51 protein-coding genes, 1 tRNA gene and 1 pseudogene (1 of these 53 running past the window's edge) are annotated in these 57,209 nt (G+C 63.2%); 22 read left to right on the top strand and 31 right to left on the bottom strand.

Features of this window, described 5'->3' with window-relative positions; genetic code table 11:
• From B9A15_RS02825 to B9A15_RS02815, 3 genes are all read right to left on the bottom strand, one after another.
• On the bottom strand, window positions 1-10 hold the 5' end (the start) of the coding sequence (locus tag B9A15_RS02825; protein ID WP_084408524.1) for a TRAP transporter small permease subunit. 533 nt of this gene lie to the left of the window's left edge; 10 of the gene's 543 nt are visible here — the first part of the coding sequence; it begins with the start codon at window positions 8-10; its stop codon lies beyond the left edge, outside the window.
• Between the two features lie 3 nt (window positions 11-13).
• Complete coding sequence (locus B9A15_RS02820; RefSeq protein ID WP_084408523.1) at window positions 14-1,099, bottom strand: TRAP transporter substrate-binding protein; 1,086 nt, start codon at window positions 1,097-1,099, stop codon at window positions 14-16.
• A 204-nt stretch (window positions 1,100-1,303) separates the two neighbouring features.
• A complete protein-coding gene (locus B9A15_RS02815) occupies window positions 1,304-1,771 on the bottom strand; it encodes a RidA family protein (protein ID WP_084408522.1) in 468 nt (155 codons plus the stop codon).
• Window positions 1,772-1,913: 142 nt separating this feature from the next.
• Between B9A15_RS02815 and B9A15_RS02810 the strand changes: the two genes are divergently transcribed.
• Window positions 1,914-2,567, top strand: coding sequence for an aspartate/glutamate racemase family protein (locus B9A15_RS02810; RefSeq protein WP_084408521.1), 654 nt, complete (start codon window positions 1,914-1,916; stop codon window positions 2,565-2,567).
• Window positions 2,568-2,570: 3 nt separating this feature from the next.
• Here the strand turns inward: B9A15_RS02810 and B9A15_RS02805 are convergent, their stop codons facing one another.
• The 7 genes from B9A15_RS02805 to B9A15_RS02775 form a co-directional block, all read right to left on the bottom strand.
• The gene (locus B9A15_RS02805) at window positions 2,571-3,785 is read right to left on the bottom strand and encodes an amidase (RefSeq protein WP_084408520.1); all 1,215 of its coding nucleotides are present in this window, start codon (window positions 3,783-3,785) and stop codon (window positions 2,571-2,573) included.
• A gap of 125 nt (window positions 3,786-3,910) precedes the next feature.
• Entirely contained in the window at window positions 3,911-4,927 is a 1,017-nt protein-coding gene (locus B9A15_RS02800) for an ABC transporter ATP-binding protein (protein WP_084408519.1), read from the bottom strand.
• The gene (locus B9A15_RS02795) at window positions 4,924-6,024 is read right to left on the bottom strand and encodes an ABC transporter ATP-binding protein (protein ID WP_084408518.1); all 1,101 of its coding nucleotides are present in this window, start codon (window positions 6,022-6,024) and stop codon (window positions 4,924-4,926) included. The genes B9A15_RS02800 and B9A15_RS02795 overlap by 4 nt, the downstream gene beginning before the upstream one ends.
• Window positions 6,025-6,028: 4 nt before the next feature.
• Complete coding sequence (locus B9A15_RS02790) at window positions 6,029-6,940, bottom strand: ABC transporter permease (RefSeq protein ID WP_084408517.1); 912 nt, start codon at window positions 6,938-6,940, stop codon at window positions 6,029-6,031.
• An 8-nt stretch (window positions 6,941-6,948) separates the two neighbouring features.
• Complete coding sequence (locus tag B9A15_RS02785) at window positions 6,949-7,902, bottom strand: ABC transporter permease (protein WP_084408516.1); 954 nt, start codon at window positions 7,900-7,902, stop codon at window positions 6,949-6,951.
• A gap of 108 nt (window positions 7,903-8,010) precedes the next feature.
• Window positions 8,011-9,615 carry an ABC transporter substrate-binding protein gene (locus B9A15_RS02780; RefSeq protein ID WP_084408515.1) on the bottom strand — a complete coding sequence of 535 codons (1,605 nt, stop codon included), beginning with the start codon at window positions 9,613-9,615 and terminating at the stop codon, window positions 8,011-8,013.
• A gap of 429 nt (window positions 9,616-10,044) precedes the next feature.
• Complete coding sequence (locus B9A15_RS02775) at window positions 10,045-10,809, bottom strand: GntR family transcriptional regulator (protein ID WP_170923141.1); 765 nt, start codon at window positions 10,807-10,809, stop codon at window positions 10,045-10,047.
• Window positions 10,810-11,206: 397 nt separating this feature from the next.
• On the opposite strand from B9A15_RS02775, the gene B9A15_RS02770 reads away from it, so the two are divergent.
• The 5 genes from B9A15_RS02770 to B9A15_RS23595 all read left to right on the top strand — a co-directional run bounded on the left by B9A15_RS02770 (window position 11,207) and on the right by B9A15_RS23595 (window position 17,640).
• Complete coding sequence (locus B9A15_RS02770; protein WP_084408513.1) at window positions 11,207-11,443, top strand: hypothetical protein; 237 nt, start codon at window positions 11,207-11,209, stop codon at window positions 11,441-11,443.
• Entirely contained in the window at window positions 11,440-12,828 is a 1,389-nt protein-coding gene (locus B9A15_RS02765; protein WP_084408512.1) for an amidase, read from the top strand. Before B9A15_RS02770 ends, B9A15_RS02765 begins: the two co-directional genes overlap by 4 nt.
• Window positions 12,829-13,024: 196 nt before the next feature.
• Window positions 13,025-14,647: a dihydroxyacetone kinase subunit DhaK gene (locus tag B9A15_RS02760; RefSeq protein ID WP_084408511.1), complete on the top strand. Its 1,623-nt coding sequence runs from the start codon at window positions 13,025-13,027 to the stop codon at window positions 14,645-14,647.
• Window positions 14,648-14,910: 263 nt separating this feature from the next.
• On the top strand, window positions 14,911-17,238 hold the full coding sequence (locus tag B9A15_RS02755) for a Tex family protein (protein ID WP_084408815.1): 2,328 nt from the start codon (window positions 14,911-14,913) through the stop codon (window positions 17,236-17,238).
• 270 nt (window positions 17,239-17,508) lie between these two features.
• Window positions 17,509-17,640, top strand: a complete 132-nt coding sequence (locus B9A15_RS23595) for a hypothetical protein (protein ID WP_280173776.1) — start codon at window positions 17,509-17,511, stop codon at window positions 17,638-17,640.
• Between the two features lie 197 nt (window positions 17,641-17,837).
• Here B9A15_RS23595 and B9A15_RS02750 read toward each other — a convergent pair.
• Together B9A15_RS02750 and B9A15_RS02745 are read right to left on the bottom strand one after the other, a co-directional pair.
• Window positions 17,838-17,913 (bottom strand) — tRNA-Phe (locus B9A15_RS02750).
• 506 nt (window positions 17,914-18,419) lie between these two features.
• A complete protein-coding gene (locus B9A15_RS02745) occupies window positions 18,420-19,352 on the bottom strand; it encodes a hypothetical protein (RefSeq protein ID WP_084408510.1) in 933 nt (310 codons plus the stop codon).
• A gap of 346 nt (window positions 19,353-19,698) precedes the next feature.
• Between B9A15_RS02745 and rpsU the strand changes: the two genes are divergently transcribed.
• Window positions 19,699-19,920: a 30S ribosomal protein S21 gene (gene rpsU / locus B9A15_RS02740; RefSeq protein ID WP_084408509.1), complete on the top strand. Its 222-nt coding sequence runs from the start codon at window positions 19,699-19,701 to the stop codon at window positions 19,918-19,920.
• Window positions 19,921-20,239: 319 nt separating this feature from the next.
• The gene (locus B9A15_RS02735; protein ID WP_084408814.1) at window positions 20,240-21,028 is read left to right on the top strand and encodes a tetratricopeptide repeat protein; all 789 of its coding nucleotides are present in this window, start codon (window positions 20,240-20,242) and stop codon (window positions 21,026-21,028) included.
• Window positions 21,029-21,094: 66 nt separating this feature from the next.
• Here the strand turns inward: B9A15_RS02735 and pqqE are convergent, their stop codons facing one another.
• The 4 genes and pseudogenes from pqqE to pqqA form a co-directional block, all read right to left on the bottom strand.
• Entirely contained in the window at window positions 21,095-22,240 is a 1,146-nt protein-coding gene (gene pqqE / locus B9A15_RS02730) for a pyrroloquinoline quinone biosynthesis protein PqqE (protein WP_084408508.1), read from the bottom strand.
• Between the two features lie 102 nt (window positions 22,241-22,342).
• Window positions 22,343-23,388: pseudogene (pqqC, locus tag B9A15_RS02720) on the bottom strand (pyrroloquinoline-quinone synthase PqqC).
• Window positions 23,385-24,305 carry a pyrroloquinoline quinone biosynthesis protein PqqB gene (gene pqqB / locus B9A15_RS02715; protein WP_084408813.1) on the bottom strand — a complete coding sequence of 307 codons (921 nt, stop codon included), beginning with the start codon at window positions 24,303-24,305 and terminating at the stop codon, window positions 23,385-23,387. The pseudogene pqqC and the gene pqqB overlap by 4 nt, the downstream one beginning before the upstream one ends.
• A gap of 46 nt (window positions 24,306-24,351) precedes the next feature.
• Window positions 24,352-24,429, bottom strand: a complete 78-nt coding sequence (pqqA, locus tag B9A15_RS23730; protein WP_007067894.1) for a pyrroloquinoline quinone precursor peptide PqqA — start codon at window positions 24,427-24,429, stop codon at window positions 24,352-24,354.
• 309 nt (window positions 24,430-24,738) lie between these two features.
• Here pqqA and meaB point away from each other — a divergent pair, with 309 nt between their 5' ends.
• Window positions 24,739-25,737: a methylmalonyl Co-A mutase-associated GTPase MeaB gene (gene meaB, locus B9A15_RS02705; protein ID WP_084408505.1), complete on the top strand. Its 999-nt coding sequence runs from the start codon at window positions 24,739-24,741 to the stop codon at window positions 25,735-25,737.
• 499 nt (window positions 25,738-26,236) lie between these two features.
• Here meaB and xylB read toward each other — a convergent pair whose 3' ends face one another.
• Together xylB and B9A15_RS02695 are read right to left on the bottom strand one after the other, a co-directional pair.
• Window positions 26,237-27,679 carry a xylulokinase gene (gene xylB / locus B9A15_RS02700; RefSeq protein ID WP_084408812.1) on the bottom strand — a complete coding sequence of 481 codons (1,443 nt, stop codon included), beginning with the start codon at window positions 27,677-27,679 and terminating at the stop codon, window positions 26,237-26,239.
• 82 nt (window positions 27,680-27,761) lie between these two features.
• Window positions 27,762-28,799 (bottom strand): zinc ABC transporter substrate-binding protein, encoded by a 1,038-nt coding sequence (locus B9A15_RS02695; protein WP_084408504.1) that lies wholly within the window; start codon window positions 28,797-28,799, stop codon window positions 27,762-27,764.
• 81 nt (window positions 28,800-28,880) lie between these two features.
• On the opposite strand from B9A15_RS02695, the gene B9A15_RS02690 reads away from it, so the two are divergent.
• From B9A15_RS02690 to B9A15_RS02675, 4 genes are read left to right on the top strand one after another with little or no spacing between them, the layout of a single operon-like run.
• Window positions 28,881-29,789, top strand: a complete 909-nt coding sequence (locus B9A15_RS02690; protein WP_084408503.1) for an ATP-binding cassette domain-containing protein — start codon at window positions 28,881-28,883, stop codon at window positions 29,787-29,789.
• Complete coding sequence (locus B9A15_RS02685) at window positions 29,790-30,644, top strand: metal ABC transporter permease (RefSeq protein WP_084408502.1); 855 nt, start codon at window positions 29,790-29,792, stop codon at window positions 30,642-30,644.
• The gene (locus B9A15_RS02680) at window positions 30,631-31,062 is read left to right on the top strand and encodes a Fur family transcriptional regulator (protein ID WP_280173775.1); all 432 of its coding nucleotides are present in this window, start codon (window positions 30,631-30,633) and stop codon (window positions 31,060-31,062) included. The genes B9A15_RS02685 and B9A15_RS02680 overlap by 14 nt, the downstream gene beginning before the upstream one ends.
• A 57-nt stretch (window positions 31,063-31,119) precedes the next feature.
• On the top strand, window positions 31,120-31,737 hold the full coding sequence (locus B9A15_RS02675; RefSeq protein WP_139798167.1) for a hypothetical protein: 618 nt from the start codon (window positions 31,120-31,122) through the stop codon (window positions 31,735-31,737).
• 166 nt (window positions 31,738-31,903) lie between these two features.
• Here B9A15_RS02675 and B9A15_RS02670 read toward each other — a convergent pair whose 3' ends face one another.
• Window positions 31,904-33,124, bottom strand: coding sequence for an alanine racemase (locus B9A15_RS02670; RefSeq protein ID WP_084408500.1), 1,221 nt, complete (start codon window positions 33,122-33,124; stop codon window positions 31,904-31,906).
• Between the two features lie 156 nt (window positions 33,125-33,280).
• On the opposite strand from B9A15_RS02670, the gene B9A15_RS02665 reads away from it, so the two are divergent.
• Window positions 33,281-34,573, top strand: coding sequence for an amidase (locus B9A15_RS02665; RefSeq protein WP_084408499.1), 1,293 nt, complete (start codon window positions 33,281-33,283; stop codon window positions 34,571-34,573).
• 656 nt (window positions 34,574-35,229) lie between these two features.
• Here B9A15_RS02665 and B9A15_RS02660 read toward each other — a convergent pair.
• The 5 genes from B9A15_RS02660 to B9A15_RS02640 form a co-directional block, all read right to left on the bottom strand.
• Entirely contained in the window at window positions 35,230-36,420 is a 1,191-nt protein-coding gene (locus B9A15_RS02660) for an AI-2E family transporter (protein WP_084408498.1), read from the bottom strand.
• Between the two features lie 170 nt (window positions 36,421-36,590).
• Window positions 36,591-37,379 carry an amino acid ABC transporter ATP-binding protein gene (locus tag B9A15_RS02655; RefSeq protein WP_084408497.1) on the bottom strand — a complete coding sequence of 263 codons (789 nt, stop codon included), beginning with the start codon at window positions 37,377-37,379 and terminating at the stop codon, window positions 36,591-36,593.
• A 12-nt stretch (window positions 37,380-37,391) separates the two neighbouring features.
• Window positions 37,392-38,888: an amino acid ABC transporter permease gene (locus tag B9A15_RS02650; RefSeq protein ID WP_084408496.1), complete on the bottom strand. Its 1,497-nt coding sequence runs from the start codon at window positions 38,886-38,888 to the stop codon at window positions 37,392-37,394.
• 12 nt (window positions 38,889-38,900) lie between these two features.
• A complete protein-coding gene (locus tag B9A15_RS02645; RefSeq protein ID WP_084408495.1) occupies window positions 38,901-40,103 on the bottom strand; it encodes an amino acid ABC transporter permease in 1,203 nt (400 codons plus the stop codon).
• A gap of 125 nt (window positions 40,104-40,228) precedes the next feature.
• Window positions 40,229-41,248 carry an amino acid ABC transporter substrate-binding protein gene (locus B9A15_RS02640; protein WP_084408494.1) on the bottom strand — a complete coding sequence of 340 codons (1,020 nt, stop codon included), beginning with the start codon at window positions 41,246-41,248 and terminating at the stop codon, window positions 40,229-40,231.
• A 197-nt stretch (window positions 41,249-41,445) separates the two neighbouring features.
• Here B9A15_RS02640 and metC point away from each other — a divergent pair, with 197 nt between their 5' ends.
• Together metC and B9A15_RS02630 are read left to right on the top strand one after the other, a co-directional pair.
• Window positions 41,446-42,639 carry a cystathionine beta-lyase gene (metC, locus tag B9A15_RS02635; protein ID WP_425292943.1) on the top strand — a complete coding sequence of 398 codons (1,194 nt, stop codon included), beginning with the start codon at window positions 41,446-41,448 and terminating at the stop codon, window positions 42,637-42,639.
• A 324-nt stretch (window positions 42,640-42,963) separates the two neighbouring features.
• Window positions 42,964-44,592 carry a CHASE domain-containing protein gene (locus B9A15_RS02630; protein WP_170923140.1) on the top strand — a complete coding sequence of 543 codons (1,629 nt, stop codon included), beginning with the start codon at window positions 42,964-42,966 and terminating at the stop codon, window positions 44,590-44,592.
• A gap of 116 nt (window positions 44,593-44,708) precedes the next feature.
• On the opposite strand, the gene B9A15_RS02625 is transcribed toward B9A15_RS02630, so the two are convergent.
• The 7 genes from B9A15_RS02625 to B9A15_RS02595 form a co-directional block, all read right to left on the bottom strand.
• The gene (locus B9A15_RS02625) at window positions 44,709-44,918 is read right to left on the bottom strand and encodes a hypothetical protein (RefSeq protein WP_084408491.1); all 210 of its coding nucleotides are present in this window, start codon (window positions 44,916-44,918) and stop codon (window positions 44,709-44,711) included.
• Window positions 44,915-45,580 (bottom strand): acyl-homoserine-lactone synthase, encoded by a 666-nt coding sequence (locus B9A15_RS02620; protein WP_084408490.1) that lies wholly within the window; start codon window positions 45,578-45,580, stop codon window positions 44,915-44,917. Before B9A15_RS02620 ends, B9A15_RS02625 begins: the two co-directional genes overlap by 4 nt.
• Window positions 45,581-45,948: 368 nt before the next feature.
• Window positions 45,949-46,683, bottom strand: a complete 735-nt coding sequence (locus B9A15_RS02615; protein WP_084408489.1) for a LuxR family transcriptional regulator — start codon at window positions 46,681-46,683, stop codon at window positions 45,949-45,951.
• A gap of 210 nt (window positions 46,684-46,893) precedes the next feature.
• Entirely contained in the window at window positions 46,894-47,946 is a 1,053-nt protein-coding gene (locus B9A15_RS02610; protein WP_084408488.1) for an AbrB family transcriptional regulator, read from the bottom strand.
• Window positions 47,943-49,475, bottom strand: coding sequence for a tripartite tricarboxylate transporter permease (locus B9A15_RS02605; RefSeq protein WP_084408487.1), 1,533 nt, complete (start codon window positions 49,473-49,475; stop codon window positions 47,943-47,945). The genes B9A15_RS02610 and B9A15_RS02605 overlap by 4 nt, the downstream gene beginning before the upstream one ends.
• A gap of 14 nt (window positions 49,476-49,489) precedes the next feature.
• Entirely contained in the window at window positions 49,490-49,933 is a 444-nt protein-coding gene (locus B9A15_RS02600; RefSeq protein WP_084408810.1) for a tripartite tricarboxylate transporter TctB family protein, read from the bottom strand.
• Between the two features lie 180 nt (window positions 49,934-50,113).
• Entirely contained in the window at window positions 50,114-51,088 is a 975-nt protein-coding gene (locus B9A15_RS02595; protein ID WP_084408485.1) for a Bug family tripartite tricarboxylate transporter substrate binding protein, read from the bottom strand.
• Between the two features lie 320 nt (window positions 51,089-51,408).
• On the opposite strand from B9A15_RS02595, the gene B9A15_RS02590 reads away from it, so the two are divergent.
• The 6 genes from B9A15_RS02590 to B9A15_RS23110 all read left to right on the top strand — a co-directional run.
• On the top strand, window positions 51,409-52,080 hold the full coding sequence (locus tag B9A15_RS02590) for a response regulator transcription factor (protein WP_084408809.1): 672 nt from the start codon (window positions 51,409-51,411) through the stop codon (window positions 52,078-52,080).
• Entirely contained in the window at window positions 52,064-53,512 is a 1,449-nt protein-coding gene (locus B9A15_RS02585) for a sensor histidine kinase (RefSeq protein ID WP_084408483.1), read from the top strand. Before B9A15_RS02590 ends, B9A15_RS02585 begins: the two co-directional genes overlap by 17 nt.
• Window positions 53,512-54,609 carry an ABC transporter substrate-binding protein gene (locus B9A15_RS02580; RefSeq protein ID WP_084408482.1) on the top strand — a complete coding sequence of 366 codons (1,098 nt, stop codon included), beginning with the start codon at window positions 53,512-53,514 and terminating at the stop codon, window positions 54,607-54,609. Before B9A15_RS02585 ends, B9A15_RS02580 begins: the two co-directional genes overlap by 1 nt.
• On the top strand, window positions 54,606-55,385 hold the full coding sequence (locus tag B9A15_RS02575) for a cobalt-precorrin-6A reductase (protein WP_084408480.1): 780 nt from the start codon (window positions 54,606-54,608) through the stop codon (window positions 55,383-55,385). Before B9A15_RS02580 ends, B9A15_RS02575 begins: the two co-directional genes overlap by 4 nt.
• Window positions 55,386-55,550: 165 nt before the next feature.
• The gene (locus B9A15_RS02570) at window positions 55,551-57,014 is read left to right on the top strand and encodes an ATPase inhibitor subunit zeta (protein ID WP_084408478.1); all 1,464 of its coding nucleotides are present in this window, start codon (window positions 55,551-55,553) and stop codon (window positions 57,012-57,014) included.
• A partial coding sequence (locus tag B9A15_RS23110; protein WP_210190466.1) for a hypothetical protein occupies window positions 57,011-57,209 on the top strand: 199 nt, incomplete at its 3' end. The genes B9A15_RS02570 and B9A15_RS23110, both read left to right, overlap by 4 nt.

Below are 57,209 nucleotides of genomic sequence, written 5' to 3'. Positions count from 1 at the left end.
GATCCAACATGGGTTACGACTTGTAGAGAAGGGGAAGGAGAGGCTCGGCCGAATCGTCGGCCCAGTCGCCATACTGCTTCTTGAAGGCCATATAAGCGTCATGGACCTTCCGGGTGGTTGGATCGGCGGCCGCGCCCTCCTCGAGCGTTTCGGCGGTGATCGGGCGCAGCGCCTCGACGACTTCATCCGGCAGAGGCTGGGCGACGACGCCGAAATTGTCGACGAGATCGGTCATCGCCTCGGCATTGGTGGCGTCGCACCAGGAATTGCTTTCGACATTGCAGGCCATGGCGGCGATCTTGACGATCTCCTGCAGATCCGCCGGCAGACTGTCCCAGGCGGCCTTGTTGATCAAAAGCTCGGTGACGTTGTTCGGCTCGTGCCAGCCGGTGGTGTAGTAGTATTTCGCAGCCTTCTGCAGGCCAAGACGCCGATCCTGGAAGGGCCCGACAAACTCGGCCGCGTCGATCACCCCGCGTTCCAGCGCCGGAAAGATCTCGCCGCCCGGTAGAAGCTGCACATTGACGCCAAGCTTGGCGTAGACTTTTCCGGCGAGACCCGGAATGCGCATTTTGAGGCCGTTGAAGTCCTCGACCGATTTGATCTCCTTGCGGAACCAGCCGGTCATCTGAACGCCGGTATTGCCCATTGGAAAGGCGATCATTCCGAGCGGCTCGTAGAGCTCGTGCCACAGCTCGATCCCGCCGCCATTATAGAGCCAGGCATTGGTGCCCTTCACGTCCATCCCGAAGGGCACCGTCGTGAAATACTGAGCGGCTGGAATCTTGCCGGCCCAGAAATAGGCGTTGGCGGCATTCATCTCGACGATGCCGTTCTGGACGGCATCGAAGCCCTCGAGAGCCGGAATAAGCTCGCCGGCCGCGAAATGCTGGATGGTCAGACGGCCATCCGACAGGGCGGCGACCTTCTTGCAGAAGTCGGTCGGGCTGCCAGGGCCTTCGACATAGAAGGGCGAGCCTGGCCCATAGGCATTCGTCATTTTCCAGGAAAAGCTCTGCTGAGCTCTCGCAACGGTCGGTGCGGCGAGCGTTGCCGAAGCGGCGAAGGCGGCACCGGTGAGAAATTTGCGACGTTCCAAGGCATGTCTCCTTCAGCGATCAGATCGAGGGCGGGCTCGAAGGCGCCCGTGATGCTGCACTGCAAGAGATGTGCCATTTCCGAATTTCAATCACTTATCATGTACGACACCTCCATATCAGGCGATTCCTGTATACGAAGAAGGCAAAAAGGCGATGGATTGTACAGCATTTTTGCGCCATCCCTTTCTCCCCAGGCGATAGGCTCATTCCCGCAATTCGACGACCGCATCCACTTCGACGAGGGCGTTGGCCGGCAGGGAGGAGACGCAGACCGCCGTTCGGGCGTGACGGCCGGCATCGCCATAAAGGGCGATGAAGAGTTCGGATGCGCCGTCGACGATCATCGGCCCTTCGCCGAAGCCGGGGGGAGCCGAGACGAAGCCGCCGAGCCGGACGATGCTCGCCACATTGGACAGGGAGCCTGCCGCCTCGCGCATGTTGAAGAGAAGGTTCAGCGCGCACATTTCGGCAGCCTTCTTCGCTTGAGCAAGATCATAGCCCGGCTCGACCGGACCGAAGACCTTCGGCACGCCCTCCCACTCGCAGATCTGGCCGGCGAGGAAGAGAAGATTGCCCGTACGCTTGAAGGGCAGGAAATTCGCCCGGGAGGGGGAACTCTCGGGCAGGGACAGGCCCATTTCGGCCAGCTTGGTCTCGATCGGATCGCTCATGGCTTTCTGTCCTTTTTAACTGGTGTCGCCGGCGATGGCCCGCCATGATGGCGGTCCAGAGCTCATGTCTCGGCGCGGGCTCGATGGGCTGAGACGGCCCATACCCCCCGCGTTTTCCCGCCTCTTGTCGCCCGAAGGTCAAATGACGGTCTATCTTCTCAATCCTAACAGCTCCGAGACCACGACCGAGGCGATGACCGCCATTGCAAGAGCCGAGGCGCCAAGCCTTTCGATCATCGGTCTGACGGCGCCCTTCGGCCCCTCCATGATCACCGACGAAGAGGGTCTTTCGGTCGGGGCCGAGGCCGTTTCGGCCCTGGCGCGGACAATTCTTGACAGGGGCGATGCGCGAGCCGTCATCGTCGCGGCTTTCGGCGATCCGGGGATCGAGGCCGTACGAACCCTTCACCCGAACCTCCCCGCCGCCGGCATTGGCGAGGCAAGCTTTGCGGAGGCGAACGCCGATGGCCGTCGCTTTGCCGTCGCCACCACGACGCCGGGTCTCGTCGCGGCGATCGCCGAGCGCGTCCGACGTTTTGGCCACGAACCCAACTTCCTCGGCACCGTCCTCACCGAGGGCGATCCGCACGCCCTCGTCTCTTCGCCCGAACACCTGGCAGCGGCCCTTCATGAAGCCTGCCGGAGGGCCCGCGACGAGCTCGGCGCCGAAGCCGTGATCATCGGCGGCGGACCTCTTGCGGAAGCGGCCGAGACTTTGAGCGGCCGCCTGTCGATCCCGATCGTCGCGCCGGTGCGGGCGGCCGCGCGCCAGATCGCCCGGGCCCTGTCGCGATAAGGGTCAGGCGGGCGTCAGGGCGACGATCTTCGGCGTCGGCCGCGCCAGCGTTCCGAACAATCGCGCGGCGAGCCTCACCAGCGAAAGATCGGAGCCGCGCGGTCCGATCATCGACAGGCCATAGGGCGCGCCGTCGACGGTTCCGGCCGGAAACACCACCTGCGGCAGGCCGCTCATGCCGCAAACGCATAAGAGCCGCATCGCATCGTGCCGAAAGCCGTCGAAGACATCCCGTCCCGCATCGAGGTGAAAGGCGGCATCGTGGACGACGGGCGCGAGCAGGACGCCGTCGTCGCCGAGAAGGTCGTCGATGAAGGCGCGGTAGGGGTCACGGACCGCATTGCCTTCAGCCTCTTCCGCCTCGCTCAAGCCTGCGGCGAAGGCGGCGCGCTCATCGATGCCGGCGGCGAGCGGCATGCCGGAAGTCTGTATGAAGGGCACGACTGCCCGCTTGGCATCGGCCGCCTGCAAAAGACGGAAGGCGTCGTAAAGGGCATTCGCGCCGCCGTCTGGATAGACTTCGACCGGCTTTGCGGAAAGGCCGCCGAAGGTCTCGTCATAGACCGCACGCGGTTCGGGCTTCAGCTGCGCCACCATATCGACGGGTGCCAGCAGCCGTGGCTCAGCGGGCAGAGTGACAACGTCCTCGCCCGAGACCACCTCCAGCGCGGCAAGCAGCGTTTTCGCCTCACGAGCGAACAGTCCGAACGTGTCGAAGCTCGCGGCAAGTTCCATGCAGTCCTCGAGCGATACGCGGCCATGGGTCGGCCGCAGGGTCCAGAGCCCGCAGAAACTCGCCGGCGCGCGCACCGAGCCGCCCGTATCGGTGCCAACGGCGAAATCGACGAGCCCCGCCGCCACCGCCGCCGCCGATCCCGAGGACGAGCCGCCGGGAATGCGGTCGGGCGCGGCCGGATTGATCGGCGTGCCGAAATGGGCATTGAGGCCGTAGAGCGACCAGGCGAGTTCGTCCGTATGGGTCTTGCCCATGAATTTGGCGCCGGCATTAAGAAGCCTCTGGACGCTTGGCGCCGTCCTCGTCTTCACCTCGCTCATGGCGAGCTTCAGCGGGCAGCCGCAGCCGGTTCGATAACCTTCCACATCGAAAAGGTCCTTGACCGCAAAGGTCAGGCCCTTGAGCGGCCCTTCGGCCGCGTTCGGCACCGCCACGGGTGGATAGGGCATGAAGGCGCGGACGGGATCGGTCTCGATCAGCATGACGACGAGTTCCTAGAGTAAGACGCCAAAAAGTTGATCGACTTTTTGGATCACGGCTTACGACAAACAAGAGGTTAGAGTGAACATGCCACCCGACTTGGTCGCGTTTCACTCTAAAGATGAGGTCAGGCGGGCTCGGGCTCGCGCGCCGGGGTCATCACCGGCGCCCGCCCCTCTTCCAGAATGCAGGCGACGCGGCGGCCAGGTCCAGGCTTCAGCACTGGCGGCAGAGCCTTGAAGCAGCGCGCCTCGGCATAAGCGCAGCGTGGCGCGAAGGAGCAATGGTCCGGCTTCACATCGAGGGGCGGCGGCGAGCCGGGGATCGAGGTCAGCGTCTCGGACGGGTCCGCATCGTGGAGATTGGCTTCGAGCAAGCCCTTCGTATAGGGGTGGCGCGGGTCCTTGATGATCTCCGCGACGCTCCCCTCCTCCACGATGTTTCCTGCATACATGACGGCAATGCGGTCGGAGATTTCAACCGCGACGCCGATATCATGGGTGACGAAGATGATGCCCATGCCGAACTCCTTCTGCAGCTCGCGCAGGAGAAGCAACACCTGGATCTGCACCGTCGCGTCGAGCGCCGTCGTCGGCTCGTCGGCGAGCAGAAGGTCCGGCTTGCAGGCGAGCGCGAGAGCGATCATCGCGCGCTGGCGCATGCCGCCGGACATTTCGTGGGGATAGTTCTTCAGTCGGCTTTCCGGCGAGGGGATGCGCACACGCTTCAGCATGTCGAGGGCGCGATCCATCGCCTCGCGCTTGGAGACCCGTTCATGACGGATCACGGCCTCGGCGATCTGGTCACCGATCGTATAGACCGGGTCGAGGGCGAGCGCCGGCTCCTGAAAGATCATCGAGACCGTCTTGCCGCGATAATCCGACAAGGCCCTGCCCGTGAGCGCCATGACGTCGATGCCGTCCACACGCATGGCGCCGCTCATCGCCGTGCGTTTTTCCGGCAGGAGCTTCAAAAGCGCCTTGAGCGTCACCGACTTGCCAGAGCCGGATTCGCCCAGAATGGTCATCACCTCCCCGGGCTTGAGCGTAAGATCGAGGCCGTTGATCGCATGGACCGTCCGCTCGCCGTGAAAGCGGACCTCCAGCCCTTCGATGTCGAGGAGATTGGGCGTCGTGTGGCTCATTCGGCAGCCTCCAGATGGGCGCCGCCGGCCGATTTCGAATGGCCGGAGACGGGGTCGAGCATGTGGCAGGCCGCCTCGTGCCCTTGAGCGCCGTCGACCGCGACGATCTTGGGCTTGGCCGCTGAGCAGACACTTTCGGCAAAGGGGCATCGTGTGTGAAACCGGCAGCCGGAGGGCGGGTCGATCGGGTTCGGCGGATCGCCCAGGAGCGGGGGAACCTCGGTCCGGTTGTCCGGGTCCATGGACGGCATCGCGGCAAAGAGCGCCGCCGTATAGGGATGAGCGCGCTTGTCCCAGACCGAGCCGACCGGACCGATCTCGACCACCTCGCCGAGATACATGACCATGATCCGGTCCGAGATGTAGCGCACCACATTGAGGTCGTGGGAGATGAAGACGAAGGTCAGGCCGAACTCGTCCTTCAACTCCTTCAGGAGATTGAGCACCTGAGCCTCGACCGATTTGTCGAGCGCCGAGACGGCTTCGTCCAAGATGACGAGGCGCGGTTTCATGGCGAGCGAGCGGGCGATGTTCACGCGCTGGCGCTGACCGCCGGAGAGTTCGTGCGGATAGCGGCCGGCAAAGCGGCCCGGCGCCAAGCCGACGCGCTCCAGAAGCTCATGGGAAAGGCGCCGCGCCGCGCCGCTCGCAACACCCCGCATCTTCGGGCCGAAAGCGATGGTCTCCTCGATGGTCAGGCGGGGATTGAGCGAGGCGTAGGAATCCTGGAACACCATCTGGACGCCGTCCCAGAGCTCCTTGAGCGAGAGATCCTCGCCGAGCCGATCGCCGTCGAAGATGAGGTCGCCCGCATTGAGCCCAGTGAGCCCAACCAAGAGCCTTGCCGTCGTCGACTTGCCGCAGCCGGATTCGCCGACGATGCCGAGCGTCTCGCCCTTTTCGACGGTGAAGGAGACGCCGTCGACGGCCCTGACCGCAGTGGCCTTGCGATTGAACACGCCCTTGCGGACGGGAAAGTGGCATTTCAGATCGCGTGCGATGACCAGCGGCTGGGCCGGTCCGCCGCGATCGGCCGCCTTTGTCTTTTCCTGTACCTTCCGCCGGATGGGAATGTCGGCGTCTCGTGTATCCGTCATGGGCTCAGTCCTTGATGTTCATGGCCGAGCGCAGGCCGTCGGAAAGGAGGTTGAGGCAGAGCGAGGTGAGGAAGATCATCGCGCCGGGGAGCGCGGCCAGAACCGGATCGATATAGATCGCGGTGCGCAGGGTGTTCAGCATCAGACCCCATTCCGGCTCGGGCGGCTTCACGCCGAGGCCAAGGAAGGACAGGCCCGCCGCGAGGATCATCGAGACCGAGGTGAGGCTCGTCGCATAGACGAAGATCGGGCTCATGACATTGCCGAGAACATGCACCCGCACGACGGTGAGCGGATGGGCGCCGGAGATCCGGGCGGCATCGACATATTCGAGAGAGCGGACCGAGGCGGTGACGCTTTCGGCGACACGGGTGATCGGCGGAATGAAGACGATCGTGAGTGAGACCAGCGAGTTGACGATGCCGGCGCCCAGCGCGCCCGAAATGGCGATGGCGAGAAGGATAGAGGGAAAGGCGAAAAAGACGTCGACGGTGCGCATGATCGCCGTGTTGAGCCAGCCGCCCACATAGCCGGCGAGAACGCCAAGGCACGTCCCGATCGCGAAGGCGAAGGCGACGGGCAGAAGGCCCAGCATCAATGTCAGCCGGCCGCCATAGATGAGCCGCGCGAACATATCGCGGCCGAGTTCGTCGGTGCCGAGGATATGGCCCTCCGTCCCGATGGGCTTCAGGCGCGACACCATCGAGCCGGTGAAGGGATCGGCCAGAGGCAGGAGCGGGGCGAAGACGACCGCCCCGAGCAAGAGAGCGAGAAGGCCCGCGCAGATCATGGAGACGGGATCGCGGATGAGGCGCGCGCCGACGCCATGCCAATAGCCCTTGGACTTGGCGGGCGCTTCTTCTGCGGCCGGTCTCGGATTGGCCTTGACGGTCTTCGTGTCGATCGTGGTGGACATAGGTGCGCTCAGCCTCGCTTGATGCGGGGATCGACGAGCGGCTGCAGAAGGTCGACGATCAGATTGGCGAAGACGAAGAACAGCGCGAGGACGAGGATCGTGCCCTGGAGCAGCGGCAGGTCGCGCTGAAAGATGGCGTTGGAGAGAAGGAAGCCGGTGCCCGGCCAGTTGAACACCGTCTCGATGAGGATCGAGCCGCCAAGAAGATAGCCGAGTTGCAGGCCGACGACGGAGAGCGTCGTCGGCGTCACATTGCGCACCACATGGCGTAGGACGCCAAAGCGCGACAGGCCCTTGGCCTTGAGCGCGCCGATGAAGTCCTGGGAGAGAATGTCGCCGACCAGCGCCCGAACGGTCCGGGTGACGATGCCCATCGGCACCACCGCGAGCGTCACCGCCGGCAGAATGATGAAGCGCAAGTGCTCGTAGTCCCAGGCCCAGTTGGTCGAGCCTCCGGGCCCCGCCCCCATGGAGGGCAGCCAGCCCAATGTCACCGAGAAGATGACGACGAGGACGATACCGAGCCAGTAATTGGGTACCGAGACGCCCGTGATGGCGAAGGCCGTGACCGCCCGGTCGATCAGCGTGTCCTTGAAGATGCCGGCGACGAAGCCAAAGAAAATGCCGAGCGGAAAGCCGATGAGCGAGGCGGTGAAGGCGAGGATCAGCGTGTTGCCGACGGCCCGCGAGACTTCCGAGGCGACCGGGCGGCCCGTGGCGATGGACGCGCCGAGATCACCCTGAAGCGCATTGGTGAGCCAGATCGCGAATTGGACCGGGAGCGGCCGGTCAAAGCCATATTCGGCCCGCATCGCGGCCTGTTGTTCGGCCGTCGCATCGATCGGCATGACCGCCGTCAGCGGATCGCCAGGCGCGATATGGACGAGCATGAAGCAGATGACGCTGACGCCGAACGCCACCGGAATGACGTAGAGAAGACGCTGAAGCGTATAGGCGAGCATGGCGTGACGGGCCCTTTCGTGGCGCGGTAGGCCGGCATGACTGGAATGCGGATCAGGCGATCGGGCGGCCCGGCGTGTCGCAGGCAGGCCGCCCGAGGAGCTTTCGGATTACTCTTCGATCGAGATCGTCGAGAAATCCTGGAACCAGTTCTGGGCCTGGACGAAGCCCTTCACCTTCGGGCTCATGGCGCGCGGCGCCACGTCGTGGGCAACGAAGAGGAAGAGCGCGTCGTTGACGTATTTCTCGTGGGTTTTCTGCAAGACCTTGTCCTGCTCGGCCGGATCGAAGGTGTTTCGGATCTGCTTGAACAGGTCCTCCATCTCCGGATCGCAGTAATGGCCCCAATTGGTGCCATTGGGCGCGATGAGGTCACAGGACAGATGCCGGATGAGACCGGTGAACGGGTCCTGAATGAAGTAAGAGAAGTTGATGGACTGAGCCCCTTGGGCGGACGGATCGGCCGCGCCGGCGCGCCAGATATTGATCATCGTGTTCCACTCGACGACCTCGAAATCCACATTGATGCCGACTTCCGCAAGATTTTGCTGGATGAACTCGTTCATCGGCAGCGGCAGCATCTGACCCGATCCCGATGGCGAGATCAGCGCCTTCACCGTCAGCGGCTTGTCCGGCCCGTAGCCGGCCTTGGCGAGATACTCCTTGGCCGCGTCAGGATCGTATTTCACATCGAATTCGGGATTGCCGAACCATTGTGATGACGGCGGCATGAAGCCCTTGGCCTCGATCATCAGGCCGCCGAGAAGCTGCTTCAGCCCCGCCCGGTCGATGGCGAGATTGGCGGCCTTGCGGACATTGATGTCGTTCCAGGGCGAGCCTTCGAGGCGCGAGAAGTGATAGGTCCAGTTGTGCGGATAGGCGTTGGAGACGATCTCGAAGCCGTTGCCTTCGAGCGCCGGAACGAGATCGGGCGCCGGCGCTTCGATCCAATCGACTTGGCCCGACAAAAGCGCCGATGAGCGGGCATTCGGCTCGGGGAGCGGGATCAGCACCATCTTGTCGAGCTTCGGGATACGGTTCTCGTCCCAATAATCAGTGTTGGGAACGAGTTCGGCGCGCTCGCGCGGCACAAAGCTTGTCAGCTTCCATGGGCCGGTGCCGGAGGGGTTCGCCGCGACCTTTTCCCAGTCCTTGCCATTGGCCTCCCAATTGGCCGGTGAGGAGAACATGATCCAGGCGATCTGATAGGGCAGCGTCGCATCCGGCGCCTTGGTGACGATCTCGACCGTCAAAGGATCGACGACCTTATAGCTCGCGATGGAGGGAATGCGGCTCGCGCCTTGCGCGGCTTGGCGCGTATCATATTGCTCGGACTGGTCGTTGAGGGGCTTATCCAGATTCCAGACCACCGCATCGGCGGTGAAGTCCGATCCATCATGGAACTTGACCCCCTCGCGCAGCTTGAAGGTCCATTTTGTCCGATCCTCGGGATCGGTCGACCATTCGGTGGCAAGGCCCGGCGTCAGGGTGGAAGGCTTATCGGCGCTGGAGAGGTCCCAATTGATGAGACTGTCATAGACCGTATAGCCCATGAAGCGCATGCCCTCACCGCCCTGGTCGGTCTGGCCGGTGGTCAGCGGAATGTCGGAGGCCGTCATGCCGACGCGCAATGTGCCCGCGGCCAGGGCCGAGGTCGAGAGGAGCGCGACAGTAGCGACGGCCAGAGCGGCGCTGCGAAGCGGCTTGAGAAACATGGGCGATCCTTTTACCCGATTGGCGAAAGCGGTTGGCTCGTGAGGCTGGCGGGTGCCTCATGGGTGGCTTTGCAAGGGGCGTGCCAAGCAGCGACGCTAGCCCGACGCGATCCACTCCCCGGCGCAAGAGAAGCGCGCAATCTTCAATCGCCGGGCGCTCATCGCCATCGGTCGGCCACCTGGCTCAGGGCAGCCCTCGACGCGGATTGGCACGGGATGGGAGCCTTCTCCGAACACGTCCAAACGAGGACGCCAAAAAATTCGCTCGGTGGTCCTCGGCTTCAGACGCCAACCGCGCTCTCGACGATCGGAACGACGCGGGCGCAGGCGTCGACTGTATACGGATTAGGCATCCCATTCTCAATGCGCATACAATGGGCATGCCGCTTCATTATTCGAGGGCACCCCAGGGCCTTCGACCGCGACGCATCAGGCCGTCACATCGCGCAACACTGTCGTATAGGCGAAGCGATCGGCCGGCAGCGTTTGATAGGAGAGTTCCAAAAGCCGTCCGCTGGGGCTGAAATAGGCTCTCGTGATCTTGAGCGCGGGCTCGCCAGCTTGCGCGTTTAAGACCTCGGCCGTCGGGCGATCAAGGATGACGGGGCGGATCGTTTGCCGAATTTCAGCAATGCGTTCGCCCGTCACCTCTTCGACCAGGCGAAAGATCGCCTGGCGGATCGGGTTCATGGCTTTGAGCGTTTCGGCAAGGCGCGGGTCCACATAGACCTCATCCAGCGCCATCGGCCGGTCGGCGCCGATCTCCGAGCGCGTGCCTTTCAGTGTGAACCATTCCCGCCCCGGCCGGCAAGCGAGCTCGCTCGCCAGAGACCCACGCGCACGCACGGAGGCGCTCTCGAAAATGGTGAAGTCGGTGCCCTCGGCCTGTTCGCTCAAATCCGCGCGGGACGCCGAGACGAAGCGGCGGGCGCTCGACGCGTCGGCCTCGCAAATGGTCGTACCCACGCCCTTCTTGGCGCTGACGAGGCCGAGGCGTCTGAGCCGCTGAATGGCCTGACGAAGCGTATGGCGCGAGACGCCGAACTCGGCGGCAAGGTCCGGCTCCGGCGGCAGCAACGAGCCGAGCGGAAGCCGCCCGTCCCGGATGCGGCCCTCCAGATCGTGGGCCAGCGCAAGATAGAGCGGCGTGCGAGCGAATGAGTTGTCCTGCACAGGCCCGGTCGCTGTCTCCACGCCGCTCTCACGCCTTTTCCGCTTGCGCGCAGCATCGGACGACACGCCGGCTCCTCTCATTCTCGGTCTGCGGCGGACGCATCGCGCATCGCCTCGATCGCTATAGCGGAACGCCAGGCCGGGCAAAGACACGTATCCCGGTTTCGTCGGTCGAACCTGCCGAACCATAAATCCGGCAAGGGTGATTGACTATATGTATATGTCCGGACAAACTCGCTCCATTCGCAGTGCAGCATGTCATATCCATCCCTGGCCGATCCGTACCCGAGCCATCGCCGAGCCGGCCATTCTGGGGCTGTCTCGGCGAACCCGCGTCTTGTCTGCCTCCTCGGCATTCATTTGGCGATGACACAGGATGTCGAGGCTCCCTTCCCGCGCAACTCACAAGGTTCCAGCCATGCCTGATCTGACCGAGCCCGACCCCGTCGACGAAGCGGCCCGCCTCATTCGCAAGACGCTGGCACGTGCGCCTCTCAAGGGGGAAGCGATCGCCGTCGCCGCGCAGGCCCGCCGCGCCTTCGACCATTGCGTCATGACCGATCTGACCAAGGGCCGGGATCTCTTCTATGTGGAGCCCGACGCCTATGGCGCGGCGATCGCGCGCCTGGCCCGATCGAAAGGCGCCGCACGATGACCGAACCGCTCGCCTGGACCTTGATCCAAGCCGCTAGCGCGATCCGCGACAAACAGATCTCCTCGCGCGAACTCACCGATCTGGCGATCGAGCGCGCTGAAACCCTGCAGCCGAGCCTCAACAGCTTCATTGCCATCGAAGACGAGAGCGCCCGGGCGGCGGCCCGATCCGCCGACGAGGCCCTTGCCGCCGGCCGCCTCCTAGGCCCGCTCCATGGCGTGCCCCTCGCCCACAAGGACATGTATGACCGGGCAGGACAGGTGACCGGCTGCGGCTCGAAGATCCGCAAGGATGAGATCGCGTCGCACACCGCAACGGTGATCCGGCGCCTCGATACCGCCGGGCAGATCCATCTTGGCCGGCTCAACATGTCGGAATTCGCGATGGGGCCGACCGGCTTCAACGCCCATTTCGGCAGGGCCTGCAACCCGCTCGATCCGGCGCGGATCGCCGGCGGTTCCTCGTCGGGCTCCGGCAGCGCCGTCGGTTCGAATACGGTCTTTGCCGCGCTCGGCTCCGACACCGGCGGCTCGATCCGACTGCCCGCCGCCTGTTGTGGCGTCGTCGGGCTGAAGCCGACGCAAGGGCGCGTCAGCCGTTTCGGCGCCATGCCCTTGTCCCACTCCCTCGATTGCGTCGGCCCCCTTGCGCGCTCGGTCGCCGATGCGCGTCTGATCACCCGCCTGATTTCGGGGGCCGACGATCGCGATCCCGCCTGCCTCGACGTAGCGCCCATCCCGGCCAAAGGCCCCTCGGTCAGCGATCTCACCATCGCCATCCCCGATTCCGGCTTCTTCACCGAGGATCTCGCGCCCGAAGTCGTCACCTTTCTCGGCGAGGCCGAAACGATCCTGATGAAGGCCGGCGCGAAGATCGTCCGGCCGAAGCTGCCGCCGCTCGAAGACGTCATCGAGCTCGCCAATCTCGTCGCCATGACCGAGGCCGGCGCGATCCATCTTGATACGATGCGCGCACGGCCCGAGGACTATGGCGAACAGGTTCGCGCGCGGCTGATCCAGGGCCTTGGCGTCCCCGCCCCGATTTATCTCAGGGCATTGCAGATCAAGGGTGTCTTCCTCGAACGCTTCATGGCCGAAGTCCTGTCCGAATGCGACGCCGTGCTGACGCCGACCATGCCCAGCCTGCCGCCGATCTCGGCCGATGTGGAGGTCGGGGCGAGCGAGGCGATGACGCGGGTGATGGTCTCGATCGCCAAATTCACCCGCGTCTTCTCCTTTCTCGGCCTGCCGACCCTGTCGGTTCCGGGTCCAGTGACGACCGGCGGCTTGAAAGCGAGCGTCCAGATCGCGGCCGCGCCCTTTGCCGAAGACGTCGCATGCTCGATCGGCGAGGCGATCGAAGAAGCCCTGTCGGACAGAGCCTGACCGGCAATGTCGATCCTTCAAAGGACCTGCGCCCGAGACCGGCCGCTCCCCGCCTCTTCGCCGATAAGGCATCGTCACGGCCGGGATCCCTCATAGATACGGTTTCAAGCGGAGGGCGACGGCAGGCAGGCCGGCGCTCTCGGCGAGAGATCGATCAAGGGCGAAAGCCGCCCGGACTTTTGAGGGAGGGCCGAGCATGGCGCAATTCATCAATCGCAAGGACGACATCGTCACCGAGGCGGTGGACGGCCTCATCCGAGCCTCCGACGGCAAGCTCGCAAGGCTCGACGGCTTCCCGCATATCCGGGTCGTCCTGCGCAGCGACTGGGATCGATCGAAGGTCGCGATCATCTCGGGCGGCGGTTCGGGGCACGAGCCGGCCCATGCCGGTTTCGTCGGCGAAGGAATGCTGACGGCAGCCGTCTGCGGCGACGTCTTCGCCTCGCCCAGCGTCGACGCGGTGCTTGCCGCGATCCTCGCCGTCACCGGCGCTGCCGGCTGCCTATTGGTCGTCAAGAACTATACCGGCGACCGGCTGAATTTCGGCCTCGCGGCCGAGCGCGCTCGCGAACAAGGGCTGAAGGTGGAGATGGTCATCGTCGGTGACGACATCGCGCTGCCCGACCTTCCCTCGCCTCGCGGCATTGCCGGAACGCTCTTCATCCACAAGATCGCCGGCGCGCTTTCCGAGGACGGTGCCGACCTGCCTGCAATCTCACAGGCGGCGACGAAAGCCATCGAGAAAATCAAGAGCATCGGCCTGTCACTCGACACCTGCACCGTGCCGGGTTCGCCGAAGGAAGAGCGCATTCCGGACGGCATGGCCGAACTCGGCCTCGGCATCCATGGCGAGCCAGGTGTCGAGCAGATCGACTTCAAAGGCGCGGCCGGCGCAATCGAGGCAATGGCCGACAAGCTCGGCAAAGGCGCCTCGGACGCGCCACTCGTCGCGCTTCTCAACAATCTCGGCGGCGTTTCCTCCCTGGAAATGGGGGTTCTTGCAAACGATCTCGCCCGCTCCACGATCGGTCGGCGCATTCGCCATATGGTCGGGCCGGCGCCGATGATGACGTCGCTCGACATGCGCGGCTTTTCGATCTCGCTTTTCACCGCCGACGACAGCGAACTCGATTGGCTCTCGCGGCCGGTCGCATTGTCCGCCTGGCCGGGTGTGAAGGCCGTTGGTGAGCCGAAGACGGTGGCTCTTCCGGACAAGCTGACGCCGTCCGCGCCCGCGCCGAGCGACGATCCCGAGCTGCGCGCCTTCCTGACCGGTTGCTGCAAGGCGATGATCGAGGCCGAGAGCGATCTCAACGCGCTCGACGCAAAGTCCGGGGATGGCGATACGGGCTCGACGCTTTCCCATGCGGCCGAAGCGCTGATCGGAGCCATGGACCGTCTGCCGCTTGCCGATCGCACCAAGCTTCTGCGCGCGATCGGCCTGGAACTCGGCCAGACCATGGGCGGCTCGTCTGGCGTTCTTCTCGCGATCTTCTTCGCCGCATCCGGCGAGGCGGCCGAAGGGGGCGCCTCGATGCCGGACGCCCTCAAGGCAGGCCTTGCCCGCATGCAGGAGATCGGTGGCGCAAAACCGGGCGACCGCACCATGATCGACGCGCTCACCCCCGCCCTCGACGCGCTTGACCAAGGCCTTGCCGAAGCGGCGAAAGCGGCCCGCAAGGGTGCCGACGACACCGCAAGAATGACCCGGGCAGGCGCCGGCCGGGCCGCCTATCTCGGCGCAAATCATCTCAAAGGCCACAAGGACCCCGGCGCTGAGGCCGTCGCCCGTCTCTTCGAGCATATGGCCAAAGCGTAAGGCGAACGCTTACCGGACCCTGCCGGTCAGTCGACACCCGGCGTGCCGAGACGGATGGCGACCATCGTCGCAAAGACGGGGGTCGCCAAAGGCGACGACGAAGATGGCCGGCCAACGAGATCCCCGATCGACGATCGGGATCGAGCGTTCTCAGCCTTTGCGAAGACTGTCTTCGAATCGTCGGAATGCTAAGGGAATGGCATTGGCCACAGGGGCCGTCGCCAGCCTTCGGCCCCTCCTTTTCGTCTGAAGAAAGAATGCTCATGACACCGACGCCCGCTTCCCCTGAGAGGATCATCGCCGAGGAGATCGGCGCGCGCTCCGAGCAGGTTGCCTCGGCGGTCGCACTGATCGACGGCGGCGCGACGGTGCCCTTCATCGCTCGCTACCGGAAGGAAGCGACTGGCGGTCTCGACGATGCCCAGCTTCGCACGCTCGAAACGCGGCTGACCTATCTGCGCGATCTCGAGGCGCGCCGGCAGGCGGTGCTCAAATCGATCCGCGAGCAAGGCAAGCTGACCGACCAGCTCGTCGTCGCCATCATGGCGACGACCACCCGCGTCGCGCTCGAAGACCTTTATCTTCCCTTCCGCCCGAAACGGCGCAATCGTGCCGAGGCGGCGCGTGAAAAGGGGCTCGGGCCGCTGGCCGAGACGATCCTCTCGGACCGCTCCACCAACCCGGAAGCGCTTGCCGCCCGCTTCGTCACCGCCGAAGTGCCGGATGTGAAGGCCGCGCTCGAAGGCGCACGCGACATCGTCGGCGAGACGATGGCAGAGAATGCCGCCCTCGTCGGCGACATCCGCAACCATCTCGTCGCGAAGGCCGAACTTCGAGCCAAGGTCGTCAAAGGCAAGGAAGAGGAAGGCGCGAAGTTTTCCGACTATTTCGACCACACCGAATCCTGGGCCAAAGCACCGAGCCACCGGGTTCTGGCGCTGCTGCGCGCCGAGCGCGAAGGCATCATAAGCCTCGACATCGAGGTGGATGCGGAGGATCCGTCCAGCGTCAAACCGGTCGAGGCGATGATCGCGCGTCACAACCGCATTCGCATGGGCAGCGCTGCGAGCCCCGCCGACGAATGGCTTCTCGGCGTGGCGCGCTGGGTGTGGCGGTCCAAGCTGAAGCCGAGCCTTTCGACCCAGATGATGACAATGCTGAAGGAAGGCGCCGACGACGAGGCGATCCGCGTCTTCTCGCGCAATCTGAAGGATCTCCTTCTGGCAGCGCCGGCAGGCGCCAAGGCGACAATGGGCCTCGATCCGGGCATTCGCACGGGCGTCAAGGTCGCCGTGATCGACGCGACGGGCAGGCTTGTCGATAGCGCTACGGTCTATCCCTTCCAGCCGCGCAACGATGTTTCCGGGGCGATGGCGAAACTCACCCAACTCATCGAACAACATGGCGTCGAGCTTGTCGCAATCGGCAATGGCACGGCGAGCCGGGAGACCGAGCAGCTGGCCGGCGAGGTGATCAAGGCGCTGAAGGGCAGAAAGCCGGTCAAGGCCGTCGTCAGCGAGGCGGGCGCTTCGGTCTATTCAGCGTCCGAGATCGCGTCGAAGGAAATGCCGGATGTGGACGTCTCGATCCGCGGCGCGGTGTCCATCGCCCGGCGGCTTCAGGACCCACTGGCCGAGCTCATCAAGATCGATCCGAAGGCGATCGGCGTCGGCCAATATCAGCACGATGTCGATCAGGCGCGCCTCTCCAAGGCTCTCGACGCCGTCGTCGAGGATGCGGTGAACGCCGTCGGCGTCGATCTGAACACCGCTTCGGCCGCGCTTCTGTCACGCGTTGCCGGCCTCGGCCCCTCGCTCGCCGAAGCGATCGTCTCCCATCGCGATCGCGAGGGCCCTTTCGATAGTCGCCGCAAGCTCCTGAAAGTGCCGCGGCTCGGGCCCAAGGCCTTTGAGCAATGCGCCGGCTTCCTGCGCATCGCCCATGGCAAAGAGCCGCTCGACGCCTCGGCCGTTCACCCGGAAGCCTATCCGGTCGCCCGCAAGATCGTCGCGGCGATCGGCAAGGACGTCGCCCAGGTAATGCGCGATCCGCAGGCCCTTAAATCTGTCGATCCAGGCCGCTTCGTGGGCGACGGCTTCGGGCTGCCGACGGTCAAGGACATTATCGCCGAGCTCGAAAAGCCGGGCCGTGATCCCCGCCCGGCCTTCAGGACCGCATCCTTCACAGACGGCGTGAACGAGATCACCGATCTCAAGCCCGGCATGGCGCTGGAAGGCACCGTGACCAATGTCGCCGCCTTCGGCGCTTTCGTCGATATCGGCGTCCATCAAGACGGCCTGATCCACATCTCCCAGCTCGCCGACCGCTTTGTGAAAGACCCGGCCGATGTGGTGAAGACCGGGCAAGTGGTGACTGTGCGCGTCATCGAGGTCGATGTGAAGCGCAAGCGCATTTCACTGACGATGAAGAGCGAGATGCCGGAAGCGGGACAGACCGACCGCCGGCAAGGTCCTGGAAAGCCGACGAACCAGCTAAGCACCAAGGCCGGATCGGATCGCGCCCCGCGCAAGGAGACGCAACAACAAGGCGCCCTTGCAGATGCTCTCGCAGCAGCCATAAAGCGTCGCTGAGGGCAGAACAAAGCCCAAACCAGCGGCCCAAGATGCTGGTGCATTGGGCCGCTGAACCGTCCAGGCGCCACATGGGCTTATCTCCTGGCCACAGGTCCAAACCGAAGACTGTTGAAAGAAAGCCTTCTGCGGACGTGCATAGCTGCCTTGCGGCGAGGCCGGTCCCTCACTCCATCAGCGTCCCTTATATTGCACTGCAGCACCGACATCAGACGCAAGAGCGAGGCCTCTGCGTCCGATGCGTTAGCCAGCAGGAAAGAGGACAACGCCATGAAGCCCACCAGCCGCCGCACAGGATTTTCCCGTTTCGCCAACGCCCTGAAAGGGCTCGGCGAGAGCATCATCGAGGCTCGTCGCCTCCAGGCCGACTATCGCCGCCGCCATCCGGGCATGATGGAATAGGTCTGCAAACTGTGGGAAGCGCGTCGAGCGAGGCCTCGGCATAGCTCGACACCCTCTCCCGGCTTTCTGCGGTGGTCCCGCTCGGCCCGAACGCCCCACCAATCGCGCCATTCACGGCCGGTGAAAAGCTGTCCCCTCCTACAGCAGAACGACTGCCGAGACGAAGCTGCGGAACGGACTGATGTCAAAATCAAAAGTGGTGCCCAGGGACGGAATTGAACCGCCGACACTGCGATTTTCAGTCGCATGCTCTACCAACTGAGCTACCTGGGCATTTCCGAGCGGCGCCTGTCTGAGCCGGCCATGTGGGCCGTCTGCGCTCGGGATGGGCGCCTTATAGAGAAGCGATTTTGCCCTGTCCAGCACCTTCTGCCCAAGAATTTTCCGGCCCTTTCGGAAGGCGGGCATGCATAGGCCGAAACGGATCGCCGAGCACCGGGCCACGCGACGTTTAAGGGGCCTGACCAGGCTTATCCGCGCCTCGGAGAACCAAAAAGCGGCTCATCCTCCCGCGTCATGCAAATGTCATCGTGACGCGCGCATGGCTGCGCCCTCATGATCGAATGCTTCGAGGGCCGATCGGGCGATTCGACCCGATATCAGGAGGCGCCAAGCATCGGGCGTGAGGCCTTGCCCGATGATCTCGTTCTCGCCCTATGGCGTCTTATCCGGACAATTGAATTGATCCCTGGGGTTAATCCCTGTCCGGGAATCGGCTCAGACGCCGCTCGGGCTGCCAGCGGATAGTCGAAGGCGATGCTTTCATATGTCCGCCGGTATCAGCCGGCGTCGCGACTTGTCCGACCGCTCCCGCTGCGACCCAAAAGACCGCCGAGGGAGCCGACGACGAGGCCGAGCAGAAGCGCGACGAAGGCCGAGAAGGAGGACGCTGCGACCGTGCGCGCGGCGTTGTCCGCTGCCTGGCGCGCCTCGCGCACGAATTGATCAAATTCCTGCTGATAGGTCGCGAGCTTCTGCCGGGCGGCGTCGGTCGACAGCCCGGATGCTTCGGCGATTGCCCGGACGGCCGCCTCGCGTTCGTCATCGCCCGCCGTCTCGGAGAGGCCCGAGGCCACCGTCGCGATCGTCTCGGCCGGGTTCGTCGACGCGGCGTCCGCCCTCGTCTCGGCGGCGGCGCTTACCTCATCCCCGCCGGTCGGTTCGGCGGCGAGCGCTCCCTCTGCCGCCTCATTCGTCGATCCGGCACTCAGAATGGAGCGCAGGTCGGAGCGGATCGCATCCGGCAGCGCGCCGTCCGGCCCACGGCTCGCCGTCATCGCGATGGCCGCGCGGCTCAGCCCTTCGATCGAAGCGCCGATCGCGCCAAAGGCACCGCCGAGCACGGCCGAAGCCGTGCCTGCGAGAAGCACCACGACGAGAAGCGTCGCCACCGCCCAGGTTATGGCACCATGGAGCACGGCGTCGAGGGTCTCCGTTACGCCGCCGAGCCGCGCCGCGGCGAAGGCGCCGACGAAGAGGCCGATCAAGGCGACGGCGATCGACCAGATTCCGGCTGTGGAGGCCAGCGCCGTCACGGCCCGGTCGCTCCCCGGAACGCCGCCAAGACCGATGCCGAGGCCGAGAAGCCCGAGCATCAGTTGCAGGGCGATCGCGAGGACAACGCCGGCGACGATCGCTCCCCAGGACAGGCTGCGCTGCCTTGCTGTCGATGCCGTCTGATATCTTTCACGCCGGTATTCGCCGATCGCCATAGGCTATCCTCATTCATCATCATCGTTTAGGTGCGGCCGATATGGCGCGCATGACGAGAACCACCAGCCGACACACGGTCGGACACCGAAGATCGCTTCCCGGCCCGATCGAATGCGACAAACTGGGACATCATTCGTGACCTAACGTCAATCCACCCAACGGTCCGACATCGCTTCTAAGAGCGCTTTACGCGTGACAGGGTCGAGGCGCCGGATAGTGCTCGGCCGAATCCATCTCGACAGGGTGCAACAGGTCTGCTAAGGGCGCGCGACCGAATTTTCTCGGGCGGTCTGACCGTCCCGCGTGATTGTCCCCTTTTTGCCAAACTGAAAGACGGAACGCTCAGTGCAAGTCCTCGTTCGTGACAACAATGTCGACCAAGCCCTCCGCGCGCTCAAGAAGAAGCTGCAGCGCGAAGGCGTCTTCCGCGAGATGAAGCAGCGCAACTTCTTCGAGAAGCCCTCGGAAAAGCGCGCACGCGAGAAGGCCGAAGCCGTTCGCCGCGCCCGCAAGCTGGCGCGCAAGCAGGCCCAGCGCGAAGGCATCGTGGCCGGCCGCGGCCGCTGACAAAGCCGACCGGCGCGTCTTTTCGCGTCGGACGATCAAGTGAATCGGACTGACAGGCGTGGCCGGCGGCAAGTCGACCGCGCCTTTTGTCTTTGACCATGGTCGCCGATGCGACAGGGTGCCCATGGTCGCCGCGCAACAGTCACGAGGCCGATCGGCAGCGGTCGCTGGAATCGCTTGGCGCGCCGGTCTAATCTGGCCTCGTTAAGAGCTGTTGGAAAAGCGAAATTCCGAAAAAGAGGCCTGCCCCGTGACGCTGCTTGCGCCCCATCTTCGTTCGACGATCTGCGCCTCCCGTGCCTTGCGCGCTGGAGCGATCATGTCGGCCGCCCTGTGGCTGTCGGCTTGTCAGACCGGGAACGAACCTCTGGTCACGGCGATCGCCCTCGATCAGAACCAGGGCCTGGAACAGAATATCGCCTCGCTCAGTCAGACGGTCACCGCCAATCCAAGCGATCCGGAAGCCTATAACGTGCGCGGCACGGCCTATGGTCGTTCGGGGCAATATGCGCTCGCGATCCAAGACTTTACCAAGGCGATCCAGCTCGATCCGAATTTCTATCAGGCCTATGCGAACCGGGCGCTGATCTATCGCCAGACCGGCGAACGGCTGAAGGCCGTCGAAGACTACAACCGCGCGATCCAGATCAATCCGAACTATGCCTCGGCCTATATCGGACGCGGCAATATCTATCGTCTGGCCGGCCGAAACCGGGAAGCGCTGTCGGATTTCCAATCGGCGATCGATCTGAAGACGACCGATCCGCGCGCCTATCACAATCGCGGCCTGCTCTATCAGCTGGACGGCCAACACGCCCAGGCGATCGAGGATTTCTCCAAGGCGATCTCGCTGCAATCGACCGCCGCCGAGCCCTATTCCGGCCGAGGGGTGTCCTATCTGGCGCTCGGCGATGTGGAGAATGCCGCCGCCGATTTCGCGGCTGCCCTCAAGCTCGACAAGACCAAGGCCGAATATTGGACGAACCAGGCGATCCTTCTGGAACGTCAGGGCGATCGGCAGAAGGCCTATCGTTCCTACGCCCGGGCCGCCCAGCTCGACCCAAATTATGCCCCCGCCAAGGAGGGCATGAGCCGCACGCGCGGTTGATGCAAAGCCGAGGTCAGCGGGCTTCATCGCTTCCGCCGGCCCTCGCCTGAGGGTGCGGCAGCGACCTCAGGCCGCGCCAAAATTGCGATAGGTCACCGCGCCGGGATCGGTCGAGAGGCTCGCTTCGGTGCGGGCCAGATCGCCGATCCGCTCGTGATGGGGCGACTTGATGCAGGCGGGATCCGTGGCATTCGGGTCGCCCGTCAAAGCGAGCGCCTGACAGCGGCAGCCACCGAAGTCGACCTCACGCCGCTCGCAAGACCGACAAGGCTCTTTCATCCAGCCAGTGCCGCGATAGGCTTCGAAGGCGGGAGACTCGTACCAGATATCAGCCAGGCCATGGTCGCGCACGGTCCAGAAGTCCAGATGCTTGAGCGTTTCGGCAGCGTGGCAGGGCAGCACCTTGCCCGACGGCGTGACGCTCAAGGTCCGCGTCCCCCAGCCACCGTTGCAGAGCTTGGGATAGCGCGCGTAATAATCCGGAAAGACGGCGTCGATGACGAGGGTGCCCTTCAGTCGCTCGCGCGCCTCCTTCACCTCTTCGATGGTGCGATCGACATCGGCCTTGGCCGGCATCAGTTGCGCACGGTTCTTCAGCGCCCAGCCGTAATATTGGGTATGGGCGATCTCGATGCGTTTGGCGCCAAATTCGACCGCCTTCTCGATCATCACCGGCACTTGATGGATGTTCTGGCGGTGGATCACGGAATTCAGCGTCAAGGGCACGCCGCGCCGGACGACCTGCTCGGCGAAGGCCTGCTTGCGCTCGAACGCGCCCTTCATGCCGGCGACCGCGACGGTGATTTCGGGATCGGCACCCTGCATCGACAGCTGGATATGGTCGCAGCCGGCCTCGACCAAGGCATCGAGCTGATCCTCGGAGACGCCGACGCCGGAGGTAATGAGATTGGTATAGAGACCGACCTCGGCGGCATGGCGCGTCAGCTCGACGATATCCTTGCGCGCCGTCGGTTCGCCGCCGGACAAATGGACATGAATGACGCCAAGTTCGGCGGCCTGGGTGAACACGCGCTTCCAGGTCTCGGTGTCGAGCTCTGCCGAGCGGGTTTCGAGCTCGATCGGGTTCGAACAATAGGTACACCGCAAGGGGCAGCGATGGGTGAGTTCGGCCAGGAGCCCAATCGGGGGCTCGGGGCGCGGCGGCCGGCTCGGAGCGGGCGCGTCACGACGATCGAGTAGGGTTTCGCTCATCTCAAGTCCTCCCTGGATGCGATGAGCCGTTCTATCAATCCGCTCTCGCTCCCCATTCGCAGGCTTGCCGACGTCGGCGCCCCGCGTTTTTGTTGTTTTGTCTCAAAGCGTCAGCATCTGCTTGTCGCGAAGGTCGAGAAAGAAGGCCTCGACATCCGGGCGGATGACGTCGTCGCTCGCTGCAAAGACCTTGGAAAGATCGGCGACGATCCCATCCAAGCTCGTCTCGCCATCGACGCGTTTCAAGATCTCGACCGCGACGCCGTCGATATTGAAGATGCGTTCGGGCCCGACGAGAATATAGCCACCTCGAGTCTTGTCCTCGCGAAAGCGCACGCCGCGCGGCAGTTTCGGGACACTTGTCCCATCGATCGTCCCGCTCATGCGGCGCGGCTTTCGCTTTCGCCAGCCGTGCCTGCCTCGCCCGGCCGCCAGGCGTCGAAAGGCAGATGGCCCGGTTCGACATAAGCGTGGTACAGCGCGTCGAGCTGGGTCCAGAGCACCTGACATTTGAACTTCAGCGCGTCGATGACAGCTTCCTGCTCCTGGCGATTGCGGGCATGGTCGAGGCAATAGGTCAACGCAAAATCGGAATCCCGCTTGGCCTGAACCGGGCGTTTGTCGAAATAGGCCAGCGTCTCTTTCGAGATGAAGTCGTAATGGGCGAGCATGCCCTTGTTGCGAACGCCGATGACACTCGGCGAGAAAAGTTCGGTCAGAGACGAAGCGATCGCCTCCAGAAGCGAGCGCTCGCGCACGAAATGCACATAGGCGTCGACGGCAAAGCGCGTTCCCGGCAAGATGCCGCGCCCAGACATGACATAGTCGCGATCGAGCCCGACGCCATCGGTCAGGGCGATCCATTTCTCGATGCCGCCGCGCTCGCTCTCGGAGCCGTCATGATCGATGATGCGCTCCCGCCATTCCCGCCGCAATTCGACGGTGCCGAGGCGGGCGAGAATGAAGCTGTCCTTCACCGGGATCATTGACTGGTAATAATAGCGGTTCAGCGCCCAGGCCTGGACCTGCTCGCGGGTCAGACGCCCTTCCTGAAGCAGGATCTGGAAGGGATGGCGCGAATGATAACGCTCCTCGCCAATGGCTCGAAGCGCGGCTTCCAGAGCCTCCCGCGACATCATCTCGCTCATGGTTCGATCTCCATCCCGTCATAGGCGACCTGCCAGCCTTCGGCCTCGATCGCTTCTCGTTCACGCGATCCGTCGATCAGGATCGGATTGGTGTTGTTGATATGGATATAGATTCGCGAACCGATATCCAAACCATTGAAGGCCCTGAGGCTTCCGCCCTCCCCGGCGATCGGCATATGCCCCATGCGGCGCCCGGTCTTGGCGCCGACACCGGCGCGGCTCATCTCGTCGTCCTCGAAGACAGTCCCGTCGAAGAGAAGAGCGTCGGCGCCGCGCAGCCTTTCGCGCAGGCTCTCCGGAACATGGGCACAGCCCGGAATATAATAGGATGTGCGTCCATGCGCCGAGAGGCGGACGCCGACCGTCATCTCGCTCTCTTCACCGACATCGACCTGGTCGGTCTCAAGATAGAGGGGCACCTTACCGGGAACGGAAAACAATTCGACTTCGAGACCAGCGACCGGTTCGAAGGGCTCGCCCATCTTGATTGCACGACGCGCGACATGCGCTGGATCGAGAACCGAAAAAACCGAATTGGCGCCGACGATATCGAGAACGCCGCCGGTGCCGTAAAGAGAAAAGGTCTGCTTCTCACGAAGCGTCAGGAGGCCGGCCGTGTGATCGACATCGCCATTGGTGATTAGCACCGCGCCGATCGGCGAGGCACGCTTGGCGCCTTCGTCGGCCGCCGGTGTCGCGTCCGGACGCATGGGGCCGAGCGTCATGATCTGCTGGCGCAAATCGGGCGATGCGTTGAGGAGCAGCCAAGTCTCGCCATCGGCGCTCGCCGCGATGGAGGATTGGCTTCGGGCGGTCACGCGTTTGTCGCCCGCCCAAAACAGGCGGCACGTCTCGCACAAACAATTCCATTGGGGGTAGCCGCCGCCGGCCGCCGACCCCAACACCAAAAGCCGCAGACGGGGATCTCCCCGCCCGCGGCGATCTGCGCTGCTGCGAAGCAACTTAGAATTCGATCGGCATGTAGCCGTTGATTTCCATCGCGACGCAGACTTCGGTGATGACGGGCTTGTTCCAGGCCATATTCTAACTCTCCCAAAGTTTCGGGAACCGCCGAGAACCGACGACTCCTATGGTACCCAACCCAAACATATCAAAACTGTTCCAGGTACTGAAAGGGTCGTACGCGATCTCTTTGGTCTCGATCGATCAAACGGGAAAAAGTCCCTGAGCCCATGCTGAACGTCATCTTGCCGCGCGCCGGAGGCGCCGTATTTACTTGAAATTGCAGATCGCCCTTTCATCAATTTTGCGAGCGGCATGTCCATTGCCATCGAACTCCTTATCAGGCAGGCATCGAGACCGTCTGACGAGATGCGAAGCGAGAGGGTGATGGCGTTGAATGCGAGTGATCCGGCGGCCCTTGCCGATGCCATCGCGTCCGGCGACCGAGCCGCGCTCAGCCGAGCGATTACGCTCGTCGAATCCACCCGCGCGGACCACCGCGCCAAGGCCGCGAGCATTCTCGATGGGCTGATCCACAAGACCGGCCGTGCCATCCGCATCGGGCTTTCGGGCGTGCCAGGCGCTGGAAAGTCGACGCTTCTCGACGCTTTCGGCATGATGCTTGCGCAGAAGGGGCACAAAGTCGCGATCCTCGCGGTCGATCCCTCCTCGATCCGCACCGGCGGTTCGATCCTCGGCGACAAGACGCGCATGCAGCGCCTCGCAACCGAGCCGAACGCCTTCATTCGCCCTTCCCCCACATCGGGCACGCTTGGCGGCGTCGCCGGGAAAACGCGCGAGACCATGCTCTTATGCGAGGCGGCCGGTTACGACGTGGTCATCGTGGAAACGGTCGGCGTCGGCCAGTCAGAGGTCACGGTATCGGAAATGGTCGATCTCGTCGTGCTCCTCACCATTGCGGGGGGCGGCGACGAATTGCAGGGAATCAAGAAGGGCATTTTGGAAGTTGCCGACATCGTCGTCGTCAACAAGGCCGACGGCGACAATCTGAAACGCGCCCGCAAGGCCGCCGCTGAGCTCCGCGCCGCCCTCGATATCATGGCCCCGAAATCCGCCGCATGGAAACCGCCGGTCGCCTGTGTGTCGGCGATGGAAGGCACCGGACTTGCCGAACTCTGGGAGACGGTCGGCGACTTCCGTAAGATTCAGGAAGAGACGGGCGCCTTTACCGAAAAACGCGCCGGCCAAAGGGTGCGCTGGCTGGAGCGGGCGGTCGATGAAGAACTGCGCCGCCGCGTGCTCGGCACGCGTAAGGCGAGAACGGCGTTATCGGACGCCGAATCCCAGGTCCGTGCGGGCGACCGGTCGCCCAGCGCCATGGCCCGCGAACTTCTCGACCGGTTGGGGGTGGCGGAGACGCGCTGACTGCAGTCGTCAGTCGCCGCGCTCGACCACCCATTGCAAATAACGGAGTGAGCAACGGGCTATCGGACGACCGGACTTCTTTAATCCGAAAGCAAAAAATTGCACCGGCGCTCACAGCGGCCGAGGCACAAAAGCAAATAATCCTGCCGACTTAATAATTCTTCTCAGAGTTTATAGACATGGCCGGCAATGGCAAATCTTTTGGATGCCGAATTTCCAATTTCGGTTGCCGAAAATTTCCGCAAAGTAGAAGATAAAAGCGCGTCGAAGGGGCGGGATCGCCCCGCCCCAACGCAAAAGAGGGAAGGCCACTGGACCATCAATCCGTCAGCCTAACCCTTCAAGCTTTGTCTGTGGCGATAGCGTTAGCGGCGCTTATCGTCATGATAGCAAAGTAACGAAGGGGCGCCCCGGCTTCGGCCGGGGCGTATCCCTCTTCTCATATAATGAATTCCAGCCAGACTTTCGAGTCTGAGTGGTTACTTGGCGACCGTATTCGTCAAAGAGCCGACACCATCGGATAGAGCGCCCGATAGCGGCGATAGGACTCCTCATAGGCTTGGCGCAGTTCCTCGCGCGGAGCAAAGCGCTTGGCGACGGGCGGCGTCGTCATGATCGTCTTCGGATCGGCGCCGGTGGCCGCGCAGGCTCCCAAACGGGCAGCGCCAAGGGCCGCACCGAAATCACCGGCTTCGGGCAGGACGATCTCGACACCCAGAACCGTCGCCATCAATTCGAGCCAATAGGCCGAGCGGGCGCCGGCCCCGACCGCGATGAGCTGATGCGGGCGCGAAGCCTCGGCCCCCGCCTCCAGACAGTCGCGCATGGAGAAGGCAACGCCTTCAAGGACCGCCTGAGTCAGCGCCTCGCGCCCCGTCGCCGCGTCGAGCCCGGCAAAGACGCCACGAATGGCGGCGTTGTTGTGCGGTGTGCGTTCGCCCGCGAGATAGGGAAGGAACGTCACGCGGCCGGGCTCGCCGATCGTCTCGCCAAGCGCGCCCGTCAGATCGCCGGGCTTCTCCTTCAGGATCTGCGACAACCATTCGATCGAACCGGCGGCCGACAGCGTGACGCCCATCTGGTGCCATAGGCCCGGAAGCGCATGGCAGAAGGTGTGGATCGCGGTCTCGGGGGCCGGCTCGTAGCCGGCGCTCGGGGTGAAGAGGACGCCAGAGGTGCCGAGGGAGAGAAAGCCCGTGCGCGGCTCCGACAGGCCGACGCCGCAGGCCGAAGCCGCATTGTCGCCCGCACCGCCCGCAATGACGACGCCACGCTTCATGCCGAAACGCTCGGCCAGCTCCGGTCTCAAATCGCCCGAGCGCTCGGTGCCCTCCACGAGCCGGGGCATATGGGCGCGAGATAAATGGGTCCGCTCCAGCATGCGATCCGACCAGTCCCTCGCTCCGGTATCGAGCCAGGATGTGCCGGCCGCGTCCGACATCTCCGAAACGGCCTCGCCCGTTAGCCACAGACGAAGATAGTCCTTGGGCAGGAGCACCTTGTCGATCTTGGCGAAAATCTCCGGCTCGTTGGCGCGGACCCAATCGAGCTTGGGCGCGGTAAAACCCGGAAAGACGATATTGCCGGTGATCCGACGCGCCTCGTCGTCGTCGAGAGCGGCGGCCTCGATGCTGGAACGTGTGTCGTTCCATAGGATGCAGGGACGCAGGACCGAGCCGTCGGCTCCGACCAGGGTCGCCCCATGCATGTGGCCAGAGAGACCGATGCCCTCGACGGCCGATAGCGCCTCGCCATAATCGGCCTGAAGCCTGGAAAGCGCGGCCTCGCAGGCGACGATCCAGCTTTCCGGATTCTGTTCCGACCAGCCGAAATGAGGCCGTTCGACCGTCAGGCTTTCGGTCACCGAAGTGATGGGCGTGCCGTCCTCACCGACGAGAAGCGCCTTGAGCGAGGACGTGCCGAGATCGAGGCCGAGTGTGATGGGCATGGGGACTCCCTCCCTTATGAGATACGCCCCTCATGCCCTCCTTCTGCGGCGGGGTAAAGCCGGGGCTCTCGCCCGTTTAGCTCTGTGAGCCGAGGCAGTCGACCAGAGACGACGACAGATTATGGATCAGTTCGAAATAGAGATCCGGTCCGTCCGTCAACGAGGCGCCAAGGGGATCGAGGGTTCCCGACTTGGCTTTCGTGCCCTCGATGATGGTCGAGACCAGGCGCGGCTCGAATTGCGGTTCCGCGAAGACGCACAGCGCGCCTTCCTCCACCACTTCCTCGCGGACATGGGCGACCCGCTCGGCGCCGGGGCTGAGTTCCGGGCTGACGGTCAGCGCGGCGGCTGCATGAATGTCGAAGCGATCCTCGAAATATTGATAGCCGTCATGGAAGACGATGAAGGGCTTGCTCCTGACCGGCGCGAGCGCCGCTTCGGTGTCGGCGGTTAGCTTGTCGAGGCGCGCATCGAGCTTTTCGGCATTCGCCTTGTAGGTCTCGGCGTTGTCGGGATCGGCTTTGGCAAGCGTCGTCTCGATCGCGCCGACCATCACCTTGGCATTGTCGGGGTCGAGCCAGATATGCGGATCGAGCGAGCCGGCGGCGTGATGATGGCCTTCCTCGCCCTCGGCATGGTCTTCATGCTCGTGACCGGCCTCTTCATGGTCGTGACCGGCCTCTTCATGGTCGTGATCGCCCTCACCGGAAGCATGCTCACCGCCTTCGCCGTGATCATGATCGTGGCCTTCCTTGAAGGTCATGAGCTTGAGGCCCTCGGTCTTGTCGAGGGGAACCGACTGCGCTCCCGCCGCCAGCGTTTCCAGGGGCTTGCGCAGGAACGTCTCGAGCTCCGGGCCGACCCAGAAGACGATGTCGGCATCGGACAGCGAGGCCGCCTGAGAGGGCTTCAGCTGATAGCCATGAGGGGAACCCGCGCCCTGAACCAGAAGCTCCGGCTCGCCGACGCCTTCCATCACGCCCGCGACGAGGGACTGGATCGGTTTGATCGAGGCGACCACTTTGGGTTCGGCCCATGCGCTGCCGGCGGTCGCCGCGAAAGCGACAGAGGCGAGAAGCCCGGTCGTGGCGGCGCTGAAGAGACGTGAGGGCATCGGTGATCTCCTGCTACATGTTATATCGTATCATTGCCGATAACGGTTGCGTTACAGTATAACATATGCGATAGCAACCCCATGAAACACGAAAAGCTGGCGCATCCTGACGAAGCCCCGTTGATAAGCCTGAGCGGCGCCGGCATTCGGCGAAGCGGGCGCTGGCTCGTGCGCGGCATCACCTTTTCCATTGCGCCCGGCGAGATCGTGACGCTGATCGGGCCGAACGGTGCCGGCAAATCGACCAGCGCCAAGCTCGCGCTCGGCATTCTGAAGCCGGACGAAGGCGAGGCTCGCAAACGGCGAAACCTCACCGTCGGCTACGTGCCCCAGAAGCTTGCGATCGATTGGACCTTGCCGCTCGACGTCGCCCGTTTCATGCGGTTGACCGGACGCGTTGACTCCAAGCGGATCGAGGCGGCGATGGCCGAAACCGGCGTCTCGCATCTTGCCTCGGCAGAGGTGCGGAGCCTGTCGGGCGGCGAATTCCAGCGCGTTCTCCTGGCGCGCGCGATCGCGCGCAATCCCGATCTTCTCGTGCTCGACGAGCCAGTCCAGGGCGTCGATTTCGGCGGCGAGGTCGCGCTCTACGAGATGATCCGGCGCGTGCGCGACGACATGGGCTGCGGCGTCCTCCTGATCTCCCACGACCTTCACGTGGTCATGGCTGCGACCGATCGGGTGGTCTGCCTCAACGGCCATGTCTGTTGCGAGGGTTCGCCAAGGGCGGTCGCGGCGACGCCGGAATATCGCCGCCTTTTCGGCGACCGGGCGGCCGAAGCCCTCGCCGTCTACGAACATGACCATGATCATGTCCATCTGCCGAACGGCCGGATCGCTCTTGCGAACGGATTGGCAAGCGCTCATGGCCATGCCGATAGCTGCGGGCACGACCACCATCATCATCACATTCATCACCATCTGGAAGAGACGTCGCGACAAGGTGCGGGCGCGTCCACCGGGACAGACGAAACGGGAAGGCATTCGTAAGTGCTCGACGATTTCTTCACTCGGGCGATTGTCGCCGGCGTCGGCGTTGCGATCGTGGCCGGCCCGCTCGGCTGTTTCGTCGTGTGGCGGCGCCTGGCTTATTTCGGCGACACGCTCTCCCATGCCGCGCTTCTCGGCGTCGCCTGCGCCTTCCTGTTCGAGATCGATACGACGCTCGCCGTCTTTGCGGTCTCGGCGCTGGTCGCCTTCGCGCTTCTTGGGCTCAGGCGCACCGGCTCGCTCTCGTCCGACGCGCTCCTCGGCCTTCTCTCCCATTCGGCACTCGCGATCGGGCTCGTGGTGCTTGCCTTCATGACCTGGGTGCGCATCGATCTGATGGGCTATCTCTTCGGCGACATCCTTGCGGTCTCACGCTTCGACATTCTGGCGATCTATGTCGGCGGGGCCATCGTCCTCGCGATCCTCGCCGCGATCTGGCATCCGCTTTTTGCCGCGACCGTCAATCGCGAGCTTGCCGAAGCCGAGGGGCTCGATCCGGCCTTTGCCGACCTCGTCTTCATGCTGCTTCTGGCATCCGTCGTCGCGATCGCGCTGAAACTTGTCGGCGCGCTTCTGGTGACTGCCATGCTGATCATCCCGGCCGCAACGGCAAGGCGATTTGCGGCGAGCCCGGAAGTCATGGCCGGCCTTGCGGCGCTCTTTGGAGCTCTAGCGGTGATATTGGGTCTTTTCGGCTCGCTGCATTGGGATACGCCATCAGGCCCATCGATCGTGGTGGCGGCGCTCAGCCTTTTCGTTCTCGGGCTCCTGCCTCTTCCTTCGGGGTTTCGCCTCGGACGGGCCGCCGATGGGCGAGCTCGATTATCGAAAGGAGACGGCTATGGCCAAAGCTGAGATGGGCCACGACCACGCGCATTCATACGAAGCGCCGACAAAGCTCACCCGCAACCAATCGATGGTGTTCTCGGCCCTGCGCGAGCAGGAAAAACCTCTCACCGCCTATGCCATCCTCGATAGGCTGCGCGGCGACGGTCTTCGCGCGCCGTTGCAGATCTATCGCGCGCTCGACAAGCTCATGGAGAAGGGGCTCGTCCATCGGCTGGAAAGCCTCAACGCCTTCGTCGCCTGTCAGCACGAAGCCTGCAGCGGCCATTCGACGGTCGCCTTCGCCATCTGCGAGAATTGCGGTCTCGTCGACGAGATCGAGGACGAAGCCGTTAATCGGGAGATCGAACGTGTGTCCCGCGAGCGCGGCTTTCTGCCGACGCGCGCGACGGTGGAATTAAAGGGCCTGTGCGCCGAGTGCCGATAAAGCCGCAAGGCGCAACGATCCGGCGGGTTGCCTTCTCCCGAGACGGCATCGGTTCGAATGGATGAAGAAGAAGCGAGATTTGACGCGGTTCAGTCGGCCAGTTTGCCCAATGGCTCGGCCGGCCCGCATGGGCAGTCCGCATATCGCACTCGGATCGACACCATAAGCTTGCAAAATAATTCGAACCTGAAAAGTCTGGCTCTGCAGCTTTCCAGGCTTGCACCAGATATGTCGGGTATTTTCGCGTTTATCGCGCATGAAGCGCCGTGCTGCGTTGCTGACATGACCGCCGGCGAAAGGAATGCTGACCTTCCACCCGCGAGGACGACGATGACCCCGTCTCAACCCGATAGTCTGATCAACGAACAAACCTGCCCCGTTGCGCTCGACATGCTGGCACAGCTGATTCGGACCGATGGTGAAGCGCGCGAGGCGCTGATTGCGACGATTCCATCCGTCACTCGCGTGAAGCTGGCTTTCTTCTGCTATGCCCGTGTGCATCTGCGTACGCTCGGCTTCGAGGTGATCCTGGGCTGCGAGCTCGCCGAATTGCGCCGGCTGGCGGGGGCCAAGGGCGATCTCCTGCGCGAACAGGCCGAAGCTTTCAAAGCAGAAGCGGTCCGGGGAAGCGGGCGCTCCAAGGTCATCACCCTGTCCCAACGCAAGGCCGGCTGAGCGAGGCTCTTCAAATCTCGACAAAGCAGCGCCCCTCTATCCTTACAAGGGCGATGCGGTGTTCATGTGTCATGGCGGCTGGTGGACCAAGCGGGTCCGCGCGCCGCCTTTTGTCGTGGCGCATCATTCGGATCGAGGCGCTCGGCGCGACCCGAGGGGCAGAGGATCAGTCGGCCATCGTCTCAAGGCTCGCATAGCCTTCCGCCGCCTCGCCCTCGTCGAAGGGGGTCGTCACCTCGACGAAAGTGTCGGGATAAAAGCCGTTGAACCGGGTGCGCAGGGATAGCGAATAGGCCCCGATATGGCCGATCTCGATCCAATCACCCGTATCGACCGTTTCCGGCAGCCAGAAGGGCCGCGACAGGATATCGACCGAGTCGCAGGTCGCCCCACACACTTTGAAGCTTTCGATCCGGTCCGGATTGCCGTTGCGATGGGTGCGCGCGGGATCGGGAATAAAGCGGGCGGGCAGCGTGATTTTGCCGGTCCAGGAATCGGACAAGGACGACCAGATCCCGTCATTGATATAGAGCCTCTTGCCCTTGCGCAGGAGCACTCGGACGATCAGCGAGAAGCAACGGGCGACGATGACCCGGCCGGGTTCGGCGACGAGCGGAATATCGGAAAAGCCCCATTCGTCGAGATCGCTGCGAAGTTGCGTCATGATCTCAGGAAAGCCCGGCATATCAGGCTTCTTGCGGCGCGGATCGTGGCCATATTCGGCTGGAAATCCGCCGCCGACATCGAGCCCGGCGAGCGGCACGTCAGCCCTGTTCCGCACCCAATCGGCCGAGGCGAGCGCGCGCTCATAGGTGTCGGGATCCTCGATCTGCGAGCCCACATGAAAACAGATGCCGACCTTGAAGCCGATCCGATGGCAGCGCTGCAGAAGCTCCACCGCATGAGCCGGGGCGGCGCCGAACTTTTTTGATAGTTCGTACATCGCATGGCCCTTGGTCTGGAGCCGCACGAAGATCGTCAACGTGCCGGGATCGAGATCGAGCGCGCGCACGATGCGCAGAACCTTGGCGACCTCGTCCTCATGGTCGAGGGCCAGGACGCGTATCCCGTAGGTTTCGAGGGCAAGCCGGATATCCGATTGCGCCTTCACAGGATGCATATAGAGCATCTCAGCGTCAGGCCTTGCCGCCTTCACGGCCGCGAACTCGCCAGGCGAGGCGACGTCGAAGATGCGCATCCCCGCCTTTGCGAGCGTTTCGAGGACCAGCGGCTCGCCATTGGTCTTCACCGCATAGGCGGTCTCGCCGGGAAAGGCGTCCACGAACGCCTTGGCATCGGCCTTGAGCACTTCGGGGCGGAAGCAATAGACCGGCTCGTCCGGGCGCAGATGGAGCGCAGCATCCTTGGCAGTGGAAAAGCTTTGCAAGGCGAGAAGTCTCCTATCGCGTCGCTGTCGTTTCCCGCAAAGTCGGGCGCCCGCGCCCATGGACAAGCGCGGCGGGCCGCGTGTCTCGAGCAAATCCCGCCAAAGGCCGGGCGGTGAACCCGATACCGCGTCTGAGAAGTCAGTGAAAGGACCGTCATGACCGATCATCCACTCGAGGCGCCGCGCCTTCATGTCGGCGCCATCCTGAAAGCCATCGAGGATCGGCGCATGACAGCGGTCGATGCGATCGAAGCCGCCCGCCGACGGATCGCGGCCGGGGATAGCGAGATCGGCGCCTTTGTCTGTCTTGCCGAGGACGACGCCCGCCAATCGACGGAGGCTCCGCTCGCGGGCATAAGTATCGGGGTCAAAGACATCTTCGACACCCATGACATGCCGACTGAGATGGGCTCCCCTCTCTATGAAGGGCATCGACCGCGCTTTGATGCGGCGCTCGTCGCCATGGCGCGCAGCGCGGGCGCGACCATCATTGGCAAGACTGTCACGACGGAATTGGCCTCGATCGACCCGAAGGACACGCGCAATCCGGTCGCGCCAGGCCACACGCCGGGCGGTTCTTCTTCCGGTTCGGCGGCGGCTGTCGCGGCCGGCTTCGTCGCGGCGGCCTTTGGATCGCAGACGGGAGGTTCGGTCATCCGACCAGCAAGTTTCTGCGGGATTGCCGGTTTTAAGCCGAGCTTCCGGCTGCTGCCGACGGTCGGCATGAAGACCTTCTCCTGGTCCCTCGACACGGCGGGCCTCTTTGCCGCGAGCGTTGCCGATCTCGCTCTTCTCGCAGAGCGCATCACAGGCCGTCCCCTCACCTCTCTAAGCGCCGCGGATGCCAATGGCCTGAAGATCGGGCTTTATCGCGCGAAGGTCGACGATCACCTGGACCACGAGATGACGGAGGCGATCGGCGCGGCCGCGCGGCTCCTAGAACGGGCCGGCGCGCGCATCGTCGATCTCGCCGAACCCGCCGCCTTGAGTGAAGGCCGCGATTCCCACAGAACGATTCAGGGTTTCGAGGCGGCACGGGCCTTGATGCATGAACATGTGAGCGGCGGCGACAGGCTTGGCCCGAAACTACGGGCCATTCTCGATGAGGGCGCCACTGTCGAGCCCGACGCCTATGACGGCGCCCGGCGCTGCGCACGCCTTGCGAGAAAGGCGGCGACGAGCCTGTTCGAAACCGTCGACGCTCTCCTTGTCCCCTCCGCCTCCGGTCCACCGCCCGCGGGGCTGGCTTCGACCGGCGATCCGACGATGGCGAAGCTCTGGACGCTCACCGGTAATCCAGTCGTCAATGTGCCAGGGCTCACGACCTCCGCCGGCCTGCCGCTGGGCGTTTCGATTGTCACGCGCTTTGGCCGGGACTGGGAGGCCCTGACCATCGCGGACCGTCTTGAGCGCCTGATCCAAGCTGATCGAGGACGGCCAAGCGAATGAGCATCAGGCAACGCCCGACACCGCAGGACAAGCTCGATTCCAATCACTGCGGGTCCGGCGCTCGAAAGTCTCGCATCGGAAAGAACCAGCGCTAAGTCGAAATGAAAGCCGGGAATTTGTCCCACTCCGAGACAATTCCAGTCTTTCGCTCATTAAAGCGAGTCGTTCAGACGATGATAAACAGGCACGGCCGATATCTAATCTTCCCATATATATTCGTACTCGCGGCGACGAATGCGGTCTTTTTGAAGTCGGCCAATTTTCCTGTGCGGTGCAGCGTCGAAAAGGGCTTTTGAGATGGTCGATCTTGCGTTAACGTCCGTGACAGCCGTGAAAGGTTTCGTGACTTCGTCGCGTCTCTCACGGTAGAAGCGTCAGGGTGGTGGTCCGCAGCAAGCGTATGACACCCATCCGTTGGAGGAGACTGGCTAATGGAAATCGCACGTTCTTTGAACATGTTGATGATCTGTGCCGCGTTCGCCTTTGTGGGGGCGATGGTCATCGGGGCTCTCTGAAGCTCAAGGCCTTGAGGGCCATCGATCGACACCAATCTTTTTTGAGGTTTTTGGAAAGCCGGACGATGAACGTCCGGCTTTCCTTTTGGCCAACCAGCGGAGGCCGACCCTCATCCTGGTCGAAGGGTGCGGTCCCGGAGGTCAACTCTCATCATCAGGCGCGTCTTCTCCTGATAGAAAGGCCCCAAAGGCCTGCATCCCGTCTACATAGGTCGCAAAGACCTTGATCGCGACCATAAGGGGAACGGCCAGGAACATGCCGACGACGCCCCAGATCCAGCCCCAGAAGGCGACCGAGAGGAAGACGGCTGCCGCATTCATCTGAAGCCGTCGCCCGACGATCATCGGCGTCACGAACTGACCCTCGATCGTGGTGCAGGCGAGATAGGCGAGAACCGGCGGCGCGGCGGCGGCGAGATCGCCGAATTCGGCAAGTGCAATGACCCCGACAAGGCCCATGCCGAAAAGCGAGCCGAGATAGGGGATGAAGTTCAGGAGCCCCGCAAGCGCTCCGAAGACGAGCGCACCCGGCATGCCGACCAGCCAGAGGGACGTTCCCACCGCAATGCCGAGCATCGTGTTGATCAAGGTGATCGTCAGGAAGTAGCGCGACAGCTCCCGCTCGATGTCATGGGCGATGTGAAGGGCCCGCTTCTTATCCGAAAGCGTCGGCATCAGCCGCACAAGCTTCTGATAGAAGAGATCTCCCGAGGCCAGAAGGAAGAACAGAAACACCAGCGAGAACAGAATCGAGGCGATGATCGTCGGGAGTTCGTTCGCCGCATTGTCGAGAAGGCCCGGATTCTGGACGACGACTTCCTGGGGGCCCTGATCGGCCGGCCGCTGCTCTTCGGGGCGGATGAAGGGCGATGGCGGAAGAGAGTCGCTTTGCTCCAGGCTTCGCGAGGCCGTCCGCAGCCTCTCGATCCGCGCCTGCATGGTGCGGATCTCCGAGTCCACGGCCCGCGCATAGCGCGGCGCGTCGGAGACGATATTCGCGATCGGATCGCTCAGCATGTAGAAGCCGAGCGTGATGAACAAAAGCGAGCCGACCACGAGGACGAGCGCGGAAATCGGCTCCCAGATCTTCAGCCGCCGGCGCAGAAAGCGCACGATCGGGCTCATCACCAGCGCGAAGAGAACGGCGATAATGACCGGAAGGACGAAGCTGGCCGTGAGATAGAGCCCGCCGAACAGCAGAATGAAGAAGATGCCGATGACCGCCCATCGCGGGCCGCTTTCGAATGTCTGTCGCGTCACGAGGCCGAGGGTGGGAGAGAAATTGGTGACCGAGGGGCTCACAGCCTTCGGTTTGTCATCGCGCTCGCCCAATCCATGACCCTCCGATCGGCATTCCGGCGATAACGGAAAATGTGATCAGGTGTTCCGACCAATTAATGGTCAGCCAATTTTATCGACAAAGGGCAGCATGGGGCGAGCGAAGAAAGCTGGCAGACAGCCCCGCCCGCCTATGACTGCCCATTAGCGATCGCCGGTCTGGGTCAATGCAGGATCTGCGAAAGGAAGAGCTTGGTGCGCTCATGCTGCGGATTGTCGAAGAAGGCCTGGGGCTCGTTCTGTTCGACGATCTGGCCGCGATCCATGAAGATCACACGGTTCGCCACCGAACGGGCAAAGCCCATTTCATGGGTCACGCAAAGCATGGTCATGCCTTCCTCGGCAAGACCCACCATGACGTCGAGGACTTCCTTGATCATTTCCGGATCGAGCGCCGAGGTGGGCTCGTCGAAGAGCATGATGCGGGGGTTCATGCAGAGCGAGCGGGCGATCGCCACGCGCTGCTGCTGGCCGCCCGACAGCTGACCGGGATATTTGTGCGCCTGATCCGGGATCTTCACGCGGGTGAGATAGTGCATAGCAATCTCCTCCGCCTTCTTCTTCGGCATCTTGCGCACCCAGATCGGCGCCAGCGTGCAGTTTTCCAGGATCGTCAGATGGGGGAAGAGATTGAAGTGCTGGAACACCATGCCGACCTCGCGGCGCACCTCGTCGATCTTCTTCAGATCGCCGGTGAGTTCGGTGCCATCCACGATGATCTGGCCCCGCTGATGCTCCTCCAGCCGGTTGATGCAGCGGATCATGGTGGACTTGCCGGACCCGGACGGTCCGCAGACGACGATGCGCTCACCCTTGTAGACAGTGAGATTGATGTCGCGCAGGACGTGGAATTCGCCATACCACTTGTTGACGTCGATCATCTGCACGGCGACCTCGTCGGAGACCTCCATGCGCTTGGCGGGGGCGGTGTCGGTTTCGGTTGCGAGCGACATGAAGTCTTATCCTTACCGTTTGTGGCCCGTATCGAGCCGGCGCTCCATGAAGATCGAGTAGCGCGACATGGAAAAGCAGAAGAGCCAGAAGACAAAGGCCGCGAAGATGAGGCCGGTGGCCGGCGTCGAGGGCGTGATCCAGGTCGGATCGTTGAAGCCGCGCCGCACCGTGCCGAGAAGATCGGCAAGGCCGATGATGTAGACGAGGCTCGTATCCTTGAAGAGGCCGATGAAGGTGTTGACGATCCCCGGGATCACCAGCTTCAGCGCCTGGGGCAGGATGACCAGCCGCATCTTCTGCCAATAGGTGAGCGCCATGGCATCGGCGCCCTCATACTGGCCCTTCGGAATCGCCTGAAGGCCGCCACGGATCACCTCCGCCATATAGGCGGCCGCGAACAGCGCGACGCCGACGACCGCTCGAAGAAGCTGGTTGAAGCTGACGCCCTCGGGCATGAAGAGCGGCAGCATGAAATTGGCCATGAACAGAACGGTGATCAGAGGTACACCGCGCCAGAACTCGATGAAGACCACGCAGATCAGCTTCACTGCCGGCATATCCGAACGACGACCAAGGGCGAGGAGGATGCCGAGCGGAAGCGAGGCGGCGATCCCGCTCAAGGCGACAACCAGGGTCAGCATCAGGCCGCCCCAGAGATTGGTGGGTACGGGGCGCAGACCGAAATTCGCGGTCATCACCCAGACAAACAGGATCGCCGCGATCACGGGCGTCAGAAGCTTGAACCACTCCGTCGCGGCCGAGACCGTGATCGCCATGTAGGCGGCTAGAGCGACCGCAGCGAGCGAGGCCAGAAAGGCGACGAGCGTCAGAATAGAGAAACGGAAATCGAGGAAGGTCACCGACCCGGCACTGACGACATTCGACAGGAGCATCGCCGCCGCACCGGCGACAAGAAGCCAGACTGCGATGCGCATCTCGATCCGCGAAGAAGTGACATCGGGCCGCGCGGCCACCCCGCTCACCGTCAACGCGCCTGCGATCAGGAAGACGAGCGCAAGCTCGCCGCCCGAAAAGGCGAAGCGGCCGCCCGTAAGAAGGACGAGCGTGACGACCGGGAAGACCGCAAAGAGCAAGACCGCGTTGATGGCCTTATAGGGTACTTTCGGAATAAGTATTCCGGCCGCGAGGATCGCCAGGAGCGCGAAGGACAGATTCACGCGCCAACGCTCGGCGATCGGATAGACGCCATAGATGAACTGGCCGAATTTGGCGTTGATGAAGGCCCAGCAGGCGCCGCCATGGCCGCCGCCTTCCACCAGACAGGCTTCGCGGTCAGAGCCGGTGAAGACAGCGTCGAAAATCGCCCATTCGAGGATGTTCCAGACACCCCAGGCGATGAAGATGCCGGCGATGATCGACAGGACGCTGTCGATCGGTGTGGCGAAGAGGTTCTTGCGGACCGTTCCGAAGAAGCCATGGTCGCCGGGTGGTGGTGGCAGAGCGGGCTTCTCGTCGGTTGCGACGAAGCGAGCGACTTGTTCCTGCATCCTGGCTATCCCTTACCGCTCGACCAGCGCCATTTTGGCGTTGAACCAATTCATGAAGACCGAGACCGTCAGGCTGATCGTCAGATAGACGGTCATCCAGATCATCACGACTTCGATGGACTGACCCGACTGGTTGAGAACGGTCGAGCCGATGGCGACGAGCTCGGGATAGCCGATGGCAAGACCGAGCGAAGAGTTCTTGGTGAGGTTGAGATATTGGCTGGTCAGCGGCGGAATGATCACCCGGAAGGCCTGGGGCACCACGACGAGACGCAATGTCAGACCGCGCCGCAGGCCAAGGGCTGATGCCGCCTCGGTCTGCCCTTTGGCGACCGACAGAATGCCGGCGCGCACGATCTCAGCGATAAAGGCCGCCGTGTAGATCGACAGCGCCAGGAACAGCGCAATGAATTCCGGCCTGATCTGAAAACCGCCTTGCAGATTGAAACGCGAAGGCGTCGGATAATCGATCGTGGCGGGAATGCCCGTGACAAGGAATGTGATCAGCGGCAAGCCGATGATGAGACCGAGAGCCGGCCACAAGATCGGACGGCGCTCGCCGGTGGCGAGCTGGCGTTTCTTGTTCTGGCGGGCGAGCACGACCACCGCGAGAACGCCGATGACGAAGGCGGCGAAGGTCAGCCAAGCCAGGGGATCGAACAGGACGAGCGGCGTCTGCAGGCCGCGATTGGTCAGGTAGAAGCCGAAAGCGTTCTCTTCCAGCCCGCGCGGACCATCCAGAACGGAAAGGACGCCGAAATACCAGAACAGGATGACGAGAAGCGTCGGGATGTTGCGGAACGTCTCGACATAGACGGTCGACAGAAGCCGGATCAGGAAGTTCTGCGACAACCGTCCGATGCCGACGATGAAGCCGACAATGGTCGCAAAGACGATACCCGCGCCCGCGACGATCAATGTGTTGACGATGCCGACGAAGATCGCCCGCCCATACGTCTCGGAGCTCGAATATTCGATCGGCGTCTGGGCGATGTCGAAGCCAGCCCGCGACCACAGAAAGCCGAAACCGGAAGCGATATTGGCTGCCGCAAGATTGCGGGCCGTGTTGTCGATCAACCACCATGCAAAGAGAACCAGTGCAAGGATCAGCGACACCTGGATCGCGATCGACCGGAAGGTGGGATCGTTGAGGAGCGAGGACGACGTCCTTGCGCCCCGAGGCGGCCCGGAGCGGGCTTCAATCTCGGCGGACATTCAGGTTTTCCCGATACGAGGGGTCCGGCGCCGCTAAAAGGGGGGCTATGGCCCTCTCGGCGTCACCGGCGACGAAGGGGTGGACGCGCCTCAGTCGGCGCGCCCACCGGCCCAGGTCCGCCCGATCAGCGAATCGGCATGCCGTACTGAAGACCGCCATCGGTCCACAGCGCATTCTGGCCACGCTGGATCTTCAGCGGCGTGTTGACGCCGATATTGCGCTCGAAGATTTCGCCGTAATTGCCGACACCCTTGATGATGTTGACGACCCAGTCCTGATCGAGACCGATCGCCTCACCATAGTTCTTGTCCTGTCCGAGGAGACGGCGGATTTCCGGGTTCTCGGACTTCAGCATGTCCTCGACATTCTCCTGGGTCACGCCCAGCTCTTCGGCGTTGAGAAGCGCATAATGCGTCCACTTGACCACGTTGAACCACTGGTCGTCGCCCTGGCGCACAGCCGGTCCGAGCGGCTCCTTGGAGATGATCTCCGGCAGGATCGTGTGGTTATCCGGATTGGCCATTTCGAGACGCGAGGCGGCCAGTCCCGAAGCGTCCGTCGTCAGGACATCGCAACGACCGCTGTCATAGGCCGAGTTGACGTCCGACTGGGACTCGATGACCACCGGATTGTAGTCCATATTGTTGGTGGCGAAATAATCGGCGAGATTGAGCTCGGTCGTGGTGCCGGACTGGACGCAAACGGTCGCGCCGGAGAGCTCGAGGGCCGAGGTGACGCCGAGGTCGTTCTTCACCATGAAGCCTTGGCCGTCATAGTAGTTGACGCCGGCGAAGGCAAGGCCGAGCGTCGTGTCGCGATCCATCGTCCAGGTCGTGTTGCGCGCCAGAACGTCGATCTCGTTGTTCTGAAGCGCAGGGAAGCGCTGAACGGCTGAAAGAGGCGAATACTGGACCTTGGACACATCACCGAAAACGGCAGCGGCGATCGCCTTGCAGTAATCGACGTCGAGACCCTGCCATTCGCCCTGGTCGTTCTGAGAAGCGAAGCCCGGCAGACCGGTGTTGACGCCGCAGCGCAGGGTGCCGCGCTCTTTCACGGTATCCAACGTCTGCGCAGACGCGCCGGCGGTCGCGAAAGCCGCGACGGAGAGGCCGAGTGCTGCAGTCAGGAGGTTCAACTTCATTTGTTTTTCCCTGTTGGGTTTGTTTTGTGTCGGCAAATCGTCGACGAACGGCGGAAGCGACGTCCAACGCCCTTCGGCGATTGATCACTCTACCTCACCATTAGCCTCGTCTATCTCATGACAAAGAAATGGGCAGGTCAAGTACGTGCCTTGAAATTCGCACTGCGATATCTGAGCACCGCTCGCGTCGCCCAACTATGAAGCAAAGAGCAAAGCCCTTGAGCAAGAAAAGCGAAGAAAACCGGCAAAAGCAGCGTCAGGATACCCGACTCGTTCATCCTCCTTATGATCCGATGTCCTTACACGGCTTTGTCAATCCTCCAGTCGTTCATGGTTCGACCGTCCTGTTCGAATCGACCGCGGCGATGTCGGGCCGCCAGTCACTGGCCTATAGCTACGGCCTGCGCGGAACCCCGACGACGACGGCCCTCGAAGACCAGCTGAGCGAACTCGAAGGCGCCTTCGGGACCGTCCTCGTCCCGTCGGGACTTGCTGCGGTGACACTGCCGCTTCTGGCCTTCGTCTCGGCAGGCGACCATGTGCTGATCGTCGATTCGGTCTATACGCCGACCCGGGTCTTTTGCGACAAGATGCTCGCGAGGCTCGGCGCGAGCGTCGAATATTTCGATCCCCATATCGGCGCCGGGATCGCCGATCTGATGCGCCCGGAAACCTCGGTCGTCTTCCTCGAATCGCCCGGATCGAACACGTTCGAGATCATGGATGTCAAAGCCGTCGCGGCGATCGCCCGCGAGCATGGGGCGGTCACCATGCTGGACAACACCTGGGCGACCCCCCTCCTCTTCCGCCCGCTAGAGCATGGGGTCGATCTGTCGATCCATGCCCTTACCAAATATCCCGGCGGTCATTCCGATCTCCTGATGGGGTCGGTCTCGGCCAATGAAGCAACCTATAAACGACTCCGCGACGCGCAGATGCAGCTCGGCGTCAACGCCGCCCCCGACGACACCTTTTTGGTGATCCGAGGTCTGAAGACCATGGGTGTACGCTTGCGCCATCACGAGCGAAGCGCTCTTGCGCTCGCGACCTGGCTCGAAGCCCGTAGTGAGGTGTCGGCCGTCCTCCATCCGGCCCTGCCCTCCTTCCCCGACCACGCGGCGTTCAAGAACCAGTTTTCAGGAGCGAGCGGCCTCTTCGCGGTCTCGCTCGACTGCGACGTCGCGGCAGCGAAACGGTTTCTGGACGCGCTGGACATCTTCGGCCTCGGCTATTCATGGGGCGGTCACGAAAGCCTTGCGGTGCTCGTCGACCTCTCCGATCGAACCGTCGCGACGAGCCGCCGCGACAGACCGCTGATCCGGCTTCAGATCGGATTGGAGGACCCGGAGGATCTGAAGGCCGATCTCGAACGTGGATTTGCGGCAATCTAAGCTTGCCACTTGCCTCTGGCGCGCCGGGTCAGGCGTCGCGGGCCTTCGCCGCGACGCCGCCGCTTGCGGCAAGCACTGAGCGAGAACACGCGATGGGGACGAGATCCTCTTCGTATTCATGGCTCAAGGGCGGACGAAGGTGCCAAGTCCGACCCGAAAAATTCGTTTCAGATTTATCATAGGCTTACGCGGCAGCTTCGCTCCGCGCGTCCCGTCTGCTCGAAATTTGGCCTTGAATTCCAAGGGAAAATGCCGTTTTCCCTTCGACTTGTCGGGACGTTCGGCCGCCCACACCCGCGCGCCGGGACATTGGGTTGGGGTTCGTTGCGAAAATTTCTGTTACCCGCCATCATCTTCCTCGTCTCGTCGGCTTTCGCGCTGGCGCTATCGGCTTACGTCTGGCGCTCAGATACGGAGGGCGATCGCCTGCGCTTCGAGGGCTTTGCGGACGATGCGGCCGCCCGGCTTCAGAACCGTGTGAGCCTTCACATTTCCCTTCTCCAGGCCACCCGAGCCTATCTGCGAACATCGGATCGCGGGGCCGACCGCGCGGGATTTGCCGACTTTATCGGCAATCTCGACATCGAAGGGCACTATGGGGGCATTCAGGGCATTGGCTATGCCCAGTCGATCGAAACCGGCGACGAGGCGACCTTCGATCGCACCCTGGCTCAAACCTATGGCAATGACCGTGGCATCTTTCCGGAAGCGACGGATATGGACGTGCGCACGCCCATTCGGCTCCTGGAGCCCCAGGATCGGCGCAACCAGGCCGCAATCGGCTATGACATGTTTTCCGATCCCATTCGGCGCAGCGCCATTCTGCGCTCCGCTGTCACGGGACTTCCCTCGGCGACCGCGCCTGTCCAACTCGTCCAGGAGATCGACGAAAACCGTCAACGCGGGTTCCTGATCTATCTTCCGCTTCGCGAGGTGAGCTCGGGATCGCTCCTCGGCACGGCAGAAGCGATCCTGGCTGCGGATGGCTTCATCTACGCGCCCTTCCGGGCTGGAGACCTGGTCTTCGCGGCCCTCTCCGTCGGTCAGGATCTGCCGGTGAGCCTGCAGCTCTATGACAGCGCGATCGCGCCTGAGAGCCTTCTCTTCGAAACACCGGGTCGGGATACAGGAGGCATTCATCCCTTCTCGACGGTTCGTCGCCTGTCGGCCGGCGGGCGCAGCTGGATCCTCGCCATGCGTCCGGATGCGTCATTTGCCCGCTCGGCCTCCGATCTGCCCGCCCTTCTTCTTGCGATGACCGGGATCATGCTCGCCCTGATGCTCGCACTTCTCGCCTTCTCCCAAGCTCGGCGCGCCGAAGCCGTCGCGGCCCTGGCGGACACGACCTCGCGCAGCTTGGAACAGAAAGATCTCCTGCTGCGGGAAATGAACCATCGCATCAAGAACTCGATCACCCGCGTTCTTGCGATCGCCCGTCAGACGGGCCGCTATTCGCAGGATCTGGAGCAATTCATGGGCTCTTACACCGCCCGTCTCGGAGCGATGGCAGCCGCCCAGGAAATGCTCAACCAGTCGGCACGCCGGCGCGCGGCAATCGGCGATCTGCTGTCAGCCGAGCTCGGGCAGGTCTTCGGCGAGGAGATGGAGAATTGCGAGATCGAGGGGCCGGCCATCGAGGTCGACGAGGCAGCGGCCCAGGCACTCGGCCTCACCTTTCATGAACTGGCGACCAATGCTTTGAAATACGGCGCGGTCGGCGGTAATGACGGCGCGATTTCCGTGACTTGGCAACATGAGGGCGATTCGATCGCTCTCGTCTGGCGCGAGCGGTCCGCCACGTCCTCGCCGATGAGCGAACCCACCCGAAAGGGCTTTGGCACGAGGCTTATCGACATGAATATCGAGCGCGAGCTCGGCGGCTCGATCGAGCGGCGCTTCGAGCCGGAGGGACTGGTCGTCAGGATCACGATTCCGGCGATCCGCGCAAGTTGAGGGGCGCCAGGGGACGGAAAAGCGAAGCGACTCTTCCGTGCTGTGCCTCGTATCGCCACCAAGTCGAAGGGCGTCACGCGATGCGCTCGATCCCGGCGCAAATGTAGCTTCTGATTTTAGGAGTGCAGCTGCCGCCGCTCTTCGGCTGCCCTGACCTCCAGCCGCAGATCACCGCTGGACGTTCCCGACAATTCCACAGATACGTCGGCGCTCTGGGACAGATGCAGGAAGGCGAGCAGCGTGGTGCGCTCTCTAGGCCCGATCTTGTCGACGAGGCTCTGAAAGAGCTCGCGGACGGCCTCTTCATATTGGATCGTTGCGTTCATCGGACATCTTCCGAAATGAGTGAGAGATTCGGGTTCGTCGCGGCGCGCTCGAGCGCCGGGCGATAGAAGCGGTGGTCGCCAAAACCGTAGATTTCCTTCATCCGAACCACCTTTTCGGCGCTCGGAACGATGGTAAATCCGACGAGCGAGTAATGCTCGTGATCGAAGGGCATTCCGAGCGGACGTGGTTCGAGCCCAAGCCCGATGAAGCGCGGCATCCACCAGGTCTCGCCGACGGCGTGGAGGCTCGCGCAATCGATCGCGACGAGATACTCGAACAGGCCGCAGATGATCGCGCCGGTCGTTGGCGATAGCGCGCCCTCGCCGCGATGGGACTTTACCGTAAAGATGCGCGACCACTCGAAATAGCGTGGCCCGGTTTCAAGCGGCGTCGCGATCGCCTGGGGAAAGACCGTGTTGATCAGAACCGGCCGCGTCGTCGGGAGCAATCGGACGCCGCCGACGACCCGACCATCGTCGAGCGCGAGCACGTGAATGGCCTCCTCATGGTCGAACTGATCGCGCTCACGCCCGTCGACCACGGTCATCGCGCTCCATTTCAACTCCGTGACGAAGACATCGGCACGAAGGCGGAAATAGGCATCGATTTCATCGGCATAAAGCTCACGCTTGCCGGCATCAACGACAACGATCTGGATCACGGCGGCATCTCCTGTTTCGTTGGGTCAGGAGAACCATGAGAGGAAAAGCGCCGGTATCCCCGTAAAGGGGGACAGCAACGAATAATTGTGGCGCGAAGCCGCCGTTATACACGCCAAGATAAATGGCAATGCGAGATTGTTCGTGGGGCGGAGAAAGAGCCGGCGGCAGGCCGCCAAGGCGAGTTACGTCAACGGGCTTCTAGGCATGGGTTCCCAGCCCCGACGGACTGAGGCCGACGACCGATCTGGGTATTCCCCGACATCGCGCAATCGCCGCGAACTCACGCGGCGCAAAAGAGCGTTGGGCGTGCGAATACGCATTGCCCTCCGGCGCCTTGATCAGCCTGCGATGGGCAGCAATCACGCCATCAAAGCGTGATCTGCTTCGTCCTCAACGCTTCGACGACGGTCTGGGTGATGGTCTCGGTCTTCAGCTTCGAGCGAGCCCGTTTGACATGGGTCGTCACGGTTTCGATGTTGATCCCGAGCGCCTGTGCGATCTGTGGGCTGCGATGGCCCGCCGCATATTGGACGAGAATTTCCTTCTCACGCTGGCTCAACGCCGGGCCATCGCGTCGGATGCGATTGATCCGCACCGCTGCGCCATGGACGTAATAGCTCAGCAGCTGGAGCAGCCGTCTTTCGTGGGCATCGATCGAGATCGCCCGACCACCCATCGAAATGACCGCGTGATAGCCGTAAAGATCGACCACCGGCACGGAGAAACCCGTTCGCATGCCGATAGCGGCCGCTTCGTCCATGACCTTGAGGGCCAGCGGCTGGGCATCGAGATCGATCGGGGCTTCCGACCAAGCGAAAGGCTCGACCGTCGAGAAACAATGACGCCCGACCGGATCATGCATGAAGTAGCGGTGGCGATCGTAATGGGCCAGCCAGTCCGCCCAGCCATGTTCGAGGAGAACATGGGGACGCAGGCGATCCTTTCCCGCCGGCACATGGGTCACGATCAGCTTTTCGACGCCGTAATCCCCGAGAATTCCCAAGATGGATTCGCGAACGGCATCGATCGTCTCGAGCTTGGCGAGTCGATCGACGAGTTCGAGACAGGCGCGTTCTTTCGTCTGGTGGCCGATCTGCGGCATCAGCGGGTCCCCAATCCAGATCGCTCATTCGAACACATTAAAAGGCGATCAGGTAATCCATTATAGATTGGCAGCCCGAGAAGACGGAAGAAGAATCTAGCCGTTTCCTTTCGTGAAACCGACATGCCCGTCGGCCGGGAACCCCGCCGCGCCTCGGTTAGCGCCGCGCGGGCTCGATCGGATTTGCGGCCGTAACGTCCGGACGTCGGATCAACCGCCCTCAGTCGCCTTGGGCGGGCGCACGAAGAGTGGCAGGACCGCGATCAGGAGAAGCAGGCGGAAGATGTGGTGGGTCGCCACATAAGCCGGGTCGTAGCCGAGCGAGAGGGCCATGGCGCTCATCCCTTCGACGCCGCCGGGCGCAAAGGAGACCCAGACCTGGCCGAAGGGCAGATCGAGAAGATGGGCGACGAGCGCGCTCACCGCCCCCGACAGGCCGACCGCAAGCCCCGTCGCGGTACATCCGGCGAAGAAAAGCGCGCGGAGCTGATCACGTGTGATCGAAGAGAACCGTGCCCCGATGACAGCACCAGCCAGCGAGAAGCCGAAAAAGGTGAGGAAGGTGGATGGCCTCCCTTCCAGAAGGCCGACGCCATGGCCGAGGCCACTGAGAACCACGCCGGCGAGAAGATAGGCGGCGGGAATGCGGATCTTCTCGGCGACATAGCCGAGGCCGGCCGACAGGGCGATTAAAACGATGCTGACGGGAAGATTGAGCGTATGGGGCGCGAGCGTCGCCATGCTCTCCTGACCGCTTGCCTGATCGACGATGGCGACGATCGGCGGCAAAAGCAGGGTGATGAGAAGGAGGCGAAGGCTCTGCAGAACCATCACGAAGGGAATGTCGACCTCGGCGCCGGGGCGATCGGTCGCCAGCGACAGGGAATAGGACAAGGCGCCCGGCGAGGTAGCGAGAATGGACGTAGTCTTCGCCGCACCGAAAAAGCGCCGAAGGACGAAGCTCGACGAGACCATGACGATCAGAATTGTGACGGTCAGGGCAAAGAGGCTGATCGGGAAGCGCAAGACATCGGTGACGAAATGGGGGGTGACGCCGGCGCCGAGCGTCACACCGATCGTCGTGAAGCCGAGATTGCGCAAGGTTCCCGGCACGCGCGGATGCCAGCGCAAGGCGGCGACGGCGGTGACAGCCAGGGTCGAGCCGACAAGGGCTCCGGCAGGCGCGCCCAGAAGGCTGAAAAGGGCCGCGCCGAGAAGCGCGGCCCCAATGGCCAGGAATACCGGCCGATAGGCATCGATCATGCGGGGGCCTTGGGAGATTCGTCTTCGGAGCGAGCGTTGCGGGCCGCGACCCGGCGTCCGTACCAGATCGGCACGATGACCACGATCGCCGTCAGCACGTAGAGGACGATCGAGTTCCAGGACTGGAGGAGAATGGTCCAGTCGCCGGCCGAGATCGACAGAGCCCGGCGCAGATTGTTCTCGAACAGACTGCCAAGGACGAAGCCCAGAATGACCGGCGCCAGCGAGAAGCCGAGCTTGCGCATGATCCAGCCGAACAGGCCGAGAAGCGTGATCATGTAGAGATCATGCGGGTTGGAGACGATCGAATAGACACCGATGAAGGCAAGAACGGCGATCAGCGGGGTCAGATATTGCTGCGGGATGGTCAGGAGCCGGGCGAACAGGCCGACCAGCGGCAGGTTGATAACCAGAAGCGCGATATTGCCGATATACATGGAGGCGATGAGGCCCCAGGCGATTTCGGGACGCTGCTGGAACATCAGCGGGCCGGGCGTGACGTTGAAGAGAAGCAGCGCGCCGAGAAGGATCGCGGTCGTGCCCGAGCCCGGAATGCCGAGGGTCAGCATCGGCACCATGGCGCCGCCGGCCGCCGCGTTGTTCGCCGCTTCCGGCGCGGCAAGACCGCGGATGTCGCCCTCGCCGAAGCTCTTCGGATTGTTCTGGACGCGCTTCTCGGTGCCATAGGCAACGGCCGAGGCGACCGAGGCGCCGGTTCCCGGCAGAATGCCAATGAAGAATCCGATGCAGGAGGAGCGCAGGATCGTCCATTTGGTCCGCGCGAGATCGGCCATGGTGACGAAGCTCTTGTCGATCTCGAGAGTCTTCAGCGTTCCCCGCGCCTGCTGCTCGACCAGATGGATCAGTTCGGCCATGCCGAACAGGCCGATGACAACGACCAGGAAGTCGATGCCAGCGAGAATATCGGGGATGCCGAAGGTGTAACGCGCAACGCCCGTATTGGCGTCGATGCCGATCGAGGCGAGCATCAGGCCGATGACGGCGCCGAGCAGCGTCTTGACCGGATTGGAGCCGACGAGAGAGGCAAGCGAGGCGAAGGCGAAAACCATCAGCGCCACATAGTCCGATGGCGAGAAGGTCACGGCATAGGCCGCCAGGAGCGGGCCGAACAACGTCATCAGAATAACGGCGAAAGTGCCGCCGACGAAGGAGGCGACGGCCGAGAGCGACAGCGCCTTGCCCGCTTCGCCTTTCCGGGCCATTGGATTGCCGTCGAGCGTCGTCATGACGGCGCCGGCATCGCCCGGAACATTGAGCAGGATCGAAGAGATACGGCCGCCATATTCGGCGCCGTAATAAATGCCGGCGAGCAGGATGATCGCCGATTCCGGTTTGAAGCCGAGGCCGTAGGCGATCGGCAAGAGGATGGCGACACCGTTGATCGGGCCGATGCCCGGAAGCGCGCCGATCAGTGTGCCGGCAAAGCAACCGACGAGCACGAGCATGAGGTTGAAGGGGTCGAGAGCGGTCGCGAAACCGGAGGCGAGCCCCGAAAAGACTGCGTCCATGACGATGATCTCTTTCAGAGAAGCCCGACGAAGAGCTTGCCGGCAGGCAGGTTCAATTCAAGAAGGCGGGTGCAGACGAAATAGCCGGCGACGCCAGTGACGATGCCGAACAGGCCGGCCTTGAGCGGCTTGGCCCCCAGCATCAAGGAGAGCAGGAAGCAGAAGATCAGCGTCGACAGGATGAAGCCGAGCGGCTGGAACACCCAGGCATAGGCCATAAGCAGCACGAACAGGGCTCCGACACGGGCCCAGGTCGGCATTTCCAGATCGAAGCTCGCGACGTCTGGACGCCACAGCACATAGAGGATGCACGGGATCGCCACGCATCCGAGGATCTGCGGCCAGCTCTCGGGCCCCAGCGGATCGTATTGGAAAGGCGCCTTGAGGATCGCGAACGCAATATAGGTGTAGGCGATCGCGACGATCAAAAGGGCGCCGGCAAACAGCCGATCGGCCATCGTCGTGTCTTTCGAAAGAGTTGAGACATGCCGGCGTTTCGAATCGCCAAGGCGCCGGCCCGTGTTCGAGCACCTTCGCAAAAAGCCAAGGCGCATCCCTCTCAACCGATCGTGCCGGCCTGAAGACTGGGCGGCCGGCACGACTATGAGAGGACTATAATCAAAAGGGAGAGAGCCCTATTACTCCTGGATCAGACCGGCTTCCTTCGCGATTTGCCGCATGCGGTCGACCCGCCCCAGGATCTCCTGATTGAACTCCTCGCCAGCGACCGAATAGACCTGCAGGCCCTGGGCCTTCACGGTCTCCTGCCACTTCTCGGTGCCATAGGCCTGTTTGAAGGCGTCGACCCAGGCATTGTAAGCCTCGTCCGAGACGTTCTTGCCCATGTAATAGCCGCGCAGGATGGCCCATTCGGCATCGGGATAGCCGAGCTCGGCCGTCGTCGGAATGTCGGCGAAGGGCTCGGGCAGGCGCTCCTTGCTCATGACAGCGAGGATGCGCACGGTGCCGGCGTCGAGCTGAGAGATCATCTCGCCCACATCGCCGGTATAGACCTGGATCGAACCGCCGAGGAGGCCCGACATCGCGTCGCCGCCGCCATCGAAGGCAACATAGCGCATCTGGCGCGGGTCGAGATTTTCGGCGCGAACCAGAAGCGCCGCCTTCATCCAATCCTGCGATCCGACGGAGCCACCGGCGCCGAGAACCACCGAGCCCACATCCTGCTTGAGGGCGGCCATCAGATCGGCGAGCGTCTTATATTCGGAATCGGCGCGTACGATGACAGCGCCGTAGTCCGTGCCGGCGGTCGCCGTAAAGCGCACGTCATCCTCGTTCCACTCGCCATATTTTCCGGTCGCCATGTTGAGGAGCGAACCGGACGAGAAGGCGACGATGGCGTTCGGATCGTCGGTGCGGGTCGTGTTGAAGAGGTTGATCGCGACGGCGCCGATGCCGCCGGGCATGAAGGTCACCTGGATCGGGTTGGCGATCACGCCTTCGAGGCCCTTCTGGGCGATGCGGCAGGTGAGGTCGAAGCCGCCGCCGGGCTGAGCCGGCGCAATGCATTCGGGGCGTTCGATATCCTGCGCCATGGCAACGCCGGCAAAGACGGTCGCGGCGATCAGGGTCGAAGCGAACAGTCTCAATCTCATGTGATTTCCTCCCAAGTGTCGAATTCGTCTTTTCATAAGCGGCCAACGTCGCTTTGGGACGATGCCCGGCCCTGTCCGCTCGAAGAGCGCACGCCGCTCACATCCATAACGGATCGGCGACAGACGTCCGGGTTCTCCCTCCCGGTTGCTTCATCTATTAGCAGGAACTGACGCGTTCTTGACCGCTAACTGACGGGAAACTGACATCTTTTCATGGTGCAGTGCGGCAATCCGCGGCGGCATTCGGCGACAATGCGCGGGCCTGATCGGGGAAAAACCTGATTTCCCCGCCGCCATCCTTGGTCTATGGCTTTGTCGTCATGCGAATTCTTCTCGTCGAAGACAACCAGGATCTGGCCGACGCCATCCGCGAGCGGATCGGCGCGGAGGGTCATGCGATCGACCTCGAGACCAATGGGGCCGAGGCGGAGGCGCTGCTGCGCCATGCGAGTTTCGACGTCGTCATTCTCGACATCAATCTGCCGGGCATGAACGGCTATGAAGTGCTCCGGGCGATGCGTGGGCGCGGTGACCGCACCCCTGCTCTGGTGCTGACGGCGCGCTCGGAGATCGACGACCGAATTACCGGTCTCGACGTCGGCGCCGACGACTACATGGTCAAGCCCTTCGACCTGCGCGAATTGTCGGCGCGCTGCCGGGCTCTGGTCAGGCGCCGGTCGGGAGAGGCGAGCAATCGCTTCGTGCAAGGCGCCTTCGAATTCGATCGCGGGGCGCGGCGGGCAACCTTCAACGGCGTCGATCTCGAACTGCGCCAGCGCGAGGTGCAGCTTCTCGAACTCTTCCTGGGCTCCCTCGATCGGGTTCTGACCAAGGAGGATGTCGCCGACCGCATCTATACCTTCGACGAGACCCCGACCCTCAACGCCGTCGAACAGACGCTGACACGCCTTCGCCGCAAGCTCGAAGGAACCCCGATCCATATCCGCACCATTCGCGGCCTCGGCTATATCGCCAATGTCCGCGACGGCTGAGACACGCCCCTATTCCCTCCGCCGACGGCTGATGATCGCCGCGACCGCCGCTTTCGCGGTGCTGATCGCGGTCCTGTCCATCGGCTTGTGGACCTATGCGCGAAGCGCCGCCAACGAGACCTATGATCTTCTCCTGCGCGGCGCGGCGATCTCGGTCCTGGAGCGCATCACCCTCACCCCGGAAGGTGTCGATATCGATTTGCCGCCTTCGGCGCTCGACATTCTCGCGCTCGCCGAGAGCGACCGGGTCTTCTATCGCATTCTCGACCGGGAGGGGCGCACGCTGACCGGGACGCCGGACCTGCCGCTCGACGATCGTCTCGGCCCGGACCTGCCCTCGGACGAGCCGATCTTCTTCGATCACGCCTATAGCGGCGAGACGGTGCGCTTCGTCGTGCATGGGCGCACCCTCCTCGGCTCGGCCGATCCCCAATGGGTCGGCGTGCAGATCGGTCAGACCCGCCGGGCGCGCGTGGCGATGCAGAACGACCTGATCCTCAAGGGTCTCGTGCCGCTTGCCGCCCTTTCGCTCGCCGGCATCGCCTGGGCGCGGGCCGGCATCGGCCTCGCCATGCGTCCCCTTTCGGGCATCGAACGCGATATCCGCATGCGCCAACCATCGGATCTCGAGCCGCTTCGCGCCGTCCCGCCGCGCGAGGTCGAAAGTCTGATCGCCTCGATCAACGGCTTCATGCTCCGCCTGAAACACTCAAAAGGCCAGGCCGAATCCTTCATCGCCGATGTCGCCCATCAGATTCGCACTTCGCTTGCGACGCTGAACAGCCAATTGCAGATGGCGGTCGAGACCGACGACCTGAGAAGCGAAGCGGCGATCCTGCGGGCGCGCGACCAGGCGGCGCGCACCATTCGCCTGACCAACCAGCTTCTCTCCCATGCCATGGTGATCCACCGGGCCGACGAGGCGCGCCTTGAACCGGTCGATCTGGCGCTTCTCCTGCGTCAGCTTCTGGAGGAGGCGATCCGCGCGGAGGGCGCGGCCGAGATCGAGTTCGCCGTCGACCTGCCGCCGTCCGGCGAGCCGTTTCACGTCCATGGCGACGCGATCGCCATTCGCGAAGCCATGCGCAATCTCCTCGACAATGCCGTGCGTCATAGCCCGGCTAGCGGCGCCGTGACGCTGAGCGCCGCACCGGCCGAAATCTCGGGTCGAGCCGCCATGGCTCTTTCGATCGAGGATACGGGCCCCGGCATTCCGGCCGACGAGCGCGCGAAAGTCGTCGAGCGCTTTTATACGCGCGGCAGCCATGGCGGCTCGGGTCTCGGGCTCTCGATCGCGGCCTCTGTGGCAGCAAGCCATGATGGCCGGCTCGATCTTGGGCAGAGCGCGGAGGGCGGCTTGAAGGCGACGCTCGTTCTGCCGATCGCGCCCCGAGGCGGAACCTTGGGCCTGCGGGCCGGGGAGCCATCCTGATGCGATGGCGGCCAATCGCTCTGTTCGCCGTGCTTCTCGGCGTCGGGCTCTGCCTCGCGGGTGCTCTCTTTCTTGTTTCGCATGGCCTGGAGAGCGGCAAGACAGGCGAGGCCGGCGATCGGCCGATCGACCTTTCCATCTGGAGCGCGACCGACACTGTCGCGATGACGGCCTTGATCGAAGCCTTCGAGGACGCCAATCCGACGATCGACATCCATTATACCGAGTTCAACACGAGCGAGCTTCATGCCGCCGTTCTCGGGGCAAAGCCTGACCAGGCGCCCGATATCGTGATCTCCTCGGCGATGGATCTTCAGGTCGAGCTCGTCAATCGCGGCCTGGCCCTGCCGATCACGGTCTCGAACGAGACACCGGAATGGGCTCGCTGGCGGAACGAGCTTTTCGGCTTCACCTCCGAACCCGTCGCCCTCGTCTTCAACCGTGCGGCCTTCGCCGACCGCCCTTTGCCCGAGACCCGCTCCGACCTTGCCGGCATGATCCGCGACGATCCGGCCTTCTTCAACGGCCGGGTTGGCACCTATGACATCGCTCTGTCCGGCGTCGGCTATATGTTCGCGACCCAGGACGCCCAGCGCGGCTATCAGGCGTCCCGCCTCGTCGAATCGCTCGGCCGAGCGCGGGCCCGCACCTATTGCTGCACAGGGGACATGGTCGCCGACGTTGCCGACGGCACGACCGTCCTCGCCTATAATGTCATCGGCTCCTATGCGCTTCAGAGCGTCGAGGCCGACGAGCGGATCGGCATTCTGCTTCTCTCGGACTATGCGCTCGTCATGACACGCTCGGCCTTCGTCATGGCCTCGAGCGACCATCCGCTGGCCGCCGAAGGTTTCATCGACTTCCTGCTCTCGCCCGCTGGACAGGACGTAATCGCACAGCAGTCGTCGCTCTTTCCCCTGGTCTCGGCCGGCGCGCCGCAACAGGCCTTTTTCGGCGAGCGCTTCAAGGGCGCGACCTCGCTCCTGCCAATCCGCCTGCGGCCCGGCCTCCTCACCTGGCTCGATCAGAAGAAGAAGGAGCGCTTTCTCAGCGACTGGTATGCCTCGATCGATGTAGGGGACAGGTCTGCTCCATGAGGACCTTGGACGGCGAGGACGGGAGAGACGCGCCGAAACGGGTTCTCCTGCTCGGTGGAACCGCGGAGGCAAACGCGCTTGCCAAGGCTCTCGGTGATCTTCCGGCCTCGCAGGTCCGTGTTTGTCTGTCTCTTGCGGGCCGAACGCGTCAGCCCAGCTGCCCGCCGGGTATCGAATTGCGGATCGGCGGCTTTGGCGGCGTCGATGGCCTTCTCGCCCATCTTATCGAGCAGCGGATCGACCATCTGATCGACGCGACTCATCCTTTCGCCAAGCAGATGGCCGCTCATGCCGCTGCGGCGGCAAGCCGGGCCGAAATCCCCTTGCTCAAATTGCTGCGCCAAGCTTGGGCGCCAATGCCGGGCGATCAGTGGACCCTCGTCGAGGACGAGACCGCTGCGATCAGCGCCCTGCCCTTCGCCGCGCGCCCCTTTGTCGCGCTCGGACGCCAGCATCTTTCGCCGCTGGCGCTGCGTCCCGATCTGCGCCCGGTGCTCAGAATGATCGAGCCCCTGGAGACAAGGGTTCACCCAAAGGCGGAGGTGATCCTCGCAGGCCCATCGAAGACGCCTGGCGAGGAGGCGGTAGTCTTTCGGCGCCTCGGGATCACCCATTTGATCTGCCGCAATGCCGGCGGGCTGGCATCCTATCCGAAGGTCGAGGCTGCCCGGCAACTGGGCCTGCCGGTCATGATGATCTCCCGTCCCCCGGCGCCTGGCCATGGGATCATCAAAGCCCATGTCAGCGAGATCGTCGCGCATTTGATGAGTGCCTGAGAGTCGCACCGAATGACGGCTGGTCACCACGATCTTCCATCGTGCAGGCTCTGTATATGTCAATTTCGTTTTCTAAAATGACCTGTTGGTCAAATTTCGCGCACCGGGAAAACGAATTCTCCAACTCTCTTCGCCATCCTCATTCCAAATCGGATGGTGAGGCAGATGAAGAAGACGACGAAGCCAAAAATCGAGGCGACGGTCGACCTTCCTCAAATCGAGGATGACGCCTTGGCGACGCTGGCGGCCTTCGCTCACGCCTCCGGCGACGGTGAGGGCTTGGCGAAGAATGCCATCGGGGACGAAGGCTCCGAAGAGGATGTGGAAGCCACGACCGGCGCCTTTGATCTGACGGCTTTCGAGCAGGCCGGAGACGAGGAGGAGACGTCGGTCAACGACGAAGCCGAAGAACCTGCGGCACTCGGTGGCGAGCTGTCCGCCATTTCCGCCGCCGATTTTGCTTTTCCGCTGCCGGATGCAGAGGCCGACGACAGCGAAAGCGCGTATTCGGACGACGACGAAGCGTTCGATCTTTCCAGCGAAGGCGAGGATACGGACGACGAACCACAGCTTGCCTTCGACCCCGAAAAGGCCTTTGCGGGAGCTGAACAGAGCGACGAGGATGAAGAGGGCGAGGACGAGGCGCTCGACCTTTCCGGCTATGACGACGAGGTCTTGGACGACGCGCCCAAGTTGGCCTTCGATCCCGAAACCGCCTTTGCCGGGGCTACACTGAACGACGCGGACGAAGAGGGCGAGGACGCCGAAGCCCGCGACGGCGACGAACTGGCACTCGCCCCATCAGACTTTCCACTCCAGATCGCCGATCGCGGCACGGAGGACGAGGCGCTCGACCTTTCCAGCGAAGAGGAGGAGGTCTCGGACGATGCGTCCGAAATAGCCTTCGACCCCGAAACGGCCTTTGCCGGGGCTGCGCAGAACGACGAGGACGAAGAGGGCGAGGACGCAGCCGATCTCAACGGCCTCCTCGATGACGCAGCTCTTGCCGGCACCGCCGAAGAGACACTAGCCGAGCCTTCCGAGACGCCGCCCGCCATGGAAGCGTTGCCGGGTCTCGGCGATGAACCAAGCCAGACGGGGCTCGATGAACCAAGCGAGGTTCTGAGCCCCCTCACATCCGCATTGGACGCGGTCTCGGAAGGGAACTTCGGAGACGAAGATTCCGCCGAAGAGAAAGACGAGGTGGACGCGGCAGATGATCTGCAGCTGAAGGCATCGGATGCCAATGCAAGCAACATCGCCTTCGCCGAGGACGAGGAGCCGCAACAGTTCCGCCATGCAACGACCTCTCTACCCTGGTCAGCCAGGGGGCGCGTAGGGCTCGCGGATCACTGCTCGGCCGATCGCCATCTCGGCCTATGGGCGGCAGCAAAGCTCGGCCATCACGGCGAAGAGGCAGAAGAGGGCTATGCGCGCTCGATTGTTCTGGCGGGAATATTGACGGTCGATGCCTCCGGCGGGCTGGACAAGGTGATCGAGGATCTGGCGCCGCTGGATATCCATCCAGAGACGGTGCGGACCCGTTACGAATTAATCCTGACAAGCCTCCGTCACGATCGCGATACGGTCAACGCTCAGACTGGAGACCAAGGAGCCTTTGCAGGGTGATCGAATGGAGGACGATCCGCCGGCAGCAGGCCTTTGACCCGCTTCGGGCTAAGGGCCGCCCTTATTCTCTCGCCAGCCCGACCCGCTTCAGTCATGCAGCATGGCAACTGTGTTCATGCGAAGGCCTTTTTGTCTCTCTGCATGGCGTTGAGGACGGTGAGAAGCTTTCTGGCGACGGCGATGATTGCGACTTTC

This window comes from Fulvimarina manganoxydans, from assembly GCF_900176465.1.
In the GTDB taxonomy this organism is placed as follows: domain Bacteria; phylum Pseudomonadota; class Alphaproteobacteria; order Rhizobiales; family Rhizobiaceae; genus Fulvimarina; species Fulvimarina manganoxydans.
This window is presented reverse-complemented; position numbering and strand designations above follow the sequence as displayed.

What these genes read in the sequence shown, in the direction of transcription:
- B9A15_RS02815 (WP_084408522.1), bottom strand. Translation starts at nt 1,771, where the DNA reads ATGAGCGATCCGATCGAGACCAAGCTGGCCGAAATGGGCCTGTCCCTG.
- B9A15_RS02810 (WP_084408521.1), top strand. Translation starts at nt 1,914, where the DNA reads ATGACGGTCTATCTTCTCAATCCTAACAGCTCCGAGACCACGACCGAG.
- B9A15_RS02805 (WP_084408520.1), bottom strand. Translation starts at nt 3,785, where the DNA reads ATGCTGATCGAGACCGATCCCGTCCGCGCCTTCATGCCCTATCCACCC.
- B9A15_RS02800 (WP_084408519.1), bottom strand. Translation starts at nt 4,927, where the DNA reads ATGAGCCACACGACGCCCAATCTCCTCGACATCGAAGGGCTGGAGGTC.
- B9A15_RS02795 (WP_084408518.1), bottom strand. Translation starts at nt 6,024, where the DNA reads ATGACGGATACACGAGACGCCGACATTCCCATCCGGCGGAAGGTACAG.
- B9A15_RS02790 (WP_084408517.1), bottom strand. Translation starts at nt 6,940, where the DNA reads ATGTCCACCACGATCGACACGAAGACCGTCAAGGCCAATCCGAGACCG.
- B9A15_RS02785 (WP_084408516.1), bottom strand. Translation starts at nt 7,902, where the DNA reads ATGCTCGCCTATACGCTTCAGCGTCTTCTCTACGTCATTCCGGTGGCG.
- B9A15_RS02780 (WP_084408515.1), bottom strand. Translation starts at nt 9,615, where the DNA reads ATGTTTCTCAAGCCGCTTCGCAGCGCCGCTCTGGCCGTCGCTACTGTC.
- B9A15_RS02770 (WP_084408513.1), top strand. Translation starts at nt 11,207, where the DNA reads ATGCCTGATCTGACCGAGCCCGACCCCGTCGACGAAGCGGCCCGCCTC.
- B9A15_RS02765 (WP_084408512.1), top strand. Translation starts at nt 11,440, where the DNA reads ATGACCGAACCGCTCGCCTGGACCTTGATCCAAGCCGCTAGCGCGATC.
- B9A15_RS02760 (WP_084408511.1), top strand. Translation starts at nt 13,025, where the DNA reads ATGGCGCAATTCATCAATCGCAAGGACGACATCGTCACCGAGGCGGTG.
- B9A15_RS02755 (WP_084408815.1), top strand. Translation starts at nt 14,911, where the DNA reads ATGACACCGACGCCCGCTTCCCCTGAGAGGATCATCGCCGAGGAGATC.
- B9A15_RS23595 (WP_280173776.1), top strand. Translation starts at nt 17,509, where the DNA reads ATGAAGCCCACCAGCCGCCGCACAGGATTTTCCCGTTTCGCCAACGCC.
- B9A15_RS02745 (WP_084408510.1), bottom strand. Translation starts at nt 19,352, where the DNA reads ATGGCGATCGGCGAATACCGGCGTGAAAGATATCAGACGGCATCGACA.
- B9A15_RS02735 (WP_084408814.1), top strand. Translation starts at nt 20,240, where the DNA reads ATGTCGGCCGCCCTGTGGCTGTCGGCTTGTCAGACCGGGAACGAACCT.
- pqqE (WP_084408508.1), bottom strand. Translation starts at nt 22,240, where the DNA reads ATGAGCGAAACCCTACTCGATCGTCGTGACGCGCCCGCTCCGAGCCGG.
- pqqA (WP_007067894.1), bottom strand. Translation starts at nt 24,429, where the DNA reads ATGGCCTGGAACAAGCCCGTCATCACCGAAGTCTGCGTCGCGATGGAA.
- meaB (WP_084408505.1), top strand. Translation starts at nt 24,739, where the DNA reads ATGGCGTTGAATGCGAGTGATCCGGCGGCCCTTGCCGATGCCATCGCG.
- B9A15_RS02695 (WP_084408504.1), bottom strand. Translation starts at nt 28,799, where the DNA reads ATGCCCTCACGTCTCTTCAGCGCCGCCACGACCGGGCTTCTCGCCTCT.
- B9A15_RS02690 (WP_084408503.1), top strand. Translation starts at nt 28,881, where the DNA reads ATGAAACACGAAAAGCTGGCGCATCCTGACGAAGCCCCGTTGATAAGC.
- B9A15_RS02680 (WP_280173775.1), top strand. Translation starts at nt 30,631, where the DNA reads ATGGCCAAAGCTGAGATGGGCCACGACCACGCGCATTCATACGAAGCG.
- B9A15_RS02675 (WP_139798167.1), top strand. Translation starts at nt 31,120, where the DNA reads ATGGATGAAGAAGAAGCGAGATTTGACGCGGTTCAGTCGGCCAGTTTG.
- B9A15_RS02665 (WP_084408499.1), top strand. Translation starts at nt 33,281, where the DNA reads ATGACCGATCATCCACTCGAGGCGCCGCGCCTTCATGTCGGCGCCATC.
- B9A15_RS02655 (WP_084408497.1), bottom strand. Translation starts at nt 37,379, where the DNA reads ATGTCGCTCGCAACCGAAACCGACACCGCCCCCGCCAAGCGCATGGAG.
- B9A15_RS02650 (WP_084408496.1), bottom strand. Translation starts at nt 38,888, where the DNA reads ATGCAGGAACAAGTCGCTCGCTTCGTCGCAACCGACGAGAAGCCCGCT.
- B9A15_RS02645 (WP_084408495.1), bottom strand. Translation starts at nt 40,103, where the DNA reads ATGTCCGCCGAGATTGAAGCCCGCTCCGGGCCGCCTCGGGGCGCAAGG.
- B9A15_RS02640 (WP_084408494.1), bottom strand. Translation starts at nt 41,248, where the DNA reads ATGAAGTTGAACCTCCTGACTGCAGCACTCGGCCTCTCCGTCGCGGCT.
- metC (WP_425292943.1), top strand. Translation starts at nt 41,446, where the DNA reads ATGAAGCAAAGAGCAAAGCCCTTGAGCAAGAAAAGCGAAGAAAACCGG.
- B9A15_RS02625 (WP_084408491.1), bottom strand. Translation starts at nt 44,918, where the DNA reads ATGAACGCAACGATCCAATATGAAGAGGCCGTCCGCGAGCTCTTTCAG.
- B9A15_RS02615 (WP_084408489.1), bottom strand. Translation starts at nt 46,683, where the DNA reads ATGCCGCAGATCGGCCACCAGACGAAAGAACGCGCCTGTCTCGAACTC.
- B9A15_RS02610 (WP_084408488.1), bottom strand. Translation starts at nt 47,946, where the DNA reads ATGATCGATGCCTATCGGCCGGTATTCCTGGCCATTGGGGCCGCGCTT.
- B9A15_RS02605 (WP_084408487.1), bottom strand. Translation starts at nt 49,475, where the DNA reads ATGGACGCAGTCTTTTCGGGGCTCGCCTCCGGTTTCGCGACCGCTCTC.
- B9A15_RS02600 (WP_084408810.1), bottom strand. Translation starts at nt 49,933, where the DNA reads ATGGCCGATCGGCTGTTTGCCGGCGCCCTTTTGATCGTCGCGATCGCC.
- B9A15_RS02595 (WP_084408485.1), bottom strand. Translation starts at nt 51,088, where the DNA reads ATGAGATTGAGACTGTTCGCTTCGACCCTGATCGCCGCGACCGTCTTT.
- B9A15_RS02590 (WP_084408809.1), top strand. Translation starts at nt 51,409, where the DNA reads ATGCGAATTCTTCTCGTCGAAGACAACCAGGATCTGGCCGACGCCATC.
- B9A15_RS02585 (WP_084408483.1), top strand. Translation starts at nt 52,064, where the DNA reads ATGTCCGCGACGGCTGAGACACGCCCCTATTCCCTCCGCCGACGGCTG.
- B9A15_RS02580 (WP_084408482.1), top strand. Translation starts at nt 53,512, where the DNA reads ATGCGATGGCGGCCAATCGCTCTGTTCGCCGTGCTTCTCGGCGTCGGG.
- B9A15_RS02575 (WP_084408480.1), top strand. Translation starts at nt 54,606, where the DNA reads ATGAGGACCTTGGACGGCGAGGACGGGAGAGACGCGCCGAAACGGGTT.
- B9A15_RS02570 (WP_084408478.1), top strand. Translation starts at nt 55,551, where the DNA reads ATGAAGAAGACGACGAAGCCAAAAATCGAGGCGACGGTCGACCTTCCT.